The sequence below is a fragment of the Thermosipho affectus genome (assembly GCF_001990485.1).
GTDB lineage: Bacteria > Thermotogota > Thermotogae > Thermotogales > Fervidobacteriaceae > Thermosipho > Thermosipho affectus.
On the sequence record NZ_LBFC01000018.1, the window covers coordinates 286,885 to 340,796 of the forward strand.

At 31.9% G+C, this 53,912-nt stretch carries 48 protein-coding genes (1 of these 48 running past the window's edge); 21 read left to right on the forward strand and 27 right to left on the reverse strand.

Annotated elements, in window-relative coordinates; genetic code table 11:
• Both XJ44_RS05805 and XJ44_RS05810 read right to left on the reverse strand, forming a co-directional pair.
• On the reverse strand, positions 1-331 hold the 5' end (the start) of the coding sequence (locus XJ44_RS05805; protein ID WP_077198365.1) for an FGGY-family carbohydrate kinase. The gene continues 1,211 nt to the left of window position 1, outside the view; 331 of the gene's 1,542 nt are visible here — the first part of the coding sequence; its start codon is at positions 329-331; its stop codon lies off the left edge, out of view.
• A gap of 95 nt (positions 332-426) precedes the next feature.
• On the reverse strand, positions 427-1,539 hold the full coding sequence (locus XJ44_RS05810) for a KamA family radical SAM protein (protein ID WP_077198366.1): 1,113 nt from the start codon (positions 1,537-1,539) through the stop codon (positions 427-429).
• A 364-nt stretch (positions 1,540-1,903) separates the two neighbouring features.
• Between XJ44_RS05810 and XJ44_RS05815 the strand changes: the two genes are divergently transcribed.
• The 5 genes from XJ44_RS05815 to XJ44_RS05835 are packed head-to-tail and all read left to right on the forward strand — an operon-like array spanning position 1,904 to position 7,706.
• Positions 1,904-4,474 carry an efflux RND transporter permease subunit gene (locus XJ44_RS05815; RefSeq protein WP_077198367.1) on the forward strand — a complete coding sequence of 857 codons (2,571 nt, stop codon included), beginning with the start codon at positions 1,904-1,906 and terminating at the stop codon, positions 4,472-4,474.
• Complete coding sequence (locus tag XJ44_RS05820) at positions 4,471-5,226, forward strand: outer membrane lipoprotein-sorting protein (RefSeq protein ID WP_077198368.1); 756 nt, start codon at positions 4,471-4,473, stop codon at positions 5,224-5,226. The genes XJ44_RS05815 and XJ44_RS05820 overlap by 4 nt, the downstream gene beginning before the upstream one ends.
• A gap of 13 nt (positions 5,227-5,239) precedes the next feature.
• Positions 5,240-6,430, forward strand: a complete 1,191-nt coding sequence (locus tag XJ44_RS05825; RefSeq protein ID WP_077198369.1) for a hypothetical protein — start codon at positions 5,240-5,242, stop codon at positions 6,428-6,430.
• Between the two features lie 36 nt (positions 6,431-6,466).
• Positions 6,467-6,955, forward strand: a complete 489-nt coding sequence (locus tag XJ44_RS05830; protein ID WP_077198370.1) for a polyhydroxyalkanoate synthesis regulator DNA-binding domain-containing protein — start codon at positions 6,467-6,469, stop codon at positions 6,953-6,955.
• Positions 6,956-6,959: 4 nt separating this feature from the next.
• Positions 6,960-7,706, forward strand: coding sequence for an N-acetyltransferase (locus XJ44_RS05835; RefSeq protein WP_077198371.1), 747 nt, complete (start codon positions 6,960-6,962; stop codon positions 7,704-7,706).
• On the opposite strand, the gene XJ44_RS05840 is transcribed toward XJ44_RS05835, so the two are convergent.
• Genes XJ44_RS05840 through alr form a run of 4 tightly spaced genes read right to left on the reverse strand, consistent with a single transcriptional unit; the run spans position 7,691 to position 12,385 of the window.
• Complete coding sequence (locus tag XJ44_RS05840) at positions 7,691-8,182, reverse strand: chromate transporter (RefSeq protein ID WP_077198372.1); 492 nt, start codon at positions 8,180-8,182, stop codon at positions 7,691-7,693. The genes XJ44_RS05835 and XJ44_RS05840 overlap by 16 nt on opposite strands.
• 9 nt (positions 8,183-8,191) lie before the next feature.
• Entirely contained in the window at positions 8,192-10,282 is a 2,091-nt protein-coding gene (topA, locus tag XJ44_RS05845; RefSeq protein ID WP_077198373.1) for a type I DNA topoisomerase, read from the reverse strand.
• Between the two features lies 1 nt (position 10,283).
• Positions 10,284-11,294, reverse strand: coding sequence for a 3'-5' exoribonuclease YhaM family protein (locus XJ44_RS05850; RefSeq protein WP_077198374.1), 1,011 nt, complete (start codon positions 11,292-11,294; stop codon positions 10,284-10,286).
• Positions 11,291-12,385: an alanine racemase gene (gene alr / locus XJ44_RS05855; RefSeq protein ID WP_077198375.1), complete on the reverse strand. Its 1,095-nt coding sequence runs from the start codon at positions 12,383-12,385 to the stop codon at positions 11,291-11,293. The genes XJ44_RS05850 and alr overlap by 4 nt, the downstream gene beginning before the upstream one ends.
• A 126-nt stretch (positions 12,386-12,511) precedes the next feature.
• Here alr and XJ44_RS09445 point away from each other — a divergent pair, with 126 nt between their 5' ends.
• Positions 12,512-12,634, forward strand: a complete 123-nt coding sequence (locus XJ44_RS09445; RefSeq protein WP_255362970.1) for a hypothetical protein — start codon at positions 12,512-12,514, stop codon at positions 12,632-12,634.
• Positions 12,635-12,714: 80 nt separating this feature from the next.
• Here XJ44_RS09445 and rpmB read toward each other — a convergent pair whose 3' ends face one another.
• The 11 genes from rpmB to XJ44_RS05915 form a co-directional block, all read right to left on the reverse strand.
• The gene (gene rpmB, locus XJ44_RS05865; protein ID WP_075666062.1) at positions 12,715-12,924 is read right to left on the reverse strand and encodes a 50S ribosomal protein L28; all 210 of its coding nucleotides are present in this window, start codon (positions 12,922-12,924) and stop codon (positions 12,715-12,717) included.
• 118 nt (positions 12,925-13,042) lie between these two features.
• Complete coding sequence (locus tag XJ44_RS05870) at positions 13,043-15,547, reverse strand: ABC transporter permease (protein ID WP_233119527.1); 2,505 nt, start codon at positions 15,545-15,547, stop codon at positions 13,043-13,045.
• A gap of 60 nt (positions 15,548-15,607) precedes the next feature.
• Complete coding sequence (rpoD, locus tag XJ44_RS05875; protein WP_075666063.1) at positions 15,608-16,720, reverse strand: RNA polymerase sigma factor RpoD; 1,113 nt, start codon at positions 16,718-16,720, stop codon at positions 15,608-15,610.
• 14 nt (positions 16,721-16,734) lie between these two features.
• Positions 16,735-18,324, reverse strand: a complete 1,590-nt coding sequence (gene dnaG / locus XJ44_RS05880; RefSeq protein WP_077198376.1) for a DNA primase — start codon at positions 18,322-18,324, stop codon at positions 16,735-16,737.
• Between the two features lie 69 nt (positions 18,325-18,393).
• On the reverse strand, positions 18,394-18,792 hold the full coding sequence (gene rpsI / locus XJ44_RS05885; protein ID WP_077198377.1) for a 30S ribosomal protein S9: 399 nt from the start codon (positions 18,790-18,792) through the stop codon (positions 18,394-18,396).
• 18 nt (positions 18,793-18,810) lie between these two features.
• Positions 18,811-19,260, reverse strand: coding sequence for a 50S ribosomal protein L13 (gene rplM, locus XJ44_RS05890; RefSeq protein ID WP_077198378.1), 450 nt, complete (start codon positions 19,258-19,260; stop codon positions 18,811-18,813).
• Positions 19,261-19,262: 2 nt separating this feature from the next.
• Positions 19,263-19,805, reverse strand: coding sequence for an ECF transporter S component (locus tag XJ44_RS05895; protein ID WP_077198379.1), 543 nt, complete (start codon positions 19,803-19,805; stop codon positions 19,263-19,265).
• A gap of 12 nt (positions 19,806-19,817) precedes the next feature.
• The gene (rpmA, locus tag XJ44_RS05900) at positions 19,818-20,075 is read right to left on the reverse strand and encodes a 50S ribosomal protein L27 (RefSeq protein ID WP_075666726.1); all 258 of its coding nucleotides are present in this window, start codon (positions 20,073-20,075) and stop codon (positions 19,818-19,820) included.
• Entirely contained in the window at positions 20,065-20,376 is a 312-nt protein-coding gene (locus tag XJ44_RS05905; RefSeq protein WP_077198380.1) for a ribosomal-processing cysteine protease Prp, read from the reverse strand. The genes rpmA and XJ44_RS05905 overlap by 11 nt, the downstream gene beginning before the upstream one ends.
• Positions 20,373-20,693 (reverse strand): 50S ribosomal protein L21, encoded by a 321-nt coding sequence (rplU, locus tag XJ44_RS05910; RefSeq protein WP_075666069.1) that lies wholly within the window; start codon positions 20,691-20,693, stop codon positions 20,373-20,375. Before rplU ends, XJ44_RS05905 begins: the two co-directional genes overlap by 4 nt.
• A 175-nt stretch (positions 20,694-20,868) precedes the next feature.
• Positions 20,869-21,522, reverse strand: a complete 654-nt coding sequence (locus tag XJ44_RS05915; protein WP_077198381.1) for a DUF3298 and DUF4163 domain-containing protein — start codon at positions 21,520-21,522, stop codon at positions 20,869-20,871.
• A gap of 93 nt (positions 21,523-21,615) precedes the next feature.
• On the opposite strand from XJ44_RS05915, the gene XJ44_RS05920 reads away from it, so the two are divergent.
• The 6 genes from XJ44_RS05920 to XJ44_RS05945 all read left to right on the forward strand — a co-directional run bounded on the left by XJ44_RS05920 (position 21,616) and on the right by XJ44_RS05945 (position 28,810).
• Positions 21,616-22,716 (forward strand): MFS transporter, encoded by a 1,101-nt coding sequence (locus XJ44_RS05920; RefSeq protein WP_075666071.1) that lies wholly within the window; start codon positions 21,616-21,618, stop codon positions 22,714-22,716.
• A gap of 1 nt (position 22,717) precedes the next feature.
• Complete coding sequence (gene ruvC / locus XJ44_RS05925) at positions 22,718-23,191, forward strand: crossover junction endodeoxyribonuclease RuvC (protein ID WP_077198382.1); 474 nt, start codon at positions 22,718-22,720, stop codon at positions 23,189-23,191.
• A gap of 11 nt (positions 23,192-23,202) precedes the next feature.
• A complete protein-coding gene (locus XJ44_RS05930) occupies positions 23,203-27,282 on the forward strand; it encodes a PolC-type DNA polymerase III (protein ID WP_077198383.1) in 4,080 nt (1,359 codons plus the stop codon).
• A gap of 123 nt (positions 27,283-27,405) precedes the next feature.
• Complete coding sequence (locus XJ44_RS05935; protein WP_075666074.1) at positions 27,406-27,681, forward strand: stage V sporulation protein S; 276 nt, start codon at positions 27,406-27,408, stop codon at positions 27,679-27,681.
• Positions 27,682-27,688: 7 nt separating this feature from the next.
• Entirely contained in the window at positions 27,689-27,922 is a 234-nt protein-coding gene (locus XJ44_RS05940) for a hypothetical protein (protein ID WP_075666075.1), read from the forward strand.
• 30 nt (positions 27,923-27,952) lie between these two features.
• Positions 27,953-28,810 carry a DUF1385 domain-containing protein gene (locus tag XJ44_RS05945; protein WP_077198384.1) on the forward strand — a complete coding sequence of 286 codons (858 nt, stop codon included), beginning with the start codon at positions 27,953-27,955 and terminating at the stop codon, positions 28,808-28,810.
• A gap of 27 nt (positions 28,811-28,837) precedes the next feature.
• Here XJ44_RS05945 and lysA read toward each other — a convergent pair whose 3' ends face one another.
• Both lysA and XJ44_RS05955 read right to left on the reverse strand, forming a co-directional pair.
• Entirely contained in the window at positions 28,838-29,983 is a 1,146-nt protein-coding gene (gene lysA / locus XJ44_RS05950) for a diaminopimelate decarboxylase (RefSeq protein ID WP_083638868.1), read from the reverse strand.
• Positions 29,983-31,074, reverse strand: a complete 1,092-nt coding sequence (locus tag XJ44_RS05955; RefSeq protein ID WP_075666078.1) for a M20 family metallopeptidase — start codon at positions 31,072-31,074, stop codon at positions 29,983-29,985. Before XJ44_RS05955 ends, lysA begins: the two co-directional genes overlap by 1 nt.
• Positions 31,075-31,170: 96 nt before the next feature.
• Here XJ44_RS05955 and pheS point away from each other — a divergent pair, with 96 nt between their 5' ends.
• From pheS to XJ44_RS06000, 9 genes are read left to right on the forward strand one after another with little or no spacing between them, the layout of a single operon-like run.
• Entirely contained in the window at positions 31,171-32,148 is a 978-nt protein-coding gene (gene pheS / locus XJ44_RS05960) for a phenylalanine--tRNA ligase subunit alpha (RefSeq protein ID WP_077198385.1), read from the forward strand.
• A gap of 1 nt (position 32,149) precedes the next feature.
• Positions 32,150-33,064 (forward strand): tRNA pseudouridine(55) synthase TruB, encoded by a 915-nt coding sequence (gene truB / locus XJ44_RS05965; RefSeq protein WP_077198386.1) that lies wholly within the window; start codon positions 32,150-32,152, stop codon positions 33,062-33,064.
• Positions 33,065-33,110: 46 nt separating this feature from the next.
• A complete protein-coding gene (gene ychF / locus XJ44_RS05970; protein WP_075666081.1) occupies positions 33,111-34,172 on the forward strand; it encodes a redox-regulated ATPase YchF in 1,062 nt (353 codons plus the stop codon).
• A 10-nt stretch (positions 34,173-34,182) separates the two neighbouring features.
• Entirely contained in the window at positions 34,183-34,419 is a 237-nt protein-coding gene (locus XJ44_RS05975; protein ID WP_083638869.1) for a DUF370 domain-containing protein, read from the forward strand.
• Positions 34,410-35,603 carry a TIGR04013 family B12-binding domain/radical SAM domain-containing protein gene (locus XJ44_RS05980; RefSeq protein ID WP_084758775.1) on the forward strand — a complete coding sequence of 398 codons (1,194 nt, stop codon included), beginning with the start codon at positions 34,410-34,412 and terminating at the stop codon, positions 35,601-35,603. Before XJ44_RS05975 ends, XJ44_RS05980 begins: the two co-directional genes overlap by 10 nt.
• A complete protein-coding gene (locus tag XJ44_RS05985) occupies positions 35,578-36,372 on the forward strand; it encodes a carbon-nitrogen hydrolase family protein (RefSeq protein WP_077198387.1) in 795 nt (264 codons plus the stop codon). Before XJ44_RS05980 ends, XJ44_RS05985 begins: the two co-directional genes overlap by 26 nt.
• The gene (locus XJ44_RS05990) at positions 36,369-37,109 is read left to right on the forward strand and encodes a ZIP family metal transporter (RefSeq protein ID WP_075666084.1); all 741 of its coding nucleotides are present in this window, start codon (positions 36,369-36,371) and stop codon (positions 37,107-37,109) included. The genes XJ44_RS05985 and XJ44_RS05990 overlap by 4 nt, the downstream gene beginning before the upstream one ends.
• Positions 37,110-37,121: 12 nt before the next feature.
• The gene (locus XJ44_RS05995; protein WP_077198388.1) at positions 37,122-38,201 is read left to right on the forward strand and encodes a Gfo/Idh/MocA family protein; all 1,080 of its coding nucleotides are present in this window, start codon (positions 37,122-37,124) and stop codon (positions 38,199-38,201) included.
• Complete coding sequence (locus XJ44_RS06000) at positions 38,198-38,884, forward strand: YjjG family noncanonical pyrimidine nucleotidase (RefSeq protein WP_075666086.1); 687 nt, start codon at positions 38,198-38,200, stop codon at positions 38,882-38,884. The genes XJ44_RS05995 and XJ44_RS06000 overlap by 4 nt, the downstream gene beginning before the upstream one ends.
• Here XJ44_RS06000 and XJ44_RS06005 read toward each other — a convergent pair.
• From XJ44_RS06005 to rplJ, 8 genes are all read right to left on the reverse strand, one after another.
• Positions 38,858-40,156 carry an HD domain-containing phosphohydrolase gene (locus tag XJ44_RS06005; protein WP_077198389.1) on the reverse strand — a complete coding sequence of 433 codons (1,299 nt, stop codon included), beginning with the start codon at positions 40,154-40,156 and terminating at the stop codon, positions 38,858-38,860. The genes XJ44_RS06000 and XJ44_RS06005 overlap by 27 nt on opposite strands.
• Complete coding sequence (locus XJ44_RS06010; RefSeq protein ID WP_084758776.1) at positions 40,156-41,361, reverse strand: sensor histidine kinase; 1,206 nt, start codon at positions 41,359-41,361, stop codon at positions 40,156-40,158. The genes XJ44_RS06005 and XJ44_RS06010 overlap by 1 nt, the downstream gene beginning before the upstream one ends.
• Positions 41,351-42,724, reverse strand: coding sequence for a substrate-binding periplasmic protein (locus XJ44_RS06015; protein WP_077198390.1), 1,374 nt, complete (start codon positions 42,722-42,724; stop codon positions 41,351-41,353). The genes XJ44_RS06010 and XJ44_RS06015 overlap by 11 nt, the downstream gene beginning before the upstream one ends.
• Positions 42,725-42,851: 127 nt before the next feature.
• Positions 42,852-43,991: an amidohydrolase gene (locus XJ44_RS06020; protein WP_077198391.1), complete on the reverse strand. Its 1,140-nt coding sequence runs from the start codon at positions 43,989-43,991 to the stop codon at positions 42,852-42,854.
• A gap of 82 nt (positions 43,992-44,073) precedes the next feature.
• The gene (locus XJ44_RS06025; protein WP_077198392.1) at positions 44,074-49,026 is read right to left on the reverse strand and encodes a DNA-directed RNA polymerase subunit beta'; all 4,953 of its coding nucleotides are present in this window, start codon (positions 49,024-49,026) and stop codon (positions 44,074-44,076) included.
• Between the two features lie 22 nt (positions 49,027-49,048).
• Positions 49,049-52,567 carry a DNA-directed RNA polymerase subunit beta gene (gene rpoB / locus XJ44_RS06030; RefSeq protein WP_077198393.1) on the reverse strand — a complete coding sequence of 1,173 codons (3,519 nt, stop codon included), beginning with the start codon at positions 52,565-52,567 and terminating at the stop codon, positions 49,049-49,051.
• 135 nt (positions 52,568-52,702) lie between these two features.
• The gene (gene rplL, locus XJ44_RS06035; protein WP_077198394.1) at positions 52,703-53,092 is read right to left on the reverse strand and encodes a 50S ribosomal protein L7/L12; all 390 of its coding nucleotides are present in this window, start codon (positions 53,090-53,092) and stop codon (positions 52,703-52,705) included.
• An 18-nt stretch (positions 53,093-53,110) separates the two neighbouring features.
• Entirely contained in the window at positions 53,111-53,653 is a 543-nt protein-coding gene (rplJ, locus tag XJ44_RS06040) for a 50S ribosomal protein L10 (protein ID WP_077198395.1), read from the reverse strand.
• Positions 53,654-53,912: the final 259 nt, after the last annotated feature.

A 53,912-nucleotide genomic window follows, 5' to 3' on the forward strand; every position in this document is an offset into this window, starting at 1 on the left:
TTTTCTGCGATGCTTTTCTTTGATCAAGCCATATAATTGCTGGCCTAAGGGGCTTTCCTTCTTTATCTACAAAAACAATAGTATCCCTTTGGGTTGTTATGCTTATACCTAGAACTTTCGAGAATTTTCCTTTATTTCGCTCTTTTAATCTTTTTACAGAACTTGAAAGAGCATTCCAATAAATTTCTACATCTTGTTCCGCTAAACCCGGTTTTGTAGAAAAATATGGGACGTATGTTATTTTTTCAATATCATGGAGTTTTCCGTTTTCATCAAATAGAAGTGCTCTCAAACTTTGAGTGCCGCAATCAATACTTATTGCGTAGTTCATTTTTGCACACTCCAAATTTTTAATTTTTTCTATATAATATTATATCTCCAAATGGTATATATAAAAAAACAAGCAACCTTTAAAGGTTGCTTGTTTTAATATATAGGATTTTCAACAATATATTCAGTTACAAGTTCTTTGTAGTCGTCAAACCAGTATGCATTTGGATTTCTTTTGAAAACCATAATTTTCCCAGCATTCTTTGGATTGTGAGCTCTTTGATATCTGAATATTATATGTTCATCTGTAAGTGCTGAAACTTCTATCTTTCCGGTTTCATGTGACATAACAAATCTTGCTCTTTTTGCAAGCCCAGATACGTTCATTATTGCTTTTAAGAATATTTGATATCCTTCTTCAACTGGTACCGCAAAAGGTTTATTACCGGATACCGGTCTTCCTTGGAAAACGTAATATGGTGGTATTCCGATAAATGATAATTTTTGGAATAGTTCCATTAGGGTTTTCCAATTAGCATTTACCCCTTTGATTAAAGGTGTTTGGTTTGCAAGAATTGCACCAGCTTTTAAAAGCATATTCACGGCTTTAATAGCTGGTTCTGTTAATTCCCTTGGATGGTTGAATTGTGTCATTATGTATATTTTCTTTTCATCAGTTGAATATTTTTTGATAAGCTCAATTAATTCGGGATCCTCTATTATCCTATATGGATTGAAAGCAACCATTTTAGAACCTATCCTTATGATTTTTACGTGTTCTATTTCTCTAATTCGAGAAATTATTTTTTCTAATTTTTTGGTGGAAAGTAATAGAGGATCTCCTCCAGTAAGAAGTACGTTTGTAATTTCTTTATGTGATTTTATATATTCTAAATCTTTTGTTACATCTCTTGCGACTTCTTCGCCGATGTTGATAAATAATCTTTTTCTAAAGCAAAATCTACAAAAACCCCCACATACATCGTTTACTAACAAAAGAGCGGTGTCTCTGTATTTGTGTTGTAGTCCTTTGCTTATTGTATAGCTTTTTTCATTTGAAGCATCTAGTCTCCCCCATTCTTCAAGTTCTCCTATTTGAGGAATTATAAGTTTTCTTATAGGATCATTTGGATCTTCCCAATTTATGAGATTTAAATAATAATCATTAGTTCGGAATTTGTATTTTTCAGTTACTCTTTTCAATTCTTTTTTTTCTTTATCTGTAAGCTGGTCGACTTTTGAAATGTCAATAATATACTTTACAGGCATAATATCCCTCCTTTGTAAAAAATTGGTATGTTTTCAGGAAAGAAAGGAATAGTTTGGTTGGTTTCATTTTAATTCTAACAAATATAAGTTAATTTAATATTGTTAGTAAGTAAATATATAATTGCATTTACGTATATTATATATTAAAAGTGTTGTATAAGTTTATGCAGATCAATTGTTAATTGAATTTATTGCGTAATTAGAAAAAATGTATTTTATGTTAAATATTAATTAAATAAAATAACTTTAGAATATGGGTTGATTTATTTTTATGCATCGCATAATTTTAACATTTTCTGTGTGTTTATTGTAACAAATAAGTGATAGATTATATTATGCAACGCAGAATAAAGGAGGTGTTGTTTTGGAAAGGTTGGGAAGATTTGTTCAAAAGAATGCGCTTTTGATAATTATTGTTACTTTTGTACTTACGGTTTTTTTTCTGGTTCAAATTAAAGATTTAAAGATAAGGGATGACATTACAAAATATCCACCAAAAGATGATCCTTTAGTGCAAAAGTATGAATCTCTTGCAGAAGAATTTAACATTAATTCCATGGTCATGGTGGGATTTGAAATTGAAAATTCAGAAGATTTAAGAAAGATTGATGAATTAACTACCAAGGTTGAAAAGTTGGAAGGAGTAGAACATGTTACTTCGATAACAAATATTCCACTTGTTGTAAACACGAAAAATGGTATTGAGGTTTCTACAGTTTCTGAAATGCTTAAATCAGGAGAGGTAGAACCAACGTCTCTTTTGAAATATAAAACGCTAAGGAGTAAGTTTATTTCTGACAATGGGAAATCTGGATTGATGTTAGTTTCTCTTGAAAGTGGGAAGGAATCTGAAGCATTTGAAGCGTTAAAAGATTTAGCAGAAAACAACTATTATAAAGGTGTTCATTTTTACGGAGTTTCTGCTATGAATCAGGCTGTTAAAGAGATAACTTTTAGAAATCTAATGAAACTTGTTCCCATATCGCTTTTAATAGTGGTTGTAATTTTGACAGTTACATTTAGAAGATTTACAGGTGCTTTTTTGCCAATTTTAGGGGTAATTATTAGTGTTATTTGGACTATGGGATTAATAGTAGTTTTTGGATTCGACATTACAATAGCAAATTCCATTATACCTGTTGCTTTGATATCTATTGGTACGGCTTATTCTATACACGTTGTGAATAAGTACTATGAAGAAAAGGGAAATAAGAAAGAAAGGGTAATTTACACGTTAAGAGATGTGGGTATTGCTGTCTTATTAAGTGGTCTTACAACCGCAGTGGGATTTTTGTCATTACTTACTGCTGATATAAAACCTGTTTGGATAATGGGGATTTTCTCTAGTATTGGAGTTATGTTGTGTAACTTTATAGCGCTATTTTTTGTTCCAGCGATGTTGTATTACATAAATCCGCCTACAGTTTTTCATGTGGATGAAAAGAAACATTCAAGGTTGGTTTTAAGGCCCAAACTAACACTAACTGTTTTGATTATCCTTGTTATTGCAACGATACCATTTATTTTTAATATAAAAACAGATATGGATATTGTTAATTCTATAAATGATAACGAGAGAATTATTGTAGATAAACGTTTTATTGAAACAAATTTTGGAGGATCTGATTATTTATTCATAGATGTGAAGGGAGATTTTAAAGATCCTGCTGTTTTAATTGCAATGGATGAGATAGAAAGAAGGTTAAATAATTTAGAGGGAGTTGTAAATACATTTTCTATTGTTGATACTTTGTTGGATTTAAGTAGGGCGTTTACTGGATTTTATTCCATACCGTTCTCAAAAGACGAGTTGTCAAACTTGTGGTTTTTTCTCCAAGGAAATGAAACAATTTATTCCGTCGTTAACAAACAACTAAATAGGGGGATTATACAAGTAACAGTCAAAGTTGATAGTGAAAGCAAAACAAGAAAATTAATAAATGATATAGAAAAAATTTTAGAGAGTGTGCCAAAAGGTTTTGAAGTTTCTCATACTCCCGATTTTAAATATTACGCAAAAGCACTTAATGTAGATGTTAAAAAACTTGAGAAAACATATAATTTAGTGAAGAATATGCCATTTTCTGAGATTGCAAGATTACATAGAGATGAAATTTTAAAAGCAATTGATGATGTAGAAAAATTATTAGGAGAAAGTGTAGAAGATAAAGAAAGGGTTGTAGATCAGCTTTTAAGTATGAAGAAGTTTGAAGAAGAAGAATTTGATTCTGATTTTGGCTATCTATTATACAACGAGCTTTATTTGCCTGTAAAAAAATGGAAGGCAAGTTATTTTGCAAGGAAATTAGGAATTCCATATAACGAAAATACCGAACAATATTTAAAGATAGTATCCGAAAAAGATATATATATTCCAAGTTTAAAGCCAAGTTATAGTGCAATACACACAGGTGCACAAGAAATAGCGTTGTACGTGAGTGATTTGTTGTTTAAGAATCAGTATCAATCCATGTTTTTGACTTTATTTGTAGTTTTTGTACTTTTGCTTTTACAAATGAAGTCTTTTGCAGTGGGAATAATAGGAGTAATTCCGTCGATTTTTACCGTCTTTTTCAACTTTGTGCTTATGGGTATGTTGAACATACCGCTTAATACTGCAACAATTTCCATTGCTGCTATTGCAATAGGTGCAGGGGTAGACTATGCTATTCATTTTATTTCCAGGTACAAGATCGAAAGTGAAAGGTTGGGTAATAAAAAAGATGCGGTTGTAAAGACTATATTTACAACAGGAAGGGGAATAGTATTTAATGCATTGGCTGTTTCATTTGGATTTTTCACATTTGTATTTTCGGATATTAAGATGTTAAGGCAATTCGGGCTTTTAACGGGTATTACTTTGATTTTGAGTGCACTTTTAACAATATTATTCTTATCTGCGGCATTTTCGATAAAAGGAGGTAGAAAGGCATGAAGAAGTTTTTGACGGTATTTTCACTATTATTTGTTATTTTTGCATTTTCTATAACAGGTCAAGAGGTTTTGGATAATGTAAAGGATAGTTATCAGAATGTAAAAGACGAGAAGGCACTGTTTGAATTAAAAATGACTGATGAAAAGGGAAACGTACAACGAAAAGAATTTACTATTTACATGTACAAAAAAAGTGAAGATGTTGTATATGCGATAATTAGATTTAAAAAACCTGCATCTGATAGAAATTTAACGTTATTGGTAAGAGGTTCGGACAATATATATTTGTACATGCCGGCATTTAGAACCACAAAGCGTATAAGTGGTGCGGCAAAAAACGATAGATTTGCAGGTTCAGATTTTACATATAAAGATATTGAGCTTGTTTATAAGGTAAGTGATAGAAATTATAATGCAGAGTTAACTAAAGAGGATGAAAATTATTATTATTTACATATTACACATAACGATTCAGAACTTGATTTTAAAAAGTTAAATATGAAAATTGATAAAAAATTACTTTTACCAGTTTACATAGAATTTTTCAACTGGCAAGGTGAAAAGTATAAAACTATAACGTTTGAAAAAATTCAAAACATAGATGGTTATAACGTCCCAACAAGTATTGTTGCAAGAAACTTAAAAGAAAATACAGTAACAGAAATTATCCTTAAAGATGTAGAGTTTGATATAGGTATTCCTGAAAAATTCTTTTCGCCGATTACTATATCAAAACCCATTTTAAGGTATTAAGGAGGTGTAGTTTATGAAAAAATTATCTGTATTATTCTTATCAATTTTATTTGTTTACGCATTTTCATTTACTTTGAACTTGGAAAGTGGGTATCTTTATCTTGATACAAATTTAGTTGATATAGGACAGTATAAAATGTATTTTCCATTAACATTTAGTAGTGATACAAAGTTTGATAGGACTTTTTATACAAAATCAACACTTATTTTTGATCAGGTTTATGATAGTTCTTATATTTATTTTGAAGGAGATTTCTATTCAATTTTATATCCTGCACCATTAACTTTAACCACTTTAAAAGAAGCATATGCGGAAGCTTATACAAAATTTGGTGATATAAGGGTTGGAAAATTTATTGAGAGATTGCCTGATTCAGAGATTTTCAAAGTTTATGACAAAGTTGGAAAATTTTTTGAAAGTGAAAAACTTCCAACAATAGGTGCAAGGTATATGTATAATACTGATTTTGGAAGTATAAGGTTAAATGTTTTTTCAAATTTTGTCCAATTTGAAAGACCTGCAACTTATACGTATACAGTTAAAACAGACTTACCCGACGATTCACTAATTTTAGCCTTGTTGAACACACCTTCAACTCCCGTTTTGGATGGATTAAGGCCCATGTTATCGTATGGAATGGGTTGGTTTGGTAATATTCTTGGTGTGGATTATTCTCTATACCTTACATACAAAGGAGCAGATTATTTTGTAGTAGATAAAATTTCAGAAGAAGGGTTAGTTGTTAAAAGACCTTTTGTTTTTACAATTTCAAATAGTTTAGTCTATCAGATCCCAAAGACTTCATTTTTGGTACATAACTATTTAGGTTTTGAATCTGGAAATGTTTCAGATTTTGAAATACCTGTTTCAGGTGTTGGAGATGTAAAAATTGAAGAGAAAGTACCAAGCTTGTTAGAAAACGTTTCAGGAGTTGAATATCAAATAGGTAGTAATGGATTAGTAGGTGTTGATGGGTATATTAAGTTAGTAGACCTTAAATACGATAGTTTTTTAGTGGGAATATATGGCAATTACTCAAAAGATAACTTTAATGTAAAAGGTATGGTAAAATATAATTTAGAGGATTTTGATGTGTTATACGAATTGGGCTACAACTTTGATGATTATACAGGTATTTTCTTAAGAGGTAAATGGAACAAGGATATAACTTTAGTAATGGTTGGACTAAAGTCAGAAATATAAAACCTGCGGTTTTTTTGGTTTACTATGGAGGGAACATTGCGGTTAATAAAAAAATATAAAAATAGGAAGTTATACGATACCTTAGATAAGCAATTTATTACATTGGATGATATTGCTAATTTTGTTAGAAATGGTGAAGTTATAAAAGTTGTGGATAGCCTGGGTAATGATATTACCCAGGAAATTTCTTTAAAAGCGAGAATTAAGGGAAAAGTATTTGGTGGGTTAAAAAGGGAGATTGTTGAAAAATTGATACATGCTTTTATAAGGTTTTTTAATGGAAGTTCCGATGAATTTGTTGAAATTTTGTTGGATCTTGTTGATCAAGGTGTTTTAACCTCTGAAATGGCAAAGGACATAGGAAATTCGGTTATTAAGCATTTCAACGAATTCAATGATAAATTAAAAGCGGATATAATAAGTGTTATAAGTTCTGCAGGTTTTGTTCCAAAGGAAGAGTACGAGAAGTTAAAATTAGAATATGAGGAATTGAAAAAGAGATGTGGTGAATTAGAAAGGAAGTGAAGATTTGTATATTTCAGATAAGGCAAAAATAGGAAAAAATGTTAAATTGGGGCACAATGTGGTAATTGAAGATGGTGTCATTATCGAGAACAATGTGCAAATAGGTCACAACGTAGTTATTAGAGAGGGAACTATCATAAGGGAAGGTTCTGTTGTTGGTGATAATACAGTCCTTGGAAAGAAGCCATTTAAAGCTAAAGCATCTGCAACAACGGAAGAAAAAGAATTACCATCACTTGTTATTGGAAATTTTGTTACAATAGGGGCGTTATGCGTAATCTATAGAGGTGCAATTTTAAGTGATTTTGTTTTTGTAGGTGATCTTGCAAGTATACGCGAAGATGTGAAAATAGGAGAGTATACTATCATTGGTAGAGGGGTAACGGTAGAAAATAAAACACAAATAGGAAAGTATGTAAAAATTGAAACAGAGGCATACATAACTGCAATTTCAAATATTGAAGATTTTTGTTTTGTTGCTCCTGAAGTAACGTTTACAAACGATAACTTTTTAGGAAGGACAGAAGAGAGAAAAAAATACTTTAAAGGTCCTACTTTAAAAAAAGGTGCGAGAATTGGTGCAAACGCTACAATTCTTCCAGGAATAGTAATTGGTGAAGATGCATTGGTAGCTGCAGGTGCAGTTGTTACAAAAGATATACCTTCTAAAAAAGTTTATGCAGGAGTTCCGGCAAGAGAACTAAAGGATGTGCCTGCAGATGAGTTATTGGAAAATCAAAAAAGAAAGTAGCCAATTATTCCAGATAGAAGTATAATGTATATCGGATCAATTTTTGTTTTCGTAAATAGTATAAAAGCCAACAATATCAGTATTATTTGAAAGGCATTATCAATACGCAAAGCAAGAGATTGAATGGTAAGAATTATTAGAAAAATTACTCCAAATTTTAAAGCATTTATAAGCTTGTTGGAAACTTTATTCCTAATTAGGAAAAATATAGTGGTAAAAGTAATAGGTGCAACAAGGACTGAAAAGGAATTTAATATAGCCCCCTTTATACCGTACATTTTAAGTCCCAAATATGTTGCAAGGTTCAAAAAAACAGGGCCCGGGGTCATTTGGGCCACTGATAATATTTCTTTAAATTGTTGTGGAGTAAGCCAATTATTAGACAAAACGGTACTTTGAATGATTCCTATTATTGACCATCCACCACCAAATGCTAAAAATCCAATTTTTGCAAAGGTCATGAATAGTTTTAACAAATGATCACCTCATTTGGGTTCATTCCATGACATATAATCACAGTCTGGATTTGCGCATGCCCAATATGTTTTTCCATTTTTGCTTCTTTTCATTACTACTATTGAGTTGCATTTGGGACATTTTCCGCTTGCAATTTTATAACCAGATATAGTGAAATCACAAGAATCACATTTAAAGTAATAACCAAATTTTCCTTTTTTTCTTGTAAGATTACCACCGCATTTTGGACATGCGTTTTCAGAAACTGTTATAGAGATGTGGTTCTCAATTGCTTTGTTAATATAGGCTTTATTTTCTATTATTACTGCATTTATTGTGTTATCAATACTTTTATTTTTTTGGCATGATTCACAATTTAAATACAGGCCAAATTTTCCTATTTTCAGTTTATAAGTACCTTCACAGTCTTCGCATTTTAAATCAGTTTCGTAGTTTACGGTGTAAAATTCTTTTTGTGCTTTTGAAAGGTACTTTGAAAAATCTGAATAAAATTCGTTAAGTACGCTTTTCCACTGCTTTTCACCAGTCTCTATTTTATCCAGTTCTGCTTCCATTGTTGCGGTAAAATTTTTGTCTACTATTTCTGGGAATTTTTTTGTTAAAAAGTCTTCTACTACAAAGCCAAGAAGTGTCGGAAGAAGTTCTTTCTTTTCCTTTATTACATATTTTCTTTGCAAAAGAGTGGAGATTATCGTTGCATAAGTACTTGGTCTTCCTATTCCTTCTGTCTCTAATTTTTTTACAAGTGTTGCTTCTGTAAACCTTGAAGGAGGTTTTGTCATGTCTTTTTCGGTGTTTACCTTTGAAACGTTATATGTTTTGCCTACTTTAAGATTTAATTCATTTTCTTTTTTTTCCTTTGTATTGTAAATTATCTCAAATCCATCAAATATACGGTGAGATATTGTGGTTCTAAATTCGTATTTTCCACTTTGAAATATATAAGTTTTGTCTTTATAAATTGCGTGTTTCATTTGCGAAGCAAGAAATCTTTCCCATATAATTTTATATAACTTGTATTCATCTTGATTTAATAAGTTTTTGGCAATTTCCGGAGTTATTTCTATGTTTACAGGTCTTATACATTCATGGGCATCCTGAACTTTCTTTTTCTGTTTTTTTGTTTTTTTTCCGCCTTTATATTCATTTCCAAATTTCTTTTCAATAAAATCTGTTGCCATGTTTTTTGCTTCTTCAGAAACGCGTGTAGAGTCTGTTCTCATGTAAGTAATAAAGGCAATGTGTTGACCATCTTTTGTATTTACGCCTTCATATAGTGATTGTGCTATTTTCATGGTTTTAGATACGGGGAACCCCAGTCTTGTTGCTGCATCTTGTTGAAGTGTACTTGTTATATATGGTGAGGGAGGTGATTTTTTTCGTTCTTTTTCTATAATGTCTTTTAAAATTACTTCTTTAACATTTTCTTTTATATCATTTGCTATTTTTTCCGTTACATTTTCTTGTTTTATCTTTTTTCCAGAGATACTCCACAAGCTTGCTTTAGTTTTTTTTACCTCAATAGAGACCTTGTAAAACTCTTTTGGTTTAAAAACGAATCTTTCTCTTTCTCTATCGCAAATTATTTTTAAGGCTGCAGATTGAACTCTTCCGGCACTCATTGCACCTTTTATAATTTTCCATAATAGAGGACTTATTTTGTAACCAACTATTCTATCTAAAATTCTTCTTGCAAGTTGTGCGTTTACTTTTTTTATATCTATCTCTCTTGGAGATTGTACGGATTTTTTAATAGTATTTGGTGTAATTTCGGTAAATATTATTCGATTTTTTCCGGAAAGGTTTAATATATTGGAAAGGTGCCATGCGATAGCTTCACCTTCCCTATCCATATCTGAGGCTATTAAAACTTCTTTTCCTTTTACTTCTCTTTGTATCTGTTCAACAACCTTTTCTTTGCCAGGGATTATTTCAAATTCAGGTTCGAAATTTTCGAGATTTACTCCAAATTTCTTTTGAGGTAAGTCCCTAACATGTCCTTTTGATGAAATAACTTTGTAATCTTCCCCAAGTATTTTTTCGATAGTTTTTGCTTTAGCAGGTGATTCTACTATGATTACCTTTTTTTTCTTTCCCACGTTATCCCCTCTCAGTGTGTTTTAATAATAATCTTCTTCCTAAGTTTGGATCAAAATCGCTCCATTTTTTATTTGGATTTGTTTCTAATTCTTTTTCTTTTATATTTTGGATTCTATTTAATTTGGAGTCTAAATTTTCAATCATGTGTAATACAAAAGCTTCCGGCGTTTTTGGGAGAATAGGAGAACCCCATTCTAATTCTCCGTGATGTGAAAGGATCATATGGAGAAGTTTTTCCGAGATTCCTCTTAGGTTTAATTTTTTTATTTTTTCGTTAACTATTTCATATCCCATAACAATATGACCTATTAATTCACCTGTTTGGGTAATTTCTATACCCTTTGAATTGATCTCATAATCGTAAATTTTTCCTATATCGTGTAAAAGTGCACCGGTTATTAAAAGGTCTCTGTCAAGCCATGGATATATCTTTGCTACATTATCACACATTTTTGCCACTGTTATGGAATGTTCGGCAAGACCTCCAATATAGTTGTGGTGTACTTTTAATCCCGCCGGTGAATTTTTAAATTTGTTAAAAAGCTCTTCGTCATTTTTAAATATTTCCTCTAAAAGTTGTTTTAATTCTTTATTTCTTATAGATTCGATAATTTCAAAGAGCTTACTTATAATTTCATCTACGGGAATTTTTGATTCAGATACGAATCTTTCATACGAATATTCATTTTCATTTAATACAATTAAATTCGAGTCTTGAGGAATGTTTAATTGAAGTCTTCCATCGTATAAAACAATTTTGCCGTTTACTCTTACCACATTACCAACATCCACTTTTGAGTTGTTTTTTTCTGCGTTAAACCAGTCAATAGCTCTTAAAATCCCTGTTTTATCTTCAAAAGTTATTAGTAAATATCTTTTACCATTTTTATTCTCTAGGAGTCTTTTGCTCTTTACTTTTACAATTAATTCAACATCTGAGTTTATATAATTTTCGAGTTCAGATATGAAAGGTTCTTTGGATTTCTCTATCAATTCTTTGGATAATTTCAAAATTCCACCCCTTTGTATATTTTTGGGACTCTACTGGATATTCTGCAGGTTACTTCGTAATTTATTGTTCCCACTTTTTCTGCAATTTCTTCTGCACTTATTTTTTCTTTTCCTTGCATACCTATTAATACTACTTCATCACCTATTTTCACATCATCATCGACTTCTACTACAAATTGATCCATGCAAACCCTGCCCAAGATTCTTCTTCTTTTGCCGTTTATCAAGACCTCTCCTTTGTTTGATAAATGCCTCCAATATCCATCTGCATATCCAACGGGAATTGTTGCAATTTTCATTTTTTTTGGTGCTTTAAATGTTCTACCGTAACTTATTGTTTCTCCTTTTTCAATATATTTTACGTGAGAAACCACACTTTTCCATGAAAGTACAGGTTTGAGATTTTCATCTGTTACTTGTAAACTTGGCATAAGACCGTAACTTGCAATTCCAACTCTTATATAGTTTTCCATGGGTACTAGCTTTGAGATTGCACCTGCACTATTGTTTACGTGTTTTATTTTAACATCTAAATTTGTATTGGCAAATAATCTATATTGCTTTTTTGTAAACTCTATATCTTCTTTATCTTTGGAATCTGCAACGGCAAAGTGAGTGTATGCACCTTCAACTTCAAAATTATTTTTAATAAGTGCCTTGAAAAACCTTTGAGCTTCATTTGGTTTAATTCCTAGCCTATTCATTCCGGTATTGATGTTTATGTGAACTTTTGGTTTTCTTTTTAAGTTTTTGTATAATTGAAGTTGTTCCCAAGAAAACATTGTAATGGTTATATTATTTTTTACGGCAATTTCGACAAAATCTTTATCTATGTAGTTAAATACAAGTATATTTGCTTTAATTCCATTTTCTCTTAATGTTAATGCCTCTTCTAAAAAAGCCACGGCAAAATAGTCAATTCCAATTTTTTCCGCTGCCTTTGCAAGGAAAACAGCACCATGGCCATACCCATCAGCCTTTACTACAGGCATTATTTTTGCAGGAGCACATTCTTTTTCAAAATGTTTTAGATTATGTATATAATTTTTAAGATTTATTTCGGCAAAAGTTCTTCTACTTTCCGTAAATATCCCCCCATTGGTGGAAAAGCATAAGTTTTACCTTCAGACCTTATTTTAACACAAAATATAGAATAACGAAAATATTCGATTTTTGATATAGAAATGGATTTTTCGTAAAAGAGAGAACTAATTTCAATGAAATCTCTATTGAGATTAACGGAAAAAGTAACGGCTTCCAAAAAGAGGGAAGTTATAGTAAAGTATGAGGAAAAAGTTATCACAAAAACAGGAAAAGAAATGGGGAATTTTAATATGTAGTATAAAGGATAGTGTGAAGATAAGAAAAATAAAATTACCAATATTTTGTACATAAAAACAAAGCGGGGAATACCCGCTTATTACGCCTCCACGCTTTTGCTAACGTATCTTCTAACTTTCCCCGCGCTTAGACAGCTCGTACATACCCACATTCTCTTTACTTTTCCTTCATCTGTTATTACTCTTACTTTTTGTAGGTTAGGTTTGAACCATCTATTTGTTTTTCTGTTTGAGTGTGAAACGTTCTTGCCGGTAACGGGTCCTTTACCACAAATTTGACATCTTGCCATTTTCATTCTCCCCTTTCTTTTTTATTTTATCTTTATATATTTTCTACTTTAATACAAACTATATTTTACACTTTTGTTTTCAATGTGTCAATTTTAGAAATGTAAAAAGTGTGTTTCATTAATCGAAAACCCTAATTGCTTCTGATGCTTTGATTTTTTGAGCAAGATTTGCAGGATATATGGTAAATATAGTTGTAATAAGATAAACGCCCAATAGTACTAATGAAATTTGTCCCCAAGGAATTGTTATTTTGAAATTAGGTATTTCAGAAGATATCATTTTAAAAATATCAAGCGTTATAAAAATATTTGTGAATATTGCCGTGATGATTGCTATCGTGACTATCAAAAAGGTTTCCGTCAAGAAGGATTTGAATATGATTTTTTTATTTACACCTATTGCCTTTAGTGCACCGATTATCCTTCTTCTTTCATGTACATTTTTTAAACTTAGTATGGTTAGTCCGGAAAAACCACTAATAAATCCAAAATAAAAAAGTTGAATTGCTATATTAACAAAATACTTTATACCGGAAAATATCTTGTTTAATTCTTCTGTTATGTACAAAGGAGAATCAAATTTTTCGTATACAATTTTCTTTGCCTTTTCAGCAAATTTTTCTTTTATTATCCCTGCATATCCCGTAAGTGCTCCGGAAATTTTTTTGTCGTAAACAAATATTGCATCAAGTGGTACAAGTAGTTCTTTTGGATCATATGTATCAACTACGTTAAATGTTTCATTAAATCTTGCACTTATACCAGGTAGTATACCTGTTAGAAGGATGGTATTTGTTCCATTTTTAAGTATGTTTTTATTTCCTAATCCATCTTTTAACTTTAATTTTGGGATATCTTTTCCTTTTATCTTTAAACTTTTACATATATTTTCTGATGCTAGTATTACTACCAGGTGTTTTCCATTTTTCCTTGCGTTGACAAGTTGTATTTTTGAGATATTTTTAAACATAGATTTAAATTCTTCATCATAATTTGAAAAGCTAAGGAAACTTTTTAATGGATTTTCGATTATAATAAAATTGTGTCCTAGTATACCAGTGTTTAGCTTTTGGTTGATATATTTAAAAATGCTTGTGGGTATAATAGCGGTTAGTATGATTACGAGTGTAATGATTGCATAGACAAGGAAAACAACGTAATTTCTTAATTTTTGTTTTTCAATGTATGAAATTGAAAGTATAGATGTTATGCTGTGAAATTTTTTTAAGATGCTCTTTAATATATCTAAAATCGAAAAAACTAGATATATACTTGCAATTAAAAATATGATAGAACGTATTAAATAGTCCAAATTACCCCCAGTTCCTATTTGAAGGAGTGTCAATAATATAGCAGAAATTCCAGAAATTACCAGGATATAGTTTTTTTTAATGAATATTGGAAGTGTTAAAATTAAGAATATTAAGAAGTAAAATCTGTTGAAATTTAAAATAGTTAAAAGTCCCACAAATAAAAGGAAATACAAGTATTTTTTCTTTGGTAAAATTTCTGTATTGGAAAGTAACACAACAGGAGGTAATTTTGAAAAAGAAATTGAACGAAAGATAAGTAGTAATAATGGTACAACTATAGAAACTGATATTCCCAATAATATGGTTTTTGTAGTTATAAAGAAAGTTATCTTTTCTGGAATCATAGTATTAGATGATAATATTTCCGGTGCTTTATTTACTAAGCTTAATAAGTATTTTCCAAAAAGTATTCCCAAAGTAGCCCCTATTAAAGACGAGAAAATTATATATATAGCTCCTTCTAAAAACAACAATCCTCCAATTTTGTATTTGGAAAATCCCAAAGCCCTTAAGGTACCAAATACCTTTTTTCTGTCTTCGGCTAGTACACCAAAAAAGTTTGAAACAAATAAAAAACTACTTAAAAGTGCAAAGCCACTAAATCCTAAAAATAAATAGCCAATAACTTTATTAAGAGGAGAATACCTTAAATTATACTTAGTAGGAGTAGTTCTAAGATTTGTAAGTTTTGATATTTCTGCTGAAATTTTAAGATGATTTTTTATAGGACTTTTTAAAGAAATAAATACTGTATTTGGTTCTTTATACGTGTAAATTTTGAGGTTTAACATAAGATCTTTAGGGAGAAATATGCTTCCATTTGTCATACCAGTTTCGCCTCTAAAATTAAATTCTTCAGCTCCTATTTCGTTTATTTCCACAACTTTTTTTCCGTTAAGGGTGATTAAATTTATTTTATCACCTTTTTTTACGTTTAAAGTTTCTGCTAGGTCTTTTGATATTATTACTCCATTAACAATTTTTTTGGAAAAATTAAAAAAATTTTTATCGTATCCTATTGCGAATACATCTATAAATTTTTCATCAAATTGTATTCTAGTTGATATAAGATTAACGAATGTGTAGTCTTTTATTTTTTCTTTCTCTTTAAGTTTGTCAAGATACTTAGATATCTTTGTGATATTGAGTGTTTTTGGAAAGAAAAATGTATCACTTTTGTCCTTTGCCACTATGTCTATATTTCCAAAATTGTTTTTAATTTTGTTTGCAAACCAATTATTTACAGAATCATTTAGTGATAGTGCTCCCACCACTAACATAGTTGCAATCATACTTCCGAGAATTACCAAAAGGGATTTTTTCCAATTTTTAATTACATTTCGAAAGGGTATTTTAAACATTGCTCTCACCTATGATTCATCAGACATTTTAAATAAAAGTTTTAAATATCTGCTTCTAGATGGATGCCTTAATTTTCTAAGGGCCTTGACTTCTATTTGTCTAATTCTTTCACGTGTTACGTTAAAGTATTGTCCCACTTCTTCAAGGGTTTTTGATTTTCCATCAATTAAACCATATCGCATCTTTAAGACCAATTTTTCCCTATCATTTAATGTTTCTAATACTTTTTCCACTTCTTCTCTAATAAGCATTCTCATAGCCTCTTTTCTAGGGGAAGCTATACTTTCGTCTGCAACAAAATCACCTACAGTAGAATCCTCATCTTCTCCAACAGGAGCTTCAAGTGAGGTTGTTTCTTTAGCAGCTTGGAGTATTTCTTCTACTTTTTCAACTGGTTTCCCAATTTCTTTTGCGATTTCTTCTAGAGGCATTTCAGTTCCGTGTTTTTGATAATAATCTCTCATTATCTTTTGTACTTTGTTTATAGTTTCAACCATGTGGACAGGGACTCTAATAGTTCTCGCTTGATCTGCTATAGCCCTTGTTATAGCTTGTCTAATCCACCATGTGGCATATGTTGAAAATTTATATCCTTTTCTCCAGTCGAATTTTTCTACTGCTTTTAGTAACCCCACATTTCCTTCTTGGATTAAGTCAAGAAATGACAATCCTTTTCCTATGTATCTTTTTGCAATACTTACAACTAATCTTAAGTTTGATTCAACTAATTTTTGCTTGGCTCTTTCATCACCTTGTTGGGCGCGTCTTGCAAGTTCTCTTTCCATTGATTGACTGAGAAGAGGTATTTTTCCTATGTCTTTCAAGTACATTTTTATCAAATCCTTAGTTGCCATGTTATCGTAAAATTTTGGGGATTCTTCTAGAAAATCATCTAATGAAACTTCATCTATTTGTTCATGAGGATTTGTTTCGGTTATTAAGATGTTATTTTTTTCTAGTTCTTCGTAGACTTTTTCTAAAATGTTTCCATCAAAATCGTCGGTTTTATCGGGCGGAAATGTTTTATCAATATCATCGTATGTTACGAAACCTTTTTCTTTTCCGATTTTTACTAGTTTTTCTATTTGTTTATCCACGGAAAACTTTTTGCTTCTTGCCATCAGGAGATCACCTCCTAAATATTTTTGAGCTTTCGAATAAGCTCTATTCTTGTTTGTAGAAGAATTCTTTTTTCATCATCACTTGCGTTCTTTATATATTGATCTATTTCCTCTATTCTTTTTTCAATATTTTTTCTTTTGATTTGTTTCTTTATGTTTTTAATAAATTCTTCAGTAATTTCCACATTCTCCATTTTTTTTAATACGTCTTTTACATATTCTTGCAAATCTTTAGACATGTTTTCAAAGGAAAAGTTTTTTAAATATTTTAAAATTTCTTGTAAACGTTTACTTAATATTTTTGGGTTTAAATCCAATTCTATATCTGGATAGTTTATTATGAGATAGATTATCATATCATCTAGTGTTGGGAGGTTTGAATTTTTTTGGATTATTCTTCTTGTAAAGATGTTGCTTCCGGATATTTCTTTTACTTTATCTTTGAATATTTCTAGTTTTTTTGGAAATTTCTCAAAAATAATCTCCCAATTCCTTATTTCACTGATAAATAGTGAAATTGCGTTTGGATTTTCAAGGTTGTAATTTTTACTTAGTGCAATGGGAATAAATTTTTCTGCTGGGATAGATTCTTTTATAAAATTATAAAGACCATCTTTTCCGCTCGATTTAAATATTTCATCGGGATCTTTTTTTGAAGATTTATTTGCCACCATTACGTTAAAGTCCATAGTAAGAAGGATTTTTATGCTTTGCAAAGTAGCCTTTATGCCAGCTTTATCCGTATCAAAAGAAAGTACTACATTTTGTGTAAGTTTTTTTAGTTTGTATGCGTGAAATTTTGTAAAGGCAGTGCCGAGTGTTGCAATAGAATTTTTAAGATCTGCTCTATGAAACGCAAGTGCATCGAAATATCCTTCACATACAATTGCAAAATCTGCATTTTTGATTTTTTCCTTTGCCCTATCTAACAAGAATAAGGTCTTTGATTTTTTGAATAAATCTGTATCAAATGAATTTAAATATTTAGGTTGACCTTCGCCCAATAATCGGCCGCCAAATGCAATTGTTTTACCGTATTCATCTTTAATAGGGATAATTAATCTTCCTTCGAATAGATCCTTTGAGGTGAATCCAAATTTTCTCAAAATTTTTATTCCCAATTGTTGTGATATCTTTAATGGTATGGAGGAATTTAAAGGAGAAAATCCAAATTCGTATTCTAGTATTTCCTCATTTGAAAACCCTCTATTTTTAAGATAATCTAGTGCAATGGTACTTATTTTCAATTGATTTTTATACTCTTGGTGTACAAGTGAATAGAACTTGTAGTATAATCGTTGAAAAGTAGAAATTTTAACGTCTATTTTTACATTTGCTTCTTTTGCTAGTTTTTGAAGAGCCTCGCTAAAGGATATATTTTCTATTTTTTCCAAGAAGCTAAACACATCCCCTGACGCACCGCAACCAAAGCAGTGGAACGTCCGAAAGGATGGGTTTACGTAAAATGATGGTGTAGTTTCGGTATGGAAAGGACAGAGCCCACGATAATTATTTCCTACTTTTTGTAGGCTAACATATCTTGAGATAAGTTCAACGATATCAATTTTTGATTTGATTTCCTCAATAATTTGCTTGGAGTACATAGACCACCTCTTTATTTAAAACAACAAACGTGGCAGCAAAAAGCTGCCACAAAGGAAAATGTGGGAATATTAACGTTTGGAGAATTGTGGAGCGCGTCTTGCTTTTCTAAGGCCGTATTTTTTCCTTTCTACCATTCTCGGGTCTCTGGTTAGCAGACCTTTTTCTTTTAATGTAGATCTTAAATCTGGATTGTATTGTAAGAGTGCTCTTGCGATTCCCAATCTAATTGCTCCTGCCTGACCTGACTTTCCTCCACCATTTACTCTAATTAACATATCAAAGGAACCTTCTAGACCAGTCACTTTTAAAGGTTCCATTGCATGAAGGGTCCAGACGGAGTTTTCAAGATAACCATTTAGATCTTCGTACTCTTTATCATTAACTATTACTTTTCCATTTCCCTCTTTTAAATATACCCTTGCAACTGATGTTTTTCTTCTACCGGTTCCCATGTAGTATTCAGCCATCTTCCTTTCCCCTCCTTATTAAAAACTCAATTCAACTGGTTTTTGAGCTTGATGTGGATGCTCTGAACCTGCGTAAATTTTAAGTCTTTTTAGTGCTCTTCTACCTAGAATTGTTTTTGGGAGCATTCTCTTAACTGCAAGTTGAATTAATTTTTCTGGGTTTCTTTGTAAAAGTTGCCTTGCGGTAAACTCCTTAATACCACCAGGATATCCTGTATGTCTGTAATATTTCTTTTGAGTCCATTTCTTACCTGTAAGTTTTATTTTATCGGCATTAACAACGACTACAAAATTTCCGCAATCTACATGAGGAGTCCAATTTGGTTTATTTTTTCCCATTAAAACTAGTGCAATTCTTGTTGCAAGTCTTCCAAGTGTTTGTCCTTCGGCATCTATTACATACCAATCTCTCTTGACTTCTTCTTTCTTTAAAAGTGTTGTTTTCTGTATAGGCAAAAGTCTTGCCATTGTTATTCCTCCCTCCTTATATTTTCGTCAGGTTCTAATATTCCTTTAACTTTTTTGTGTATTATTGCGTTTACGACCGAGTCTATGAAAAACTTTATTGCGTTAAATCCTATTATCCATGGTAATAATTTAAAAACATCAGATAAAGAAATTTTCCAATAATATGGTACAACTACTATGTTTAGAAGTGCCATACCACCCGTTGCAGCTGTTATACCAACTATATACCCTAGTATTTCTCTAACTCTCCCCTTATTTGCATATATCATGGCTGTTGGAACTATAAAAAGTGTGCCTGCAGCAAAGTTCATTGCAATTCCTACTATATCTCCTGATTTAAATATGAAAAATAATATATCCTTTATTGCAAGTACTATTAATCCTACTGTTGGGGAATATACGAAAGAAACTAATAATGCAAGTATATCACTTGGATCGTATTTTAGAAAATTTACAGCTGGAAATATGGGAAATTCTATATACATTACAACAAATGAAAGCGCAGCAAAAACCCCGATAATTGCCACTTTTTTGGCATTTTTCACCTTTAATCCCCCTTAATACACGCTAACGTATTTTCTGTTATTTCTTACTTCAAATTTTACTTTCCCATCTTTTAGGGCAAATAACGTGAAATCTCTTCCCATTCCTACGTTTTTACCTGGCCATATTTTTGTTCCTCTTTGTCTAACTATTATAGTACCTGCGGTTACCACTTGACCATCAGATTTTTTTACACCTAGATATTTTGGATTACTGTCACGACCGTTCCTTGCGGTACTACTCTTTGCAAAGAGTTGTATGTTAATCTTCATCATTGGTCACCTCCATTTTTATAAATTTAGGAAATTGCAAAGAAAGATCTAAAAGCGTTTCCGTTAGTTCTTTAACAAAAATTTGAGATATCTCGTCGTTTGGAATTTTTTCTACCATTAAGTATCCATCTTTAATAGTTGCCTTTGCACCTTGTTTTTCTAAAAAACGTGCCGTATGTTGAGAAACAGTACTTACCGCTGCGCAAATTATGTCTTTTCCTTTTTCTTCATACATAGCATGTCCTGTTATTAAAAAGTTTTCAAATACCCCGTTCTTCTTTGTAAAAATACACTTAATCATTTTACCTCTATATTTTCAACCTTTATAGCGGTATACCATTGTCTGTGACCTTTGATTCTTTTGTAATTTTTCCTTGGTCTGAATTTTCCAACTATAATCTTTCTTGCTCTACCATGTTCAACAATTGTCCCAGTTATTGAAACATTTTCAAGGTATGGTTTCCCGACTAGAACTTTTCCATCATCGGTTTTTACCATCAATACCTTGTCTAGCGTTATAGAGTCTCCTTCGTTTTTTCCTAGAACTCTTTCTGTGAAGAATATTTTTCCAGGTTCTACACGAAACTGTTTTCCACCACTTTCAACAATAGCGTACACAAACTTCACCTCCTCGATATTTTTGAAATAAACACACGCTGGAACATGTAGCCCTCTTGGCATTTACGACACGTTCCAGGCGTCTACAACCTCAAATATTTTACCACTTTTAACGAATTGAAATAAAAAAATTCTGTTAATGTTATTTTTCTAAAAGCTTAACGTTATTCTTTTTTCATTTTTTTAGCTGTATATCTTCTAGTTTAAACGTGAATTCTGGGATCCCGGAAGAATATGGTGCAATTTCATACTGGTTAAAATATACTACCAAACCTTTGTTTGTGAAATAAAATTGCTCAGAAGGTAATTCATCGAGTAGGGTTTGAAAATATCTTTTTTTGTCTAATTTAATTTGATTATTTATGTATTTTAACATTTTTTCAATAGAATCACGTGTTACTACATCGTGTAATTTTAATAATTTCCCTTTGGTTATATCAAAATTGTATGCTTTTCTTTTTGTATTTCCATGAGCACCACCTGTATATTCGTAGTAGTCTATTACCAAACTTATTATATTATCCTTTAAATATGTGACTTTATAATTTACAACTACATTACCAGGTCTGTATTGTATATCGTACTTTTTTGCATCGTGATACGAATAATTCAAAAAATCGTATAAATTCCTTATGTAGTTGTAAATATCATTATAAATCATATCGTTTATGTACTTTTCTACTGCAAAGTTTTCCACGTCGAAGAACATGGGGTATTTTACATTTAACCTCCAAATTTCGTTATCAAGTGTGGATGAAAATTCAACATATTGAATGGAAAATAAAAAGAGTGTTTGAAAAATTAATAATAATATAACAAGTTTTTTCATAAAAACCCTCCTTTGATTAGCTTTGCGAAATATATGGACATGTTAGATTTTCGTTGTTATAATTATTATATCAGAAAAAGGAAGGTGATAAAGATGGAGTTTGTAACGGCTATTTTTCATTTTTTTGCGGATTTTTTTAATGCTTTTGTCAAACCGCTTGCCCCATATTTTATTGAAAATTTAAATATAGACAATAGGACTTTTGCTAGTTTTATGGCACTTTTAGGGGGGCTTACTTCCTTATTTCAAGTATTTTTTGGAATGTATTTTGATGGTAAAAAGAGAGACGGTTTGTACATAAGCGTTATAGTGTTACTTGAAATCTTCTTTGTTTCATTTTTAGGATTTGTAAACTCTGTGTTTTTATTTTTCTTTCTTGTTGTTATAATAAGGGTTTTAAATTCTATTTTTCATCCAATTGGTGCTAGTTTTGCTGGAAAGAGTGAAAAGGGAAAACATATTGCCATTTTTTCGGTAGCAGGGACATTGGGTGCAGGGCTTGCGCCACTTTTTATAACAATTTTTCAGGGATATGTAGGGATAAAAAAATTGTATATTTTAACGTTTAGTGTTTCTATTTTCCTTTTAGTATTATCAAGAACCATATTACATTATGAAAAAAAGGCAGTTAGAAAGAATTTGTCTTTTAGGGGTGATATTCTAAAGTTATGGCCTATATTTTTGATAGTGGCTTCAAGAAGTTTTTCTATGGATATTTTTCATACGTATATACCTATTTATATGAATGAAGTTGGAAAATCTTTGATAATTGGTGGTTCAATACTAACATTTGGTATGATTCTTGGTGTATTTACCAATTTTTTTGGTACAATTGTGCTTGAGAAGACAAATGATATATTTACAAATACTGTGGGATTTTTGGGAATGGGATTTTTTGGTTTATTATTTGTACTTGTTCCGAATTTATATCTAAAGATTGTATTTTTCATTCTATTTGATGGTTTTAGCTTTTTTACCATGTCTTCTAACATAGTTTCTGCTCAAAAACTATTACCCAACAATAAGGCATTGGCTTCTTCAATTTCTATGGGGTTCTCATGGGCAATTGGTAGTTTTTTGTCTAGTGGTTACGCCGCAATTTTTGGTAATAATACCATGCTTATGTTTTTAAGTGCAAGTGTGTTACCTGTTTTAACAATCTTTGTTTATAATCTTTCATTGCGGAGGGAATAACTTGATAATAATAGGTATTGATCCGGGATATGGTATACTAGGGTATGGAGTTTTGGAAAAAAATAGGAATAAGATTTCTCATGTAGCTCATGGAGTTATTACAACAGAAAAAGATATTTCCATGTCAAAGAGACTCCAAATTATATACGAAGAATTTGTTAAATTACTTGAATCTTATTCTCCAGATGCGTGTGCAATCGAAAGTTTGTTTTTTTATAAAAATGTAAAGACTGCTATCCATGTAGGTGAAGCAAGAGGAGTAATATTACTTGCAACATCTCAAAGAAATTTGCCGTTATATGAGTTTACCCCGTATCAAGTAAAAAATAACATTACCGGTTATGGAAGATCTGATAAAAAACAAGTACAAAAAATGGTAAAAATGCTTTTGAGATTGGATAAAATTCCGAGACCTGATGATGCAGCTGATGCATTAGCTGTCGCTTGGTGTTTAGCAGTGGAATTAAGGTTGTAAGGAGGTATGTTATGAAGTACGTTTTTGATGAACTAAGTTATCCAATTACAAATATAGCTGAATATTTTAATATTGAGATAGATGGTGAAGTTACAAAAGTGATTTACGACCAAAGTAACCGCCTTTTGATTTTCTATATAAAGAAGGGAGTTGGGGATTTTCAGTTACTTAGGGAAAAGTTAAGGGTTTTTTTTGGAATCGATGTTGAATTTGAATATGAACTTCTTGAACTAAAAAAAGAGGAAATTTTAGAACTTTTGAATGGAACGGCACCTTACGTAAAAGATGTAGAGGTATTTGAAAATGAGATTTTGGTAAAAACTTTTAGTGAATTTGCCGTGAAAAAAATAGAGAAAAAGTTAAAGAACATAGAGAAAATTACGGGTAAACCTGTAAAGATTGAATTTGTTAAAGAAAAATTTGAACCACCAAGAGTTGTTGAAGAAAAAATAAAAACTTTTACCGATAAAGAGAGATATTATTTTCCATCCAATATACCTTTGAATGCTAAAAAAGTATTTTTAAGGGGAAAGGTGTTCAAGTTAGAAAAGTCAGATTATTTATCAACTATTTTAGTATATATCACCGATAAAAAGGAGTCTGTTTTGGGAAAGATTTTTGATGAAAAATTTGAGTCAACACTTAGTGTGGGAAATTGGTATTATTTTAAAGGTTCTATGAATGTCAGCAAAAAAGGAGAATATTATTTTGGGATTTCTGAGATCTATGAAGATCCAAACCCTATTGAACGACAAGATATTTCGGATATGAAAAGAGTAGAATTACATCTTCATTCAAAAATGAGTGATTTAGATGCTATTATAGATATTAAAGAATTGGTAAAAAAAGTAAAAAGATGGGGTTGGAATGCAGTTGCAATTACGGATCACGGTAATGTACAGTCCATTCCTTATTTGTTTGAGGAAGCGGAAAAAAATGGTATTAAACCTATATTTGGTACGGAAATGTACATATTAAATGAAACAGGGGATATAGTAAAAAATTTATCGGATGATTTTGATTTAAGTGAGGTTACATATACTGTATTTGACCTTGAAACAACGGGTACGAATGCTAGATTTGATGAAATTATTGAAATAGGTGCGGTAAAGTATAGAAATGGGGAGATTATCGATAAATTTTCTACTTTTGTAAAACCTACAAAAAAAGTCTCAGATTTTACTCAAAAGCTTACAGGTATTACAAATGAGATGTTAGAAGATGCAAAGGATATATATGAAGTTTTTCCAAAATTTTTGGAATTTATTGAAGGTACAGTTTTAGTAGCACATAATGCAGATTTTGATTATGGATTTATAAGAGAAGTTTATAGAAAGTTACACAAAAAAGACTTAGTTCTTCCCTATTTGGATACTTTGAAACTTTCCAAAGAAGTTTTAAGGGGGAAGGTAAAATCTTTTGGACTTGGAAGGCTTGTGGAATACTTTAAATTAGGCCCATTTAAACATCATAGGGCTTTTGACGATGCCAGTGTAACTGTAAAGTTGTTTGAAAAATTATTAGAACTTGTTATAAGACGCGGTATAAGGACTTTAAAACAAGTAAATAACTTAAAGAGTAGCTCTTATTCTAGTATTAGAACAAAGAGACAATTTAATCATCTGACTATACTTGTGAAGAATAAAGTGGGGTTAAAAAATCTATATAAACTTGTATCTGACGCGCATGTAAAATACTTTAAATATGTACCATTTATTCCAAAGAAAGAGTTGATAAGATACAAAGAAGGGCTTTTATTTGGTACTGGATGTGAAAATGGTGAGATTTTTCAAGCATTAACGGGTTCTTCAACAGATGAAGAAATTTTAGAAATGCTAAAAGAGTATGATTTTGTGGAGATTTTTCCGATAGATACCGTAGTAAATGTTGAAAAAGATGTTGCAAAACAGGTGTTTAGAAGGCTATACAATTTAGCCAAGAGATTGGATTTACCCGTGGTTATGGTTAGTAATGCACATTTTTTAGAACCAGAAGATATCAAAGCAAGACATGTACTACTTGCACCAGTGGAAAAAAGTAATCCAAATGATGATGATTTAAAAGATAAAAATGCAATGTTGTACCTTAGAACTACTCAAGAAATGCTAAAAGAGGCAATGAAAATTTTTGAAGATGAGGATATAGCAAGAGAAGTTGTAGTTGAAAACACCAATAAAATTGCAGATATGATTGAATATGTAAAACCAGTGAAAAGAAAATTGCATCCTCCAATTATTGAAGGTGCTGATGAAAATGTAAGGAATTTATCTATTACCCGTGCAAAGGAACTTTACGGTGATCCGCTTCCAGAGATTATTGAAAAACGTTTGGAAAAAGAATTAAAAAGTATAATCGACAACGGCTACGCGGTGTTGTATGAAATTGCACACCTTATAGTTAAAAAGGCAAACGAAGACGGTTATGTGGTTGGCTCGCGTGGTTCAGTTGGTTCTTCGTTTGTCGCATACCTTATGGGAATTACAGAAGTTAATCCTCTACCGCCTCATTATCTTTGTCCTGAATGTAAATATTTGGAATTTTCAAAAGAAGTAGGTTCTGGATATGATTTGCCTAGTAAAAAGTGTCCAAAATGTGGAGTAGAGCTTGTGAAAACGGGGCAGGATATACCTTTTGAAACTTTCATGGGATTCAAGGGGGATAAAGTACCTGATATAGACTTAAATTTTTCTGGAGAATATCAAGATAGAGCTCATAACTATATTGTTGAACTTTTTGGAAAGGACAACGTTTTAAGGGCGGGAACTATTAGTACAATAGCGGAACGAAGTGCTATTGGTTATGTGAAAAGTTATATGGAGGTAAAAGGTGAAAGTTTACAAACTGCAGAGCAAATTAGATTAGCTGAAATGGTTGCCGGTGTTAAGAGGACAACCGGTCAGCATCCAGGTGGATTGATGATAGTTCCAAAAGATATGACTGTGTATGATTTTACACCTATACAGTATCCCGCAAATAAGAAAGATTCAGGGATGTGTACAACGCACTTTGCATATGAATCCATACACGATGATTTGGTGAAATTGGATGCATTGGGCCACGATGATCCCACAATGTTAAAGCTTTTGCAAGAATATACAGGTATTGACCCTACAAAAGTCCCAATGGATGATAAAGAAACATTGCAAATATTTTCTTCTTTAAAGTCTTTGAAGATCAAGGCGAATGATTTAGGTACTGATGTTGGAACGATAGGTATTCCAGAATTTGGAACAGATTTTGTGCAAAAGATGTTGAAAGAAACTAGACCAAAAACATTTGCAGAACTTGTAAGGATTTCTGGACTTTCACATGGCACAGATGTATGGCTTAATAATGCACAAGATATAATAAGTTCTGGAAAAGCAACTCTTTCAGAAGTGATATCATGTCGCGATGATATAATGATATATCTCATAGATGCAGGGGTTGATGAGTCTAGAGCATTTAAGATAATGGAAAACGTGAGAAAAGGAAAGGGTATTTCAGAAGAAGATGAACAAATAATGAGAGAAAAGAATATCCCAGAATGGTTTATACAATCTTGTAAAAAAATAAAGTATCTTTTTCCTAAAGCCCATGCTGTTGCTTATGTAAGTATGGCCTTTAGAATAGCGTATTTTAAGGTGCACTATCCACTTGCATATTATGCTGCGTTTTTTTCTATAAAAGGTGATGAATTTTCTGTGAAAACTATTCTAAAAGGTAAAAAGGCAATAAAAAAACGACTCGTAGAATTAGGTGCACAGATAAAAAAAGATGTAAAAGAGAAAAATGAAGAAAAAGTACTAGAAGCAGCTCTTGAGATGTATTTAAGGGGATTTGAATTTTTGCCTCCTGATATATTTAAGAGTGATTATAGAAGATTTATTATTGAAGATAATAAATTAAGGATACCTCTAAACAAAATTCCAGGCGTTGGAGATAGCGTTGCTCTATCCATTTTACAAGCAAGAAAAGGAAAGGCCTTTACTTCAATTGAAGATTTAAAAAGAAGAACTAAATTAAGTAAAGCACATATTGATACTATGAAAAAATTAGGTGTTTTGAAAGATTTACCTGAGACTGATCAATCTTCTTTGTTTGATTTTTAGGTTTTTATCAGATTAAAATAAAAAAATTTTTGGTAAAATTTTGTTTTTTTGTAATTTTATGTTAAAATATACTTGTGTTGTTACAGTTCTATTAATATTTGTTCAAGGAGGAGTGGTATAGCTATGGAAACACTTAAGGTTAGTTCGAAATCAAATCCTAACAAGGTGGCAGGTGCTATTGTAGGTTCGCTTAATAAGAATGAAAAACTTGAGATTCAAGCAATTGGTGCTGGGGCTGTTAACCAGGCGTCGAAGGCTTTAGCAGTGGCAAGAAGATTTTTAGCGGAAGAGGGAAAGGATCTATATGCAGTACCTGGGTTTATAGAAGTTGAAATTGATGGTGAAACAAGAACGGGGATTTCCTTTAGAGTATATCTTACTAAAAAGAAGGCGGAATAAATCTTGAATGGGTGAATTGGAGTATATAGCTCGAAATTGTAGAGATGATAAAAGGTTGTTGAATATAGTAGAAGATATAGCAAAGATGACGCAGGAAGAGAAAGATGAGTTCGCAAATAAGATGCGCAGTTACTTTATGAATAAAAATACGGAAGAAGATAGAAGTGCGTATAGGTTTTTTAAGGTAGTTTTAGAAAATGATAATGCAAGGAAAATTTTGGAGATGTTGGGGGATATTTGACCCCAATTTCTTTATTATGGGAGGAATGATATGAAAGTAGGAGGACAGGCGATAATAGAGGGTGTCCTAATGATGGGTAAAAAAATAGTTATAGCCGTTAGGAATGAATCTGGGAAAATAGTTAAGGAGGAGATTGGAAAGATAAAAAACAAAAAGATACTAAAAGTTCCATTTTTGAGGGGGTTATTTAGTCTTTTTTACTCAATGTACTTTGGATTGAAGGGTTTAGATAGGTCAGCGGAAATAGCAACAGGTGAGGAAATGAAAAAGTCTGAGACATTTTTTTCTATTTTTCTTGCAATTGTTTTGGGAATAGGATTTTTTGTTATGCTCCCCGTCTATTTAACAGGATTGATAGGAATAAACAATGATGAATTTTTATTTTCAGTGATAGATGGGTTTATAAGGTTGGGATTTTTCCTTTTGTATGTGTGGATAATTTCGTTTATGAAAGATGTAAAAAGGGTTTTTCAATACCATGGAGCAGAACATAAAACTATACATGCGTATGAAAATAATGAAGAATTAACAGTTGAAAATGTAAAAAAATATTCTACTATTCATCCAAGATGTGGCACGAATTTTGTAATGATTTTTTTTATTGTTGCCATAATATTATTTAGTTTGTTTGGAATATACAGACCTTTGACATGGCTTGAAAGGATAGTTGTTAGAATTGTTTTTATTCCGATAATTGCTTCGGTTTCATATGAGCTTTTAAAGTTATTTGATAAGGTAAAGTTTTTGAGATTTTTGGCTTTTCCTGGGCTTCTTTTGCAAAAACTCACTACAGCAGAACCTGATGGATCACAAATTGAGGTTGCAATTGAGTCTTTAAAATTTGCACTTGAGGGTGAAGATGAAGAAGAAGTGGAGTATATTGGTTAAAAAATGGGGCAAATATTTGCCCCATTTCTATATAATTACATTTTTATACAAGTCGGAAATCTCTTCACCTTTTCTTATGATCAAGTCTTTTCCGTCTTTTTTTATCAATATTTCCACAGGTCTGGTTGTCCCATTATAGTTATTTGCCATTGAATATCCATATGCCCCTACGTTCTTAACAATTAAAATATCACCGGGGTTTGGCTTTTTTATTTTCCTGTTTTTAGCAAGAAAATCTCCAGATTCGCATAATGGACCAACCACATCTGCAGTTATGTTATCTTCTTGGTTGTTTAATACCTCTATTTCATGGTATGCGTTATATAATGCAGGTCTAATTAAATGATTCATACCACTTTCCGTTACTACAAAATTCTTGTTTTCTGTTTCTTTTACTAGTATAACTTTGATTGCCAAAATACCTGCTGGAGCGATTATAAACCTTCCAATTTCGTTTATTACCATTTCAAAATTTGTCAAAATAGGTATGATTTCTTTTTTGTATTTTTCAAGGTTTAGTTCATTTTCTTCTTTCTTGTATTTAATTCCCCAACCTCCACCTATATTAATTTTATTTATGTTATATTTTTGTGCAAGTTCTAATGTTTTTTCGATAGCTTCTTTAAATGGTTCAATTGTTGTGATTTGAGAACCAATGTGTATGTGTAAGCCTTGTATTTTTCCGGTTTTAAGTATTTTTTCTGCTAAGTCAAAAGAAACACCAAATTTGTGGTTTTTAAGTCCTGTTGAAATATATGGGTGTGTTTTTGCATCGATATCTGGATTTACACGTAAAAATAAAGTAAACTCGTCATCATTTTTCCAGAGATTTTCAAATTCTTCAACACTATCGATATTTACATATTTTACACCATATTCTTTCATTTTTTCTTTTTGTTTTGTTGTTTTTCCATTTCCATTCCAGACAATTTTATCTCCAGGAATACCTGCAAGTTTACAAGCGTAAAGTTCTCCTTCTCCTAAAATATCCATTCCAAATCCGTTTTTGTGTATTATTCTTAGTAAATTTGGATTGTTATTTGCCTTAACGGCAAATGTCGGGAAGAAATTTACGTTTTTAAATACTTCTTTTACTTTTTTTATCCTTTTTTCTATTACTTCTTCATAGTATATGTAAAGTGGAGTGCCATATTTTTCTATTAATTTTTTCACTATATCAACTCCTTAAGAAATTCAAAAATAACATTTGAATAGTAAGGAATAACATCATCTTTAGGAAGAAATTGTGGATGGTGAAGCCCATATTTTTCACCTGTTCTTGTACCTACCCAGAACATAAGCGATGGAAATTCTTGTGAAAAATATCCAAAATCCTCTCCAGTGAATTTCATACCGCAATCTACAAAGTTTATTTCTTTTTCTACCAAGAAGTCTTTAAATTTTTCGTACAATTCTTTATTTACTACAACAGGAGGATATTGACTGCCTTTTTCTATATAAAAACTTCCATTTGTTTTCTCTGTTACTTCTTGTGCTAATTGTGCTAATGTGTTAATTATTTTTTCGGTGTTTTGAACGGATATACTTCTTATGCTTCCCATCAAGGTTGCTTCAGGAGAAACGATATTTCTTGCATTTCCACCAACTATTTTTCCAAAACCAACTAATGAATTTTCAAATTTTGTAGAGTAAAATTTACTTAGAAAAAATGTAGCCATTTTTATCGAGTCTATTCCTTTATCGTAGAAGGCTATGTGAGAAGGTTTCCCTTGAAAAACGATATCTATTTCTGTTGCAGCTGCGAAAAGTATCCCATTTGTTGTGGCAATAGTTTTAAAATCGTATTCGTCTGTTACGTGCAATGCAATAGCGTATTTTACTGGAAGTTGTTCTATTTCATCTAAAACATATCTTGCACCTGCGCCCGTTTCTTCTCCGGGTTGAAAAATAAAGGCAAAGTTTTGTTTTAGATTGTATTTTAAAATTTTCTTAATTAAATCAAATGCGATTGCCATGTGTATATCATGACCACAAGCGTGCATGTTGGAATTTTTTGATGAAAATTCCCAATTTGTTTTTTCATATATGGGAAGTCCATCTATATCCGCACGGTAGATTATAAACGGTTTATCTTTTTCAACCTCATATAGTGCAATCACACCTGTACCAGCAATTTTATAAATTTTTAATCTATTGTCATTTAACGATTTTAATGCATCTAGTAATATTTTTTGCGTTTCAAATTCTCTAAAAGAGACTTCTGGATTTTGGTGTAAAAGATGCCTCAATTCGATTGCATCCATTATTTTCACCTCCTTATTTTGTTTTAATAATAGCATATGTATGTTATAATTACTATTGAATTTCGTTTCATATAAGTTAAATTTGGAGGTGTTTTAATGAAAGAAGTAAAAGAACTTTTGATAGAAGCTAAAGATGAGATATCTTCTGCTAACGATATGGCTTCTTTAAACAATATAAGAATCAAATATTTGGGAAAAAAAGGTCTTGTTACTTTGGAAATGAAAAAATTAAAAAAACTTCCACAGGAAGAAAAACCAAAATTTGGTGCGGTTATCAATAAAGTAAGAAATGAAATAGAGAAATTATTAAATGAAAAGATGGAGGAGATAAGGAAAAATGAAAAGATTAAAAAGTTTGAAAAAATTAGAGTGGATGTAACATTACCAGGTGCAAAAAGGGATAAAGGTCATTTGCATATATTAACGAAGGTTCAAAGGGAACTTGAAGATATATTTATTTCCATGGGATTTGAAGTGGTTGAAGGTCCTGAGGTAGAAGATACATGGCATAATTTTGATGCTTTAAATACTCCAGAATGGCATCCTGCAAGGGATGCTCAAGATTCATTTTATTTTGACGAAAAAACGTTACTTAGAACTCATACATCACCTATACAAATAAGGACTATGCTTGAAAAAAAACCACCGCTTGCTATAATTTCACCGGGAAGGGTTTTTAGAAGGGATTATGATTCAACTCACCTTCCAATGTTTACCCAGATGGAGGGGCTTTATGTGGATAAAAATGTTACCGTTAGACATTTAAAATACACTTTAGAGGAAATGGCAAGAAGAGTTTTTGGAGAGTCTGCCAAAGTTAGGTTGAAACCTAGCTTCTTCCCATTTACAGAACCAAGTTATGAAGTAGACGTGTGGTTTCAAGGTAATTGGCTCGAAATATTAGGTGCAGGAATGGTGGATCCAAATGTATTTAGGAATGTGGGGTATGATCCAGAAACTTGGTCTGGATTTGCCTTTGGACTTGGACTTGAGAGGATTGCAATGGTAAAATACGGTATTAAAGATATAAGAGATTTTATAAGAAATGATGTGAGATTTCTGGAGAATTACTGATATGATGGGCTTTTTAAACGTGTACAAACCAAAAGGTGTTACTTCGCATGACGTTATAGATGAAATAAGAAAAAAATTAGGTACAAGAAGAGTAGGACATGCAGGAACATTAGATCCCTTTGCAGAGGGAGTTTTGGTGGTTGGAATAGGAAGTGCAACAAGACTCTTAGAATATTTGCAAGTAGAGAGAAAAAAGTATTTTGTAAAGATACTTCTTGGGATTACAACGGAAACTTTTGATATAACAGGTGAAGTTGTCGAAGAAAGGGTATGTGATAAAGCAGAAGAAGAGATAATAGAGACAATAAAATCATTTAAGGGAAGGTACAAGCAAGTTCCCCCTGCATATTCTGCAAAAAAGTATAAAGGTGAAAGGCTTTACAAACTTGCACGAAAAGGAAAAATAATTTCTCTTCCACCTGTTGAAGTAGAAATATATTCGATAGAAAACATCAAAATAAATATACCACATGTAACACTTGAAGTGGAAGTTTCAAAAGGAACGTATATAAGAAGTTTGTGTATGGATATAGGTTATAAACTTGGATGTGGTGCAACGGCGGAGGAATTAGTGAGAATAAGCGTTGGAGATTTTGAATTGAAAAATTCTATAAATCCATTTGAAACAGGAAAAGACAAACTACTAAAAAATATGTTAAATGTTGAAAAGGTTTTAAATTTGCCAAAGGTTGAAGTTTACAAGGATTCTGTGGAAAAAATCTTCAACGGAATTCAACCGACAATGGATTTTCTAAAAACAATATTTGATGATTTTCCAAAAGAGCAAGATGTTATGTTATTGTGTGAAGGAAAATTAATTGCTGTTGCAAGGGCAGAAAGAAGTTCAAAATTTATTGAAAAGAATTATCCAAATGGAAACATATTTAAATTGAAGAAAGTTTTTAGGGAAATATGAAAGGAGGTGTGTCTGTTACCAAGGTAAATTTGGTAACAGGAAAATCTTGAAGATAGGAATTATAGGGCTTCCACAATCTGGTAAAACTACAATTTTTTCTTTGTTAACTGGTATTGATGTTGATCCTTATTCGCCTGTTCATCAGAAAGGTGTGGCAAAGGTTTATGATAAAAGGGTTGAACTACTTTCAAATATGTATAATCCCAAAAAAACCACATACGCTACTTTAGAATTTTATGATACACCTTCACTTGATCCTTCTGATAAAAAGAGTAGGACACAAGTCTTTAATATGGTTCAAAGTGCAGATGCGTTACTTTTAGTTTTAAGGGCTTTTGAAAATGAAAATGTGCTTTTTCCAGAGGAAAATGCCTATAAGCAGTTGAGAGTAGCCCTAGACGAATTTATCTTTAGAGACCTTGAAATAGTTGTGAATAGAATTGAAAAACTTGAGAACTCAAAAAGAAAATTAGACAACAGAGAAGAAATAGAACTAAAACTTTTAAAGGAATTGAGGGAAGTTTTAGAAAATGAAGAATTTTTATCTAAGCATGAATTAACTGAAGAACAAAAGAAGATGATTTCAAGTTATTCTTTAGTTACGTTGAGACCAATAATTATTGCTGTAAATTTAGATGAGGATCAATTTACAAAAGGAAAGTATCCTGAAAAAGAAAGAGTTTTAGATTTAGTGAAAGATTATAATTTTGCGTATATAGAATTATGTGGATTGATGGAAAAAGAGATACAGGAGCTTAACGAGGAAGAACGTCAGGAATTTTTGAAAGATTTGGGAATAGAAGAAAGTGGTATAGAAAGACTTTCTAGGGTTGTATATGAGCAACTTGGTCTTATTTCATTTTTCACGGTAGGTCCAGATGAAGTTAGAGCTTGGACTTTAAAAAAAGGAAGTAGCGCCGTTGAAGCGGCAGGAGTTATCCATACGGATCTTGCTAGAGGATTTATTAAAGCAGAAGTTATAAAATATGAAGATTTAATAAATTATGGTAGTGAAAAAGAAGTAAAAGAAAAGGGATTAATGAAATTAGTTGGTAAAGATTACATAGTTGAGGACGGAGATATTCTTACCATAAGATTTAATGTTTAGGGGGGGAATTGTGAAGCAAGTGATTAAAATTTCCAAAAACTTATTTATTCCAAGAAATAGAATTATTGCAATATTGCCTGTTTCTTCAACCGTTGCTAGGAGATTAAGGGGAATGAATAAAGTTGGTGGGAGAATTGTTAACATGACTTTTGGTGAAGAGTCAAAAACTATTTTGATTATGGATAGTGGTCATGTTTTTGTGATAGCTAAGACTTTAGAAGAGGTTGATGAGGCCTTGTGGAGTTAAAAAGAATATTATTTAGATACACACAGACAAATAGATACAGTATTACTGCACTTGTTGCATCTATCTATTCTTACACAAAAATTGTGAAAATGTATGAGATAAGGAATTTTGATGATATTTTTTCTTTTTCTAGAGAGGGGACAGTTGTCCTCTATTCTTTCATGAGTTTTGACCTTAAAAATGTAATATCCGAAGTGAGAATATTAAAAGAAAAGGGTTACATGGTTATTGCCGGAGGACCACATGCAACGGCAAATCCTACGCAACTTTTAGATATAGGTATTGATTACGTTTTTACAGGTGATGGTGAGGAAAATATAAGGAGATTTTTGGATGGTTTTTTCCCAAAAAATCGCATATTTGATGGTGTGAAAAATAGAGTTGATCTTTCAAAATATCCACCTTTTTGTCCGCAAAAGAATTTATATATGCCTATTGAAATAACACGTGGTTGTCCATTTTCATGTGGATATTGTCAAACTCCTAGACTTGCCGGGAAGATAGTTAGACATAGACCTGTGGAACAGATAGTGGAATATTCTAGACTTGGAGTGAAAAACGGCAGAAAAATTGCAAGGTTTATTTCACCAAATTCATTTGGATATGGTAGTAAAAATGGGGTAACGCCAAATGTGAAAGTAGTTGATGATCTTTTATACAATTTGAAAAAAATAGGTGTTGAAGAGATTTATTTTGGAACTTTTCCGTCAGATGTAAGACCTGAAAGTGTAAGTAGAGAGATCTTGAAAGTTATAAAAAAATATGTGAACAACAAGTATATTGTTATAGGAGCGCAGAGCGGAAGTGAAGATGTATTGAAAAGGATACGCAGAGGGCATAATTTAGATGAGATAGAACGTGCTTTAGATTTGTTAAAGGAATTTGGTTTTATACCAAGAGTAGATTTTATTTTTGGTTTCCCATTTGAAACCGAGAAAGATGTGGAAGAGACGTTTGTGTTTATAAAAAAAATAGTTAAGAAATACGATGCAAAGGTACATGCACATACTTTTATGCCTCTTCCGGGTACGCCACTTGCAAATGTAGGACCTGGAAGACTAACCAAAAAACATTATAAATTTCTCGGATTATTAACTTCACAGGGCTATCTTGATGGGTATTGGTTGAAACAAGAAGAACTTGCAAGGAGGGTTGCAAATGTTAATAGCAGCAGCCCAATTTGAACCTAAACCTGGAAAATTTGAATATAATTATTTAAAACATGTACAATTTATAGAAGAAGCCGGAAAATTGGGAATAAGATTGATATTGTTTCCGGAGTTATCTATTTCGGGATACACGTATGATAAAGATATCTTGCTTTCTTCTGTGAAATTTTTCAAAGAAAAAGAAGAAGAGTTAATATGGCTTTCTAGAAAGTACAATATAGCTATAGTAGGTGGCGTACCTCGAGTAGTACTTTCAGAAATTAGAAATTCTGTATTCGTTGTAAAAAAGAAAAAAGGTGTTTTATTTTACGATAAAACACATCTTTTTAGAAAAGAAAAAGATGTTTTTTATCCTGGGGAAAAGTTTTTGGTTTTTAAGTTTGATGGTGTAAGGTTTGGTATATTAATATGCTATGAAATAGGATTCCCTGAGATATCCAGGATTTTGACAATAAATGGTGCGCAAGTTTTACTTGTACCATTTGCTTTTGGAAGGGAGAGAAAACACATATATGATATTGCTACAAAGGCGCGAGCATTGGAAAACGGAGCATTTTTAGTAACGGCCTCTACATCTGGAAAGGGTTTAATGAACTTTATAGGTAGTTCAAGAATAGTAGGGCCAGATGGTAATGTAATTATTAGTGCAAGAAAAAAAGAACAGTTAATTTATCACGATGTGGACGTAAAAACTTTAGATTATTTTAGATTTGAAGAGAAAGGAATCTCACATGCGTACTTTTTAAATAGAAAAAAAGAACTATATAGGGGGTTAGCAAGATGAATCGCTTCCTTTATGGAATTTTGTTAAGTTCAGTCGCAGGTATGGCAACATCCCTCGGTGCAATTCCATTTTTGTTTTTTAGAAAAGGAGTAAATGAAAAATTTATAGACGCACTTTTGGGAATGGCAGCTGGTATAATGCTTGCTGCAAGTGCATTTAGCCTGGTTGCTCCATCAATAGAGTTAGGAGGTCTTTTGAGATTTGCATTTGGTTTTTTCTTAGGAGCAATTTTAGTTGATTTGATGGATAAGTATTCACCCCATGAACACTTTTTAAAAGGACATGAGGGAGCAGAATTAAAGAGGCTAAGCAAGATATGGCTTTTTGTAATTGCAATTACCATTCATAATTTGCCTGAAGGAATGGCAGTAGGTGTTAGTGCTTTTTCCGATCAAGCTTTAAATATTGCATTTGCGATAGGTGCTCAGAATATTCCTGAAGGAGCAGCAGTTGCTGCTGCACTTTTAAATGCTGGATATTCCATTAAAATTTCTTTTTTTGTTTCTTTTTTGACTGGTCTAGTTGAGATTTTTGGTGGGTTACTTGGGGCTGGTATTGTAAGTATTTCTCAGTCATTACTTCCATACATGATGGCTTTTGCTGGTGGAGCAATGATCTTTGTAATCAGTGATGAGGTTATACCTGAAACACATCTTAGGGGGAACGAAAGGTTATCTACCTATTTTTTGATTATTGGCTTCTTTTTAATGGCTGCGCTTGATGTAGCTTTGGGCTAAGGAGGAATAAAGATGTTAAGAATGGCATTAATAGGATGCGGAAGGATAGGAACAAAGAAACATATAGAGGCATTGATTCAAAACACGGATAGAATTGAAACAGTTGTACTTTGTGATATAGAAAGAGAAAGGGCAGAAAAGTGTGCAGAGATAATAGAAAAGAGGATAGGTAGAAAGCCTGAGGTTGAAAAAGACTATGTGAAAATCTTAAAAAGAGGAGATATAGATGCAGTTGCGATAGCAGCAGAGAGTGGAAAGCACTATGAAATAACGATGGAAGCATTAACAAATAACAAACATGTACTTGTTGAAAAGCCAATAGCACTATCCACAAAACATGCAAGTGAAATGATAGAGCTTTCGAAAGAAAAAAACTTAAAATTGGGTGTTTGTTTTCAAAACAGATTTAATCCTCCAATACAGGAACTAAGAAAAAAAATAGAAGAAGGGGCATTTGGAAAGATACACTATGGAGTTGCAACAATAAGGTGGAATAGGAATGAAGAATATTACAAACAAGCAAATTGGAGGGGAACATGGGCTCAAGATGGAGGTGCATTAATGAATCAATGCACACATAATATAGATTTGTTGCAGTGGATGTTAGGAGGAGAGATAGAGGAAGTATATGGAATAATTAAAAATTTTAATCATCCATATATAGAAGCAGAAGATTTTGGAGGAGCAATAGTAAAATTTAAAGACGGGAAAGTAGGAATAATAGAAGGTACGACAACGATATATCCAAAGAACTTACATGAAAAATTAGGGATATTTGGAGAAAAAGGAACAGTGGTGATAGGAGGACTTGCGGTAAACAGGATAGAAGAGTGGAGATTTAAGGGCGAAGAAGGACATCCTTTTATGAATTTGCCTGATCCAGATACGGTATATGGATTTGGACATGTACCGTTATACAAAGACTTTTACGAAGCAATAGAAAAAGATAGAAAACCATATATATCAGGAGAAGATGGGAAGAAGGCGGTAGAAATAGTACTTGCAATATATAAATCTGCTTTAGAAGGAAAACCTGTAAAGTTTCCTTTCAATTTTTCCACCAACGATATGAAGGGAGTAATATTAAAATGAAGAAAATGATTTACTTTGATTTGGATAATACTATTTTAGATTTTGATAAATCCGAGGAGTATGCTTTAAGAAAAGTGTTTGAACATATTGGTGTTTTGTATAAAAAAGAATATTTAGAAATTTATAGACCGATAAATGAAAAATGGTGGAGACTTTTTTCAGAGGGAAAATATGAGAAAGAAATTATAGTTGTTGAGAGATTTAGGGAATTTTTTGAAAATGTAGGTATATCTTTGAAGGATTATAATGAAATTGCAAAAATTTACCTTGAGGGTCTTTCAAATTCTGCATTTTTTATAGATGGTGCAGAGGAATTTTTGGGAAAGTTGAAAAAATTACAATTGAAAATGGCTGTTTTAACTAACGGTGTTGAATATGTGCAACAAAGACGTTCAAAACTTGCAAGGTTAGATAGATTTTTTGAATTTATTTTAACATCGGAAAAAGTCGGAAATCCAAAACCAAATCCGGATATTTTTTACTATGCACAAGAGCTTTCAAATGTACCTTTGAAAAATTCTATATATGTTGGTGACAATGTAGAGACGGATTTTGAAGGTGCAAAAAATGCAAATGTAGATTTTATCTTGTTTGACTATAAAGGTAGGTATAAGGAAGTAAATTGTAAAAAAGCTAAAGATTATGAGGAACTTTATTTAAAGCTCCTTGATTTTATCAGATAAATCAAAGAAAATTTTTACTAGTTTTGGATTAAATTTTTTCCCAGAATTTTCCTTTATATATTTAAATACTTTTTCTTTTGGCCATGCCTTTCTGTATATTCTGTCATTACTTAGTGCATCATAAACATCGGCTATGGATACAATTTGTGCTTCAATGGGAATCTCTGAATTTTTCAATCCTTTTGGATAGCCGCTTCCATCCCAATTTTCATGATGGTAAAGGGCTATATTTGCGGCAATTTTGAACAATGAATTTTCAACAGAATTTAAAATTTTGTACCCTATTTCAGTATGAGTTTTCATTATTTTCCATTCTTCATCTGAGAGTTTATTAGGTTTATTTAAAATTTTATCAGGGATGGCTATTTTTCCTATATCATGAAGCATAGAAGCAAGACTTACAGTTTCTATATGTTCTTTGTTATCAAATATTTTTTCTGATATGAGTTTTGTTATTGTACTAACTCTTTTAACATGTTCCCCGGTTTCCAGTGAGCGAGTTTCTGTTATTTCAGAAAGTATGTATATGAGTTGGTATAAAGAATTAATTCTTTCTTTATAGAGTATGTTGTTTTCAAGATCTAAAATTAATTTTTCAAAAGCAATGGTGAATAAGTCTCTGTTATCCATATTGTTTGAAAAGTTTATTGTATAACTTCTTTTATTTATTTTAAACAAAATTTTATTGTTGTCTTTCCAATATATTTTATTTTTTATATCTTTATCAGTTTCAGCCTTTGTTATAACGACCGAAGTATTCAAAGTATCCTCAAGAATCCTTTTTAAATCGTTTATAGACACAATTTTACTTGAATCTATAGTATCGAATTTTTCTAATAAATTTTTTTGAGAATATAACTTTTTTATTTCAGAGTATTCCCTAAGCCTTGCAATGACCATTGTAAAAAGACCATTGCTTGACAATTCACTTTTTTCTCTATAGTCATTGATGTTGTATTTTAATATGATATCACGTGGAGGAGCATATCCTGGTTGACCTGTTCTTATTACTATTCTCATAATTTGGTTATTTAAAGTTTCTCTAATGAATTTTACTAACTCAAGTCCAGAGTTTTCATTCTCCATTACTATATCAATTATTGAAAGAGAAACATCTTTTTCTTTTATTAATAACTCTTTTGCTTGTTTGGCAGAATAGGCACTTAGTAATTTTATACGTTTATTTTTAAATTTAATGTCTTTTAAGATTATTGATGTTAAAGCGTGAATATCCTCTTCATCATCGACAAGTAAAACTTTCCATTCATCCATTATTTCACCTCTACGGGAATAATTATTTTAAAAATAGTTCCTTTACCCTTTTTACTTTCAACATTAATAACACCTTTTAGTATTTCTGTCACAAGGTGGTACACAATGCTTAAGCCTAAACCACTTCCTTTTTCTTTGGTAGAATAAAAAGGTTCGAAAATTTTTCTTTGAATTTTTTCATCTATTCCCTTACCATTATCCTTTATGGTTATTTCTAATTTTTTAGATGGGATTATATGTGCGGAAATGGTAATAATATTGTTATTTTTTTTGTCAAAGGCATGAAAGATTGCATTGTCTATTAGATTAATCAAAATTTGTGAGATTGCTCCTGGATTTGAATATACAGACACATCATCTATATCTTTGATTATCTTTATATTTTTTTCTTTTAATTTTGGTGAGATAGTTGTGATTATATCATCTACAAACTCTTTTATATTAATTTTAGACTTTTCATTTGTTATTTCGTAAAATGTTGTTTTTTTTAGACTCTTTATTAAATTTGATATTTTTTGGGAGTTTTTAATAATTATTTTTACAAGTTCTTTTAGATCATCATCATTTATTCTATTTTTAATTTCAGTTGCTGCAGAATATATAATACCAATTGGAGTGTTTATATCATGGGCTATGCTTACCATTAATTTTCCAATAGCCGCCATTTTCTCTGAAGTGACAAGAGATTGCTGTGTTCTTTCAAGTTCTTTTAAATTTTCTTCAAGTTCTTCATTGGTTTCAAGTAACTCTTCATTTGTTTCAAATAATTTTTCGTTTATGTTTACATTTTTCAATAGTAGTAAAGCTATGATATAAAAGAGTGCAGATATAAATATTAAATATGCAGAGGTAAATATAACTTTTTTATAGGATACATAAAATATTACATTTCCTATAAAGATATTTTCAAAATAAATAGGAAATGAGTAATTACGATAAATTACTGGTAGATTTTTTACTTTTTTAATTAATTTATTGCCGTTAAAATTAAATATTTCAACGCCAAGTATTTCACTGTCATTTGTGATTAGTTTTAGCGTTCTTTCCAGCTCTTCATTATCTAAAAGCCAAAGAGGATATTCAATGGATTTTGTGTAAATTTTTAGTTTTTCATTAATTTGATTTTTCCAAAAAGAGAAATATAAAAATATTGTAATAACAGTGATTAAAACAACCAAAAATGTCAAAGATTTTTTATTTACCATTTTTATCCTCCTGGAATATTAAATTGTATTTTTGATATATTTTTTCATATGTACCATCTTTTCTAAATTTTAAAAGGACACCTGAAATTTTTTCTGATAAGAATTTTCCTAAGTAACTTTTTGAGAAACCTACGTAATATTTAAAGTAATCTATTGGAATGGAATATTCAACATCTATATTTAATTCTTTTGCGTAAAACAAACCAACGTACAAATTTGAAACAAATAAGTCTATTCTCTTTTTTGAAAGCAGCAACATACCGTTAAAATCATTATCAACAGAAACTAATTTGTATCCCATTTTGAATATTTTTTCATTGTAGGCGTATCCTTTAACATAACCGAGTATTTTTTTTTCTTTATTATTTTTTATTGAAAAAATAACATCTATACCATAGCTAATAGGAATTTTCGTGAAATATATATATTTACTTCTTTCTTCTGTGTTGCGTAATGTTAAAGTTCCGTCTATTGCTTTTGATTTTATTAAATTAAGACATCTTTGCCAGGGATATTTTTTTGTTACTAGTTTAAATCCTAAGTTTTCGAGAGAAACTTTGAGTAACTCATAGTCGATACCTTTCCATTCACCATTTTCTTTGTATTCGTACGGTGGCCAGTCAATTAGAGCAAAATATACATTATTTCCAGGTGAAAAACCTGAAAAATCTTTGAATATATTGTTATATTCATGGGAATTGTATAATTCTTTTATAGCGTTGTTAATTATGTTTACTATTTGATTATCAACATTTTTTGAAAATGCTATGTATTGTCTGTATCTTTCAGATTCAAATGGGATGATTTTTAGAGGATAAATTTTTGTATAATAATTTAAAATTCCGCCGTTGTATGCGACATAGTCTATTTCTTCGTTTAATAGATCCTTTATTGCAAGTTGGATATTTTCATAAGATTTAATAGCTAAATTAGGAAAGATATTTTGGAATAAAGTTTTCGTTTTTGATGAATTTATTAGTCCTATTTTTTTATTTTTTTCCGTTAGTGTTTTTTCTTTTTTTGAAATTATTAAAAGCTTTGTATTCCAGAGTGGGAAAGTTGTAAATTTGAATTTTTTGATTCTTTCTTGTGTTTTGGAAAGCCCTACAAATATTTGAATTTCGTTATTTTCAAGTGAGGAGAGAATTTCAGAAAGAGATTTGGGTGCGTTTGATTTAAATTCGATTTCAATGTTGTAGTTTGAAAGCTTTTTGTTGAGTATTTCTATAATTTTACAACTTATACCATTAAGATTTCCATCTTTATCTAAAAACTTTGCAATAGTATCTTGAGGATATGTGTAAAGAGTTATGGAATAAAAGATAGTATAAATCAGAAGAAATACAACGATTAATTTTTTCATTAACTCACCCCTATAATAATATTCTACCACAAATTTTGTGATATGATAAAGGTTTGATAGGAAGTGAGGTGAGAACAGAAAATTTAAATGTACTTATAAAATAAACGGGAGATTGTGTTCTCCCGTTTTAATCTTTGTAAACTATTTTTCCTTCTATGAAGACCATTTCTGCTTTTGCTTTGAAATCAAAAGGATGGGTATTCCAAACTACAATATCTGCATCTTTTCCAACTTCAAGTGAACCTACCTTGTTATCTATTTTTAATATTTTGGCAGGGTTAATGGTTAGCATTTTTAAAAGATCTTCTTCTTTGGCACCGTATCTTAATGCAGTAGCTGCTTGAATATTGGTGTGTTCTAAATGTATTACTGGATGGTCACACATTAAAGCAGCAAGAATTCCATGTTCATTGATAATATTTATGGCTTCATATGTTAAATCTGTGAGTTCTAATTTTGTTCTAAATCCAAATAAAGGTCCAAGTACAACTGGGATTTTCTTTTGCTTTAAAAATTTTGCAATTTTATATCCTTCTGTTGCGTGTTCAATAACAATGTCAAAATTAAATTCTTCAGCTATACGTATTGCAGTAACAATGTCATCTGCTCTGTGTGCATGACATCTTGCTGGAATTTCTTTTTTTAATACTTTTACTCCCACTTCCAATTTAAAATCTATTGGGGTCTTTGGGTCTTCCTCCCTTTTTTTCATATAATCTTTTACTTTCGAAAAATATTCTCTAATAATTGCTGCAACACCTAGTCTTGTTGTTGGCATTTTGTTTTTTGAACCGTATACTCTTTTTGGATTTTCGCCAAATGCCATCTTTAATCCCGCAGGTTGTCTTACAATCATTTCATCTACAATGTCAGATTTGAACTTTAATATAAAACCCTGCCCCCCTATAGGATTTGCGCTTCCTGGGACTACCATTACCGTTGTAACGCCCCCTGAAAGAGCCCGCTTTATAGCACTGTCACCTGGATAGAAAGCATCTAATGCTCTAGCATGAGGAGTTAAAGGATCTGAATATTCATTACCATCTTGATAATAAAATTCTCCAACACCTTCTTCAAATACTCCAATATGAGAATGTGCGTCAATAAACCCAGGGAAGATGTATTTTCCACTTACATCAATAACTTCTGTGCCTTTTACTTCAAGGTTTTCGCCAATTTCTTTTATAACTCCATCTTCAATTAGAATATCCCCTTTAAATGGTTTCTTTGTTATAGGATAAATTGAGCCATTTTTTAATAATACCATATTTCTCACCTCCGATAATTATTATACCATATTGTTCGGTATCCAAACAAATATCCCCCTCTTTAAAGAGGGGGATATTTGTTTACGCCATTTTTTCTTTATCTTTAGTAGCCATTCGAGGTGTTTCTTCAATTTGTATATTTGCGAACATGTCCAACCCAGTTCCTGCAGGTATTAGTTGTCCTACAATTACGTTTTCTTTTAGACCTAGTAATAGATCTTCTGAACCTTCAATAGCTGCTTCAGTTAAGACTTGAGGTGTTTGTTGGAAACTTGCTGCACTTAACCATCCAACTCTTTCAAGTGATGCTTTTGTTATTCTAAGTAATTTTCTCTTGTATTTTATAGGTTCTTTTGGTAATATTTGATAATTTATTACTTCGCCTTCGCCGTTTTGAACAATGATTTCTTTTATTCCCAACTTTATAGCTTTTTCAAGTATTTCCTCGGTGACTTCTGCTCCTTCTGGAGCAATTTCAACTATCTGACCATTCTCATCTTCAGCTATTAGGTGTTGATGTAATATCTTTCCTATTACCCGTTTTCTGTTTGTTTCCACATGTGTATTTCCTTCGAGTAATTCTCTATTTATTCTTTTTACAGTTTGAAGTCTTAAAAGATCCCCAGGTAAGTAATCTGTATCACCTGGATCAACAACCTCAACTTTGTCGAGCATTTGTTTTATTATAATCTCAAAATGTTTATCGTGAATATCCACACCTTGTTCGACGTAGACCTTTTTAATCTCTTTTAGCAAGTAAAGAGCTGTTGCATCAACGTCAAGTGTTTCAAGTATCTTCCTAGGTCTAATTGCGCCTGTAGATAAAGATTGTCCTGGAAGTACTTTTTGACCTTTGTTTACTGCTACTTTTACCTTTGTTGGAATTTCGTATTCGTGGATATCTCCCGCTTCATCTTCAAGATAGATTTTTTTCTTACCAGTTTCGTCTTCAACGATATCTTTTACATAACCTTTTACTTTTGAGAATACACCTTCTGGTTCTTTTAGTTTCTTCCTAGCTTCGAATAGTTCTTCTGCTCTCGGAAGACCTTGTGTAATGTCTGCAGTAGTGGCAATACCACCTGTGTGGAATGTTCTCATTGTAAGCTGTGTGCCTGGCTCTCCTATTGATTGTGCAGCTACTACACCTACTGATTCACCAACTCCTATTATTTTGTGATTTGAAAGGTCCATACCGTAACATTTTGAACATACGCCATGTTCTGATTCACAGGTTAATACAGATCTTACAATTATTTCAGGTCTTACCAATACGGATTTCACGTTGTTTTCTTCTAATATTTTTGCGGTTGTTGGCATTATTAATTCTTCATCAACTATTAATTGTTTCATGTCTTTTTGATTTACAATTGTTTCAACTGAAACTTTTCCAACAATTGGATACTCTTTAACTTTTAAACTTGTTATGCCAGCATTTCTTGCTTTTCTTATGATATCCCAGTTTACTTCTGTTCCGGCATCGTAATGTATGTCTTCATATATGAAATCATCTATTAGTTCACAGTAGTTTTCAGGAAGTTCTGGATTTTCAATATTAAGTACTACTTCTCTTGATACAGGAATTCTTACCGAGTAGTTTCCTAAGAATTTTGCATCATCATCGTCTATCATAGTATTTCTTGTGTACTGTTTACCATTTTCAGGATTTGTAAGTATGTTATTTGTCTTTGGATCAAATACATCTTTTGCAAGAACTCTTCCAAATAGGAAGTTTTCTAGCTTTTCAACTGTTAATCCATCACTGCTTTTTAGAACAGTTGCTCTTATACCATTTTGTGTACCACAATCTGTAGTAGTTACAACAACTGATTGAGCAACATCGACAAGTCTTCGTGTAAGGTATCCTGCAGAACTTGTCCTTAGTGCTGTATCAGCTGAGCCTTTTCTAGCACCATGGGTACTGATAAAGAATTCTAGCACAGAAAGGCCTTCTCTAAAGTTTGAGATAATTGGAATCTCAATAGTTCTTCCAGATGGATCAGCCATAAGACCGCGCATACCTGCAAGTTGTTTGAGTTGGTCCTTGTTACCTCTTGCACCTGAATCTACCATTATGTATACTGGGTTAAATGGATCCTTTCCTATATATTTGAATGTAGCTTCTTGGACTTTTTCTGTCGCATCTGCCCATATTTTTATTGTTTCTCTATATTTTTCTTCATCTGATAGGAATCCTAGAGCAAATAGTTCTTCAACTTCAGAGATTTTCTTTTTAGCATTTTCAATTATTTCTTTTCTTTCAGGTGAAATGTAAAAATCAGTTATACTTACCGTAAGTCCAGAAATTGTTGCATAGTGAAATCCTAAATCTTTTATATCATCTAATAGGTCTGCTGTTCTATCAACTCCATATTTTTTGAATGTTTTATAAACCAAATCTTTAATAGCACCTTTTCCATATGTTTTGTTATAATCTCTAAATTCCTTTGGAACAATATTTGTAAATACAAGCCTTCCATATGTGGTTTTAATAACTTTATTATCAACTTTAACAAGTATAGGATCGTGGAGATTGATATAACCAAATTCATATGCAAGTTCTGCATCATCTATAGAAGAGAATTTCCATTTTATATTTTCCTTTTCAATTTCATCAAAATTTTTGTCAACCATTGTTAAATAATAGACACCTGCTACAATATCTTTTCCAGGCATGGAGATAGGTTTGCCGTGTGCCGGGGAAATTATATTGTACCTTGAGAGCATCAAGAATTTTGCTTCAGCTTGTGCAGCAGCGGATAGAGGTACATGAACTGCCATCTGGTCGCCGTCAAAGTCTGCATTGAATGGCGGACAAACAAGAGGATGCAACTGGATTGCGTTACCTTCGATTAGTTTAGGTTCAAATGCTTGTAATGACATTCTGTGTAATGTAGGTGCCCTGTTGAGAAGTACCGGATGCCCTTTGATTATTTCTTCTAGTACTTCATATGCTTGAGGCATTTCTTTTTCAATTATTGCCTTTTTCATTTTTCTTGCTGTTTTGCTTGTTTCATCATCTTTGTTTAAAAGTTCTGCCAAGACAAATGGTTTGAAAAGTTCCATAGCCATTTTCTTTGGAAGACCACATTCGTGAATTTTTAGGTGTGGACCTACAACGATAACGGCACGTCCAGAATAATCTACACGTTTACCTAGAAGGTTTCTTCTAAATCTTCCTTTTTTACCTTTTAAAAGGTCAGTAAGTGATTTTAGAGGTCTTCCGTTTCTATCTGTAACTGCTTTACCCATTCTACCGTTGTATATAAGACTATCTACAGCTTCTTGGAGCATTCTTTTTTCATTTTTGACTATGATTTCCGGTGAATTCATTTCGTATAATTTTTTTAACCTGTTGTTTCTGTTAATAACTCTTCTGTAAAGGTCATTTAAATCAGTAGTAGCAAATCTCCCACCTTCAACTTGTATCATAGGTCTAATATCAGGTGGTACCACAGGAATTGCTTCCAAAACCATCCATTCAGGTTTTGTTTCGCTTTTTAATAAATCTTTTACTATTTTTAATCTCTTTAGAAGTTTTTTGGCTTTACCGCTACTTTTAGAAAGCCTCTTTAATTCTGCTTCTATTTCCGCTTTTAATTTTTCAAGATCTAAATTTTGGAGAAGTTTCTTTATTGCAGCTGCTCCAGATTCGGCTTCTATCTTTTCTCCATAAAGCGTTTTATATGCGCTGTATTGGTGATCCGTTATTATATCTCCGACTTTTAAATTAGTTTCAACCGAAACATCATCATCTATTTTTGTAATTACGACTATGGGTCTATCATTTTCCACTTCTGATTCTGCGGTAAACATAGCAGGATAATGTTGTTCAAATATTTTATATTCTTCAAGTGTTAGATATTCATCTTCAAATAAAAACCTATCTGCGATTGTTTGACCTTCTGAAACTTCATCACCATCTTTTACGTAAACAAAGGCACCTTCAAACAAAGGATAATGTTTTTCTTCTACAATATTTTCAACATATACATTTCCGCTTGTTAATACTTCATATTTCCCATTTTCAAGAGGCCTAATGTTAAGTTCTTTTCCAAAGCTTATTGTCCCACTTACAGATGCAATAACAGCAGGCAAAACTGTTCCATTTGTTAATTGGTCTCCTTTTTTTACTTTACTACTGTTTGAAATTAAGGGTTTTACGCCATATGGCAAAGAAAAGGTAACAGGCATATCTTTACTTGTAGTAAGAGGTCTAACAGTTATAGTATTTGAAATTTCATCTATCTCAATTGTCCCATCAAAAGGGGCATATATTGGGTCAACTTGCATTTCAGAAACAATTTCATCACCTTGATTTACGTAATCACCGTTTTTCACATTTAAAACCATTCCAGTATACACTCTGTGCTCTGCTCTTGAAATTTTTCTTATATCAATCCAGGTGATTTCTCTATCTGTATGAGTTTTTTCGTGTCTTATTTTTACTTCACCTGATATATCCGATATAACTGGGGTAGTAGGGGACTTAATGATAACTCCAGGCATTACCTCGAAATCTAACTTTTGACTGTAAACTTCATACTCTGTTTGGTAGAGAAGCGACCCTTTGATGAAATCTGTATCTTTGGGATCAGTAACGATTAATATCTTTTCAATTATTCTTTTACCACCATAATATATGACGTTTTCAAGTTCTTTCGCTTGAATATCAAGCAACGCTGATAGTATACTTGGACTACTTTTTAAGTACCATACATGAACTACTGGGGCAGACAAATCAATATGTCCCATTCTTTTTCTTCTTGCTTCTTTTGATTCGACCCTTACTCCACATCTTTCACACACGGTACCTTCGTATTTTTTTCCTTTATATTTACCACATGCACATTCGTAATCTTTTGTTGGACCAAATATTTTTTCACAAAATAAACCATCTTTTTCCGGTTTGAATGTTCTATAGTTTATAGTTTCGGGCTTTTTAACTTCACCACTTGACCAACTTCTTATAACTTCTGGTGAAGCAACTTTAACGGTAACTTTAGCGATTTTTCTCTTAAAAGTTGAACCCATTTTTTTCCCTCCTTATGGGGCATTATAACTTTTCAATATCTATCTCATTACCTTCTTCATCGTATACTCTAACATCTAGAGCGATTCCCCTTAGTTCTCTTATAAGCACTTTGAAACTTTCAGGAAGACCAGGTTCTGGTATATTGTTCCCTTTCATTATTGCTTTGTATACTTCATTTCTTCCCCTGATATCGTCACTTTTTACCGTTAACATTTCGTTTAGAGTGTGTGCAGCACCATATGCTTCTAATGCCCACACTTCCATTTCACCAAATCTTTGACCGCCAAATTGTGCCTTACCGCCAAGTGGTTGTTGGTGAATAAGTGAGTATGGACCTGTGGATCTTGCATGTATTTTATCCCTTGCTATGTGAATGAGCTTCATTACATACATGTAACCTACCAAGATAGGATGATCAAATTCTTTTCCAGTTCTACCATCGCGCAAAATTACTTTTCCAGACGGATTTTTTTCATTATCACCTGCTTCAAGTCCCATTTTTTTTCTTGCTTTATATAGCTCAGGTAAGATATCTTTTTCTTTTGCACCATCAAATACGGGAGTTGCAAACCATCTATTTGTTAGAACTGCTAACCATCCAAGACTTGTTTCTAGTATTTGTCCAACATTCATACGTGATGGAACACCAAGAGGACTTAATACTACTTGTACAGGTGTACCATCTGGTAAGAATGGCATATCCTCTTTTGGCAATATCTTTGAAACGACACCTTTGTTACCATGTCTTCCTGCTAATTTATCACCGACTTCAAGGGGTTTCCTGATTGCAACATATACTCTTATTAATTTGTTAACACCTGGGCCTAAATCTCCATCTTTTTCCTTATCAAAAACGTGAACAGCAATTACCCTTCCTTCTATTCCATGTGGAACCCTTAACGAAGTATCTTTTACTTCTTTACCTTTTTCTCCAAAAACTGATCTTATTATTTTTTCTTCTGGGGTTGTATCACTTTCACTTTTTGGTGTTACTTTACCAACTAAAATATCTGTTTCCTGTACGTATGCGCCTATTCTGACAATACCATCTTCATCCAAATTTCTTAGTTTTTCCTTACTAACATTGGGAATATCAGGTGTTATTTCTTCAGGACCAAGTCTTGTATCTCTTGCTGTTGTTTCATACACTTCAATATGTATGGAAGTATACGTTTCTTTTTCTAAAAGTTCTTCGCTTATTAAAATAGCATCTTCAAAGTTGTAACCTTCCCAAGGTACAAAAGCCACAAGTACGTTTTTTCCAAGGGCTAATTCTCCCATATCTGTTGCAGGACCATCTGCTATTGGTTCGTCTTTTTTGACAAACTCTCCAACATTAACTATAGGTCTTTGATTAATACAAGTATCTTGGTTCGTTCTTGTGAATTTCATGAGTTCGTATATATCAAGAATTGGATTTCCCATAGAATCGTACATTTCTTTTCCATTTTTATCTATTCTGTGTATAATTATCTTTCTTGCATCTACTTTTTTAACTATTCCATCGTGTTTTGCAAGGATAAGAGTACCAGAATACTTTGCAGCGTTCCATTCCATTCCTGTACCTACTCTAGGTGCTTCAGTTTCAATCAATGGAACACCTTGTCTTTGCATGTTAGACCCCATTAACGCTCTGTTCGCGTCGTCGTGTTCTAGGAATGGAATTAAAGAAGTGGAAACACTAACGATCTGGTTAGGAGCAACATCTAAAAATTGTACGTTGTTTTTATTCACGTAAAGTACTTTTTCTTCGTATCTTACAGTAACATTTTCTGGAATGATATTTCCATTTTCATCAACAGGAGTTGTTGAAGGTGCTATTTTGTAATTTTCTTCTTCATCTGCTGTTAAATAGACTACCTCATTAGTAACTTTACCTTTTACTACTTTAACGTAAGGTGTTATCAAAAATCCGTATTTATCTATTGAAGAGTAGACTGATAAAGAGGTAATAAGACCTATGTTTGCACCTTCAGGTGTTTCAATAGGACACATTCTTCCATAATGGGAATGGTGGACGTCACGTACTTCGAATCTTGCGCGTTCTCTTTTTAAACCTCCAGGTCCAACGGCAGTTAACCTTCTTTTGTGTGTTAATTCTGCAAGTGGATTAGTTTGATCCATAAATTGTGAAAGTGGATTTGTTGCAAAAAATGAATTTATCGTTGCAATAATTGATTTAACGTTAATTAAGCTTTGTACTGAAATTTTATCAAGTGATGTATATGTTGCAAGTTTTTCTTGAATCATGAAAACAGCTTTTGAAAATGCCCTTTCAAATTCGATTCTTATAAGTTCACCAACGGTTCTTACTCTTTTGTTTCCTAGATGATCTTTTGTATCCATAGTTCCAGGGTGTTTGTCTATTTCTATTAAATTTCTTGATGCGAGCACGATGTCCATTGGAGTTAAAACGTTTGAAGTTTCTGTATACTTAGTATTTTCAACTTCTTCGGATTTTTTTCCTTCGACATCTATCAAGTATTTTCTATAAGCTTCTTCGAGTCTGTTATTCATTTTGAATCTTCCGACTTCTGAAAGTTCAAACCTTTCTTCGTTGAAATAAAGGTTTTTTAAGAATATTTTTGCGGCATTTATTCTTGGAAGTTCACCAGGTCTTAATTTTCTGAAGATTTCTATATATGCTCTATTTTCTTCTACATTTTCTCCATACATATGTTTTAATTTTTCTAAAGTATTTACCGCATATCTGTGAGCAACTTTAATCTTTTCGATATTTGAATTGGAAAGTTTTTCAATAAGTCCTTGTGTAATAACATCTCCACGTTTTGCCAATATTTCGCCGTTTTTCATTTTAACATCTTCAAGTATTACAAGTCCTTCTGAATGTAATAAAGTATATTCGTCTTCAACATCGATCCAATGTGGGAACAACGATAGTAATTCCAAGTCATCTCCATATCCAAGTGCTTTTAGGAGTAAAAATAAATTTATCCTTCTTTTTCTATCAATTCTTGCGTAGAATACCTCATCGTTTAAATTGAGTAATATTTCAAGCCAAGCACCTCTTACTGGTAAAAAGTGGGCAACGTATATAGGTCTTGTCCCAGAAGTTTTTTTGGCTTCTTCCACAAAATAAATTCCAGGGCTTCTTACTAATTGATTTACAACTACCCTCTCTGCTCCGTTGATTATGAAGGTAGTTCTTGGAGTCATGTAAGGAATATAGCCAAGAAATGCTTCTTCTTCAATCATTTCGTTAGTACTGTTATCAGTTATACGAACTGTTGTATAAACCGGAACAGTATAAGTTAATAGTCGTTCTTTACATTCTTGAACAGTGTTTTGAGGTTCTCCGATTCTTACAGAGATAAATTCCAGGGAGAATCCCTTTTCTTTTCTTAGATCGGATTTTGATGAAGTTATGGGTGAGAATTTTTTGAGAACCTTAAGTATCCCATTCTCGAGGAAATCTTGGTAAGATTTTGTCTGTATTTCCACGAGGTTGGGAACTGGGATAGGTGCTTGGACCCTACCAAATGAATAGCGGGTCCTTTTTCCACTTTTAATTTCTTTCATCCTATCACCTCAGTTAGAAAAATTTAGGGGGGTAAAATTACACCAATTATATATTAAAACACAAAAAAACCCCCTACACAATACTGTGTACGGGGTTGATACAAAATCTTTTCTTTTTAGAAACTTATGTTACTATTATTTAAGTTCTACTTCTGCTCCAGCTTCTTCAAGTTTTTTCTTGATTTCTTCTGCTTCGTCTTTGTTAATGCCTTGTTTAATAACAGCATCAGGTGTGCCTGCTTTTTCAACTAATTCTTTTGCTTCTTTAAGTCCAAGACCTGTGATTTCTCTTACTACTTTTATAACGTTAATCTTCTTTGCACCGAAGCTCTTGAGTACTACATCAAATTCTGTTTTTTCTTCTGCTGCTGCACCTCCACCTGCAGCTGCACCTGCGACTGGCATTGCCATTACTGGTGCGGAAGCACTTACACCGAATTTGTCTTCTAACATCTTTACAAGTTCTGCAAGTTCTGCAACTGTTAATTGTTCAATTTCATTTACAATTTGTTCTAATTTTTCCATGAATAAACACCTCCTGAATTATTCTGATTTTTTATCCTTAATAGCATTAAGAGCATAAAGTAAGCTTTTAAGAGCGCCTGAAAGTACGTTAACAAATCCTCTAATTGGTCCTTGTACTCCACTAACAACCATTGCAAGAAGCTGTTCCTTGGATGGAAGTTTGGAAAGATTTTCCACTTCGTCTGCTCCGAAGAATTTACCATCTAAATAAAGACCTTTAAAGGATGGGAGTCCTTTCATTTCTTTTGAAAAATCGTAGATAATCTTGATAGCTTCTATTGGGTCACCATCTTCAACGTATAGTATTGCAAGTGGTCCCGAAAAAACGTCTTCGATTTCCTCTACGTTGTATCCAGCCTTTTTTAATGCAAGATACGCAACACTATTCTTGATAACTCTGTACCTTGCGCCATCTGCTAATTTTTCTCTTAAATTTCTTCTTAGTTTTGTAATTTGCTCAACGTTTAATCCTTTATAATCTGAAAAAAGGATTAGCGAGGATTTTTCAAATACATCGCTTAATTCTTCAACAAGTTGCTCTTTTTGTTTTCTTGTCAGCAATTCTGTCACCTCCTAAAAAAAATAAACGACCTCGGGTACCTCCGAGGCAAAAAACAAGGAAGAAACTCTTCCTCTTCTGCCTCGGGCAGGCGGCACAAGCCATTATCTAACCTACCGTCTTCAGCATCGCCTAAATTTTATCATATATTTTTCTTTTTACAAGTATATATTGTGTAAACAATATGTAAAAATAAAGTGGGCATTTTGCCCACTTTATTTTTAAACTAACTATTATCTTAACAATTGCAATACATTTTGT

Coding starts and splice junctions, on each gene's coding strand:
- dnaG (WP_077198376.1), bottom strand. CDS start 18,324: ATGTACTCCAAGCAAATTATTGAGGAAATCAAATCAAAAATTGATATC.
- XJ44_RS05905 (WP_077198380.1), bottom strand. CDS start 20,376: ATGATTAAGTGTATTTTTACAAAGAAGAACGGGGTATTTGAAAACTTT.
- XJ44_RS05955 (WP_075666078.1), bottom strand. CDS start 31,074: ATGGATGCAATCGAATTGAGGCATCTTTTACACCAAAATCCAGAAGTC.
- truB (WP_077198386.1), top strand. CDS start 32,150: ATGATGGGCTTTTTAAACGTGTACAAACCAAAAGGTGTTACTTCGCAT.
- XJ44_RS06020 (WP_077198391.1), bottom strand. CDS start 43,991: ATGGTATTATTAAAAAATGGCTCAATTTATCCTATAACAAAGAAACCA.
- XJ44_RS06000 (WP_075666086.1), top strand. CDS start 38,198: ATGAAGAAAATGATTTACTTTGATTTGGATAATACTATTTTAGATTTT.
- XJ44_RS05915 (WP_077198381.1), bottom strand. CDS start 21,522: ATGAAAAAACTTGTTATATTATTATTAATTTTTCAAACACTCTTTTTA.
- XJ44_RS05990 (WP_075666084.1), top strand. CDS start 36,369: ATGAATCGCTTCCTTTATGGAATTTTGTTAAGTTCAGTCGCAGGTATG.
- XJ44_RS05930 (WP_077198383.1), top strand. CDS start 23,203: ATGAAGTACGTTTTTGATGAACTAAGTTATCCAATTACAAATATAGCT.
- XJ44_RS05935 (WP_075666074.1), top strand. CDS start 27,406: ATGGAAACACTTAAGGTTAGTTCGAAATCAAATCCTAACAAGGTGGCA.
- XJ44_RS06015 (WP_077198390.1), bottom strand. CDS start 42,724: ATGAAAAAATTAATCGTTGTATTTCTTCTGATTTATACTATCTTTTAT.
- XJ44_RS05810 (WP_077198366.1), bottom strand. CDS start 1,539: ATGCCTGTAAAGTATATTATTGACATTTCAAAAGTCGACCAGCTTACA.
- pheS (WP_077198385.1), top strand. CDS start 31,171: ATGAAAGAAGTAAAAGAACTTTTGATAGAAGCTAAAGATGAGATATCT.
- rplL (WP_077198394.1), bottom strand. CDS start 53,092: ATGGAAAAATTAGAACAAATTGTAAATGAAATTGAACAATTAACAGTT.
- XJ44_RS05820 (WP_077198368.1), top strand. CDS start 4,471: ATGAAGAAGTTTTTGACGGTATTTTCACTATTATTTGTTATTTTTGCA.
- XJ44_RS05940 (WP_075666075.1), top strand. CDS start 27,689: ATGGGTGAATTGGAGTATATAGCTCGAAATTGTAGAGATGATAAAAGG.
- XJ44_RS05920 (WP_075666071.1), top strand. CDS start 21,616: ATGGAGTTTGTAACGGCTATTTTTCATTTTTTTGCGGATTTTTTTAAT.
- XJ44_RS06025 (WP_077198392.1), bottom strand. CDS start 49,026: ATGGGTTCAACTTTTAAGAGAAAAATCGCTAAAGTTACCGTTAAAGTT.
- XJ44_RS05825 (WP_077198369.1), top strand. CDS start 5,240: ATGAAAAAATTATCTGTATTATTCTTATCAATTTTATTTGTTTACGCA.
- rpmB (WP_075666062.1), bottom strand. CDS start 12,924: ATGGCAAGATGTCAAATTTGTGGTAAAGGACCCGTTACCGGCAAGAAC.
- XJ44_RS05995 (WP_077198388.1), top strand. CDS start 37,122: ATGTTAAGAATGGCATTAATAGGATGCGGAAGGATAGGAACAAAGAAA.
- rpoB (WP_077198393.1), bottom strand. CDS start 52,567: ATGAAAGAAATTAAAAGTGGAAAAAGGACCCGCTATTCATTTGGTAGG.
- rpmA (WP_075666726.1), bottom strand. CDS start 20,075: ATGAAGATTAACATACAACTCTTTGCAAAGAGTAGTACCGCAAGGAAC.
- XJ44_RS05985 (WP_077198387.1), top strand. CDS start 35,578: ATGTTAATAGCAGCAGCCCAATTTGAACCTAAACCTGGAAAATTTGAA.
- XJ44_RS06010 (WP_084758776.1), bottom strand. CDS start 41,361: ATGGTAAATAAAAAATCTTTGACATTTTTGGTTGTTTTAATCACTGTT.
- rplM (WP_077198378.1), bottom strand. CDS start 19,260: ATGGCAAGACTTTTGCCTATACAGAAAACAACACTTTTAAAGAAAGAA.
- XJ44_RS09445 (WP_255362970.1), top strand. CDS start 12,512: ATGAAATCTCTATTGAGATTAACGGAAAAAGTAACGGCTTCCAAAAAG.
- XJ44_RS05945 (WP_077198384.1), top strand. CDS start 27,953: ATGAAAGTAGGAGGACAGGCGATAATAGAGGGTGTCCTAATGATGGGT.
- rpsI (WP_077198377.1), bottom strand. CDS start 18,792: ATGGCTGAATACTACATGGGAACCGGTAGAAGAAAAACATCAGTTGCA.
- XJ44_RS06005 (WP_077198389.1), bottom strand. CDS start 40,156: ATGGATGAATGGAAAGTTTTACTTGTCGATGATGAAGAGGATATTCAC.
- rpoD (WP_075666063.1), bottom strand. CDS start 16,720: ATGGCAAGAAGCAAAAAGTTTTCCGTGGATAAACAAATAGAAAAACTA.